The organism is Streptomyces sp. NPDC047981 (genome assembly GCF_040653315.1).
Lineage (GTDB): Bacteria > Actinomycetota > Actinomycetes > Streptomycetales > Streptomycetaceae > Streptomyces.
Genome location: NZ_JBEZNQ010000001.1, coordinates 223,598 through 280,770 on the forward strand (window position 1 = coordinate 223,598; position 57,173 = coordinate 280,770).

Here is a 57,173-nt window from a genome sequence, read left to right on the forward strand (position 1 = left end):
GAGGACGCCCACGTCGCCGACCGTGGCCGCCTTCACGGTGCGGCCGGGGCAGACGAGGGCTCCGATCCGGTGGAGCGGCAGCCGTGACCGTACGGCGACGACCTCGACCGGCGCGTCGGCGGGGAACCCCAGGAGCCGTAACGCCCGTGCCGTGGCGGCCTCGTCGGCGCCGGAGCTGATGACCAGTTCGACCAGGGCGGGGTCGGCCATGGTGGTGCGGGCGGGACCGTACCGCTCGACGACCGTCGCGGCGGCGAGGGCGAGGCGTTCGAGGACCACGGTGTCGAGCGCCAGCGGCGGTCCCGGCCGCTCCAGCCACACCTCGCCGATCTCCTCTTCGTCCAGCGTGATCGGCACGGGCGCCGACGCGGGCGCGGAGCCGTGCGCGGGCGCGGAGCCGTGCCCCGACGACGGCGACGGCGGGTCCGAGGGACGGCTGCCGTCGGGTGCCACGCGCCACGCCCGTCCCGTGTCGTGGAGCCGGATCCCGGCCACGCACTCGGCGAGGCCCGCCGACGCGCGGGCGAGCGCCGGGAGGTCGACCCTGCGGCGCATGAGCGTGTCGTAGAACGCGACGACGCGGATCGCGCCTTCGGCGTACGCATCCAGTCCCGACAGCCGTACGGCGAGTGCCTCCATGGCGCAACAGTAGAGCGCGCGGGGGCCTCGGAGGGGCGCGCCGATCGGTGCGATTCCGGGGCGGTACGCGCGACGGGCGCCGGGGTGACCGCGCGGTCCGTGGCCGTGAGGATGAGCCGCATGGATCCCGAACTCGAACCCTTCGTCCCGCTGCTCCCCCGACAGGACCTGACCGACCCGGTGGCCGCCCGTGCGAAAGTCGCCGCGCTCGCCGCCTCGATACCGGCGCCGGACACCACCGGCCTGGACGTCCAGGACCGCACGGTGCCCGCCGATCCGGACGTGCCGGTACGGATCTACCGGCCGAAGGACGCCCGGGGCGCCGTGCTCTGGCTGAGCGGCGGCGGCTGGGTCGTGGGCGACCTGGACACCGAGCGCCACTGGGGCGCCCGGCTCGCCGCCGGCTCCGGCGCGGTGGTGATCTCGGTGAACTACCGCCGGTCTCCCGAGCACCGGTTCCCCGCCGCCCTGGACGACGTGTACGCCGTACTGTCCTGGACGGCCGAGCACGCGGCCGAACTCGGCATCGACCCCGACCGGATCGCGGTCGGCGGGCACAGCGCCGGTGGCGGGCTCGCGGCGGCGGTGGCGCTGCGGGCACGGGACGAGCAGGGTCCCGCGATCCGGTTCCAGGTGCTCAACCAGCCCGCCCTGGACGACCGGCAGGAGACCTGGTCGCAGCGGACCTTCACCGACACCCCGGCCCACGACCGCGAGACCCTCGCCGTGGCGTGGCGGCACTACCTGGGCTCGCAGCCCGCCACCCCGTACGCGGCGCCGGCCCGGGCGGCCGACCTGTCCGGACTCCCGCCCGCGTACGTCTCCACGGCGGAGCTCGATCCGCTGCGCGACGAGGACCTCGACTACGCGCTGCGCCTGCTCCGGGCGGGCGTGCCGGTCGAACTGCACCAGTGGCCGGGCACGTTCCACGGGTCGCTCGCGATCCTCTCCGCCGACGTCTCCCAGCGGCAGCTCGCCGAGCTCTGCGCGGCCCTGCGGCGCGCGCTGACCGCCGGCACGGACTGAACCAGCACCCTCCCGACGACCACCGAGGAAAGGCCTCACGACATGAGCGTCACTCCGATCGACCTCTTCTCCTCGTTCCTCCGCCTCGACCACGGCGGCGAGGTGCGCGCCGTGCCTCCCGTCTTCGACCCCGAGCGGGACGGCTGGCAGGTGATGACCTTCCACGTGGAGGACGACGCCGACGTCCACGCCGACCACTGGGAGATCCACACCGAGGCGGACGAGGTGGTGGCCTGCCTGACGGGCGGGATCCGGCTCTCGTTCCGCCCCGAGCGGCCGGGGGACGCCGAGGAGGAGATCGAGCTCGCGGCCGGGGCCGCGGCGGTCGTCCCGCGGGGCCGGTGGCACCGGATCACGCTGGACGTCCCCAGCGACATCATGTCCCTGACGCGGCCGCGCGGAAGCCGCCTGGAGCCGCGGGCCGGGGCCTGAGAGCAGCAGACCCTGGCCCGGGGGCGGGCCAGGGCAGCCCCCGGTCCGAGCGGGGGCTGCCCGGCCGATCCGCGCGGCGGCTACGCGGGGACGAGCGGACCGCGCGGGTCCGCGGCGGTGCCGACGGCGCGGGTCATGCGGGCCGCCTGCCGGGCTTCCAGGATCCCGCGCACCATCGGCCACTCCTCGTCCAGGATCGAGTAGAAGGCGGTGCTCCGTACGGCGCCGTCCAGGCCGCGCGAGTGGGCCCGGCGAACGCCCTCGCAGGTGGCGCCGAGGCGTTCGATGGCGGCCCGCGAGCGCAGGTTACGGGCGTCGGCGCGCATCGAGACGCGTCGGACGCCCCACGCCTCGAAGGCGTGGCGCAGCATCAGCAGCTTGGCCTCGGCGTTGATGCCGGTGCCCTGGGCTCCCGGGGCGAGCCAGGTGTTGCCGATCTCTGCCGCGTCGGGGACGGCGGTGAGCGGGTCGCCGTAGGGCACCCCGGGGACGGCGGGCCAGACCAGGGGTCCCTGCCAGTAGTCGAGCTCCAGGAAGCGGGTGGCGCCGACGACCCGCCCGTCGGCGGTACTGATGACGGCGAAGGGCAGCGCCCGGCCCGCGGCCTGGTCGGCCAGGGCCCGTTCGATATAGATCTCCGCCGCGTCCAGGCTGTGGGGGACGGGCGTGAACGCGTACGTCGTACGGTCCTCGGTGCCGGCCGCGGCGATCGCGACGGCGTGCTGTGGTGCGAGGGGTTCCAGCCGTACGGTGCGGCCGGACAGCACAAGGGAAAGTGGCACGGGGCCTTCGGTCCTTCTACGAGGCGGGGAGATGCCACCCGCACCGGCGTCTCACGGTGCGTAGGCGGAGGCACAGTCTGCGGCCCGCTGCCCGCAGAGTGGGAAAAGAACAGGTAAAGAACGACCGAAGGTCGCGTGAATCCACCCTTCTGGCTGCTAACCCACCCGGCCCTTGACAAGAGGCAACTCCAGGGTCCCGGTGTCCTCGGGCGCGGCGGTGACGATCACCGGCTTCACGCCGCGGTTCCCCGCGTAGGCGTCGTCGCTCGCGGCGATCACGAACTCCAGCCGGTGGCCCGCCTCGTAGCGGTGGGCGATGCCGGGCAGCTCGACCGTGAACGGCCGGGTCACGTCGGGCACGCGCACCGGCGCCACGAGCCGGTTGACCAGGGTCTTCTTCCCGTCCGGTGCGACGTCGTAGACCTTGGCGAAGAGCACGAGACGGTCGGCGGCGTCGCCCGAGTCCTGGACCCGCTCGGTCTTCGGGGAGACGACCCGGAGGGTGGCCTTCGGGGCGCCGACGAGGTCGACTGGGGCGGCCAGCGGGGCGCTGGTCCAGGCGAGGTGGGTGCCGGCGAGGTCGTACGGCTGCGGGTCGGGCAGGCCGACCAGGCCGGCGAGCGAGGACTCGGAGTGGCTCGTGGGGACCAGCCAGTTGGTGTAGGTGCGTGAACCCCGGGCGACCTTGGAGCGGTTGTCCACGAGCTTGCCGTCGCCTGAGAGGTAGAGCTTCTGGCTGAGAGCGGGGACGCCGGCCGCGGTGCCGTAGCCGCTCTGCCAGGAGCGGTGGTAGGCGAACTCGGCGCCCGTGTCGACGCCCGCGTCGCGCCGCAGGTACCGGTCGAACCAGGCGAGGACGCGCTGCCCGACGTAACTGGTCTCCAGGTTGCCCTGTCCGAGGTCGAGTTCGCCGGGGGCCTGGCCCCCGCTGTGACCCCAGGACTGCCAGATCATCTTCGTCTCGACGCCGCGCGCCTGGAGACGCTCGTAGGTGTCCTGGGCCTCGTTGAGGGTGAAGAGGCTGTCGGCCTGGCCCTGGACGATCAGGGTCGGCGCCGTGACCCGGTCGAGGTAGGAGACCGGGGAGACGCTCCGGGCGAAGTCGAGCATCTTCTTCGTCTCGGCGGCGGGGTAGCGGCCGGAGTTGAGCAGCCGGACGGTGTCGCAGGCGTCGGTGACGAAGTGCAGACAGCGCAGGCTGTTGATCCGGGTGGGGTCGAGGGAGGGGACGAGCAGCGGCTGCCCCTCCCCCATCAGGTAGAAGCCGTTGGCCCACTGCCATTTGAAGACGCCGGGGGTGGCCCGGTCGGCGGCGTTCGGGGCGAGGGAGTACGCCAGGTCGTTCCAGGTGATGAGCGGGACGAGCGCGTCGAGGCGGGGGTCGACGGATGCGGTGGCGAGCTGGATGGCGCCGCCGTAGGAACCGCCGACCATGCCGACGCGCGGGTCGCCCGCCCCGTCCCGGGTGACGAAGTCGGCGCGGGTGCCGTCGTCGGCCGCGCGGGTGCCGCCCAGGAAGTCCAGGAGCCGGGCGGCGGCCTGCCCGTCGATACGCGGGTCGTCGAGGGAGATCAGGCAGCCCGACCTGCCGAAGCCGAGCCCGGAGTAGACGAGTCCGACGTAGCCCCGCTCGGCGAAGGCCTTCCCGATGGCGTCCGTGGACCCGTCCGTCTTGCTGCCACCGAAGCCGTTGGTGGCGAGCACGGCGGGTGCCGGGTGCGCCGCGTCCACCCCGGCCGGCCGGTACAGGTCGGCGTCGACGGCGCAGGTGCGCCCGCCCACCTCGACGGTGAAGGTCAGCGGGGTGACGGTGTACGTGCCGGGCTCGGCGCCCTGCGCGGGGCCCGCCGCGGCGAGCGGCCCGGCGAGGGCCGTGGTCGCGGCCAGGGCGAGGAGCTTGCGGGACAGCGGCAGCGCGCGGGACACGGACACGGGAGCCTCCACACTGAGGATTACCGACTGGTAAGCACCGAGCGGGGCCCATGGTGTGACACGTGTCAGACCGCGTCAACGCGTCGGACAACGGTTGTTGACGGAGATTCAGTGAAGGAGTGCGGAGGGCGCGGCCGGTCCGGACGCGCGCCTCAGGCGAGCGCCGGCACGTCCAGGGTCAGCGTCGCCGCCTCCGCGTCCAGGACTCCTGGAACGCCGAGCGGGACGGTGAGCGCGGTCTCGCTGTGGCCGAAGCCCAGTTCCTCCACGACCGGCACGCCGAGGCCGCCGAGCCGGTCGGCGAGGACCGCGCGGACGTCCTCGTAGGGTCCGCACTCCTCCCAGGAGCCCAGGGCGATGCCCGCGACGCCCGCCGGCCATCCGGAGCGCAGGAGCTGGGTGAGGATGCGGTCGAGCCGGTACGGCTCCTCCCCCACGTCCTCCAGGAGCAGCAGGCCGCCGCGGGCCGAGGAGCGGGCGTGCGGGGTGCCGAGTTCGGCGGCGAGGAGGCTCACGCAGCCGCCGAGGGTGACGCCGTGCGCCCGGCCGGGAGCCAGCGGGCGGGCGGTGGGAAGGCCGAGGGACCGGACCGACTCGGGCTCGAACAGCGTGGCGCGCAGGGACTCCTGGGTGCGCGGGTCCTTGAGGAACGTGGCCGCCGCGACCATCGGGCCGTGCAGGGTCGCGAGACCGGCGCGGACGGCGAACGCCTCGTGCAGGGCGGTGACGTCGCTGTAGCCGACGAACACCTTGGGGCCCGCGGCGCGGATCGCCGGCCAGTCGAGCAGGTCGACCATCCGCTGGGCTCCGTAGCCGCCGCGCGCGCAGAGCACGGCGGAGACGTCCGGGTCGCACCAGGCCTCCTGGAGGTCCCGGGCCCGGTCCTGGTCGCCTCCGGCGAGGTAGCCCAGCTCCCCGTGCGTGTCGAGGACATGGGGCGCGACGACCGGTTCGAGCTCCCAGCCGCGCAGGATGTCGAGGCCGGCCGCGAGCCGGTCCTCCGGGATCGGCCCGCTGGGGGCGACGACGGCCACGCGGGCGCCCGGGCCGAGCCGGGCGGGCCGGGTCAGCGCGGTCACGGTCATTTCCTCAGCTCCAGCGGGGGCACGTCGGAGCGCACGACGCCGAAGGTCTGTGCGTACAGGGAGAGTTCGGCCTCCAGGGCGCGGACCATCGTCTCGGCCCGGCGGAAGCCGTGGCCCTCGCCCTCGAAGGCGAGGTACGCGTGCGGAACGCCCCGCCCCGCCATCCGGGCGAGGAAGCGTTCGGCCTGCGCGGGCGGGCAGATCACGTCGTCGAGGCCCTGGAGCAGCAGGAAGGGCGCGGAGATCCGCTCGACGTGGCCGAGCGGCGAGCGTTCCTGGTAGCGGGCGGGCACCTCGGCGAGCGGGCCGACGAGCGACTCCAGGTATTGGGACTCGAAGTCGTGGGTCTCGTCGGTGGCCCAGCCCAGGAGGTCGAGGATGGGGTAGATGATCGTGCCGCAGGCGTAGACGTCGGAGGTGACGAGGGAGGCAGCGGTGGTCCAGCCGCCCGCGCTGCCGCCCCGGACGGCGAGCCGGGCCGGGTCGGCGGTGCCCTCGGCGGCGAGGGCCTCGGCGACGGCGGCGCAGTCCTCGACGTCGACCACGCCCCACTGCTCACGCAGCCGTTCGCGGTACTCCCGTCCATAGCCGGTGGAGCCCCCGTAGTTGACCTCGGCGACGCCGATGCCCCGGGAGGTGAAGTAGGCGATCTCGAGGTCGAGGACGAGCGGGGCGTGCCCGGTCGGCCCGCCGTGCGCCCACACCACGTAGGGCGGCAGCTCCTGTCCCGACGGGGTCCGGTCGGGGCTGTGGGGCGGGTAGACGTGGGCGTGGATCTCGCGGTTGTCGGGACCGGTGAAGGTGCGGATCTGGGGCTCGGGGTAGTACGACGGGTCGACGGGGTCGTCGTGGGCGGAGCCGAGCACCCGGGCCCGGCCGGTGCGGGTGTCGAGCTCCACGACCTCGTACGCGCTGCGCGGGCTGGCGGCGACGCCGACGACCCGGGGGCCGTGCGCAGCCAACGTGGCGGCCCACTCGGTCCACGGTCCGGCGGTGTCGACGAGTTCGCCGCTCTCGGGGTCGAGTATCCCGAGGGCGGTGGCGCCCTTGCCGTGGATGACGGCGACGAGCCCGTTCTCCAGCGGCTGGAACCAGGTGAGGCCGATCTTCCAGAGGGGCCCGCCGAACTCCTCGGGGCGCGGGCACAGGGCGACCGGCTCGCCGCTGCCGTCGGCGCCCGTGCCCGTGCCGGTACTCGTGCTCGTGCCCGTGCCCGTGCCGGTACTCGTGCTCGTGCCCGTGCCCGTGCCGGTACTCGTGCCCGTGCCCGTGCCCGTGCGGTAGAGGTTCCACCAGCCGCTGCGGTCGCTGACGTGGAGGAGCTGTCCGTCGGCCGACCAGCCGACCTGCGGCACGGACTCCTCGGGGCCGCCGGCCACGGTCCGCGCCGGGCCGAAGGTGCCGTCGGGGGCGACGTCGGCGAGGAGGACCTCCGTGCCGTCCCAGGGCATGCGGGGGTGGTCCCAGCCGATCCAGGCGGCCTGCCCGCCGTCCGGGGAGAGCCGGGGTCCGGTGACGAACCGGTGGCGTCCGTCGGAGAGTTCGCGGATCGCGGCCCGGTCCTGGGCGGCCGACCCGTCGAGGGGTACGGCGGCCAGGACCCGGCGCACGTCGGTGGGGGCGGGGCCGGTGAACTCCTCCAGGACGCACCAGACTTCGTCGCGCTCGGGATGGATGAGCGGGTCGACCCAGCGCAGCCCGCCGCCGACCGGGGAGACGGGGGTGAGCGGCCGGGGCCCGGCGCCGGTGGGGGCGTCGGGCTCGTACGCGTACAGCCGCTGGTCGGCGAAGTCGACGAAGACGAGGAGCGGGCCGCCGTCCGCGCGCGCCCGCCCGGCCCAGGGCAGTCCGCCGTACTCGATGACCCGGCTGCGGACGTTCCAGGGGGCCGGGAGCACCGACTCCTCGGTGCCGTCGGCGCGCCTGCGGACGAGCGCCCGTCGACCGCCCTCGGTGGGGCGGGGCGCGGTCCACCACACCTCGTCGCCGACGAAGCCGACGTACTCGGGCCGCCCGTCGTGGCGGGCGGCCAGCGCGGCGTCGATCGGGGAAGGCCAGGTGCCGTAGGCGCCCGTGGGTACCATCGCGACTTCCTTTACACGGACTCGGGCGGTGGAACGCGAACTCGACGAAACCTACGCCGACTTCAGGTAGTGGTCGAGGACCCGGACGCCGAAGTGCAGGGCGTCGACCGGCACGCGCTCGTCCACGCCGTGGAAGAGCGCCGCGTAGTCGAGCTCCGGGGGCAGCCTCAGCGGGGAGAATCCGTAGCCGGTGATGCCGAGCCGGGAGAACTGCTTGGCGTCGGTGCCGCCGGACATGGCGAACGGCACGACGTGCCCGGCCGGGTCGAAGTGCTCGACGGCCGCCCGCAGTCTCGCGAAGGTCGGCGAGTCGACCGGGGCCTCCAGGGGGACCTCGCGGTGGTGGAACTCCCACTCCACGTCGGGTCCGGTGAGCAGGTCCATGGTCGCGGCGAACTCCTCCTCGCCGCCGGGCAGCGTGCGGCCGTCGATGTACGCGACGGCGCGTCCCGGAATGACGTTGACCTTGTAACCGGCCTCCAACATCGTCGGGTTGGCGCTGTTGCGCACGGTGGGTTCGACGAGCGCGGCGGCCGGCCCGAGCTTCTCCAGGAGCGTGTCGACGTCGAATTCCTCGGCGGTCACGTCGGTCTCGATGCCGTACAGCGCGGCGAGTTCGGTGAGCGCGGCGCGCACGGTCGGGGTGAGGCGGACGGGCCAGCTGTGCGCGCCGATTCGGGCGACGGCCTCGGCGAGGCGGGTGACGGCGTTGGCGGTGTTGACCTTGGAGCCGTGTCCGGCCCGGCCGTGCGCGGTGAGCTTGACCCAGGCGGTGCCGCGCTCGCCCGCCGCGATCGGGTAGAGCGTCATGCCGGGTTGCGGATGGAAGCTGAACGCGCCCGACTCGCTGATGCCTTCGGTGCAGCCCGCGAAGAGGCCGGGGTGGTGGTCGGCGAGGAATCCCGAGCCGTCCTCGGCGCTGGCCTCCTCGTCGGCGGTGTAGGCGAGGACGATGTCCCGGCGCGGCCGGATGCCCTGCCGGGCCCAGGAACGGACGACGGCGAGGACCATCGCGTCCATGTTCTTCATGTCGACGGCGCCGCGCCCCCAGACCACTTCGTCGCGGATCTCGCCGGAGAAGGGGTGGACGGCCCAGTCGGCGGGCTCGGCCGGGACGACGTCGAGGTGGCCGTGGACGAGGAGGGCGTCGGCGGACGGGTCGGTGCCCTCGATCCGGGCGACGACGTTCGTCCGGCCCGGTGTCCGCTCCAGGAGGGCGGGCTCCAGACCGGCGGCGGCGAGCCGCTCGGCGACGTACTCGGCGGCGGGCCGTTCGCGGCAGTCCCCGCCGCCCCGGTTGGTGGTGTCGATCCGGATCAGCTCGGAGGTGAAGGTCACCACCTCGTCGAGCGCCGTGCTGTCGAGCGCCGCGCCGTCCGGGCTCGGGACGGGCTCAGCCATACTGCTCCTCCACCGCTGCGGAGACGATCGTGGTGACCGCCTTGAACGTGCGAATGCCCTCGTACATCGTCGCGCTGGTGTACGCGACCCGGCGCTCGCCGCTCCGCGCGACCCCCGGTACGACGGTCGCGGCGCCGGCCAGATGCTCGGCGTCGAACTCCAGCTCGACGGTGAACGGCCCGGCCGCCACCGGCTCGTGTCGTACGGCGAGGGCGACGGCGTCCTTCGCGGCGGCCCGGATCTCGCTCGCCGTGCGCTTCGGGGTCCGGCACACCGCCGCGTACCGCGACACGTAGTCCTTGACGGCGACCTTGCGCGACTCGGGCGCGTAGCCGAGGGCGTCCTCGCAGGTCAGGTCGTCCCCCGTGACGAGGACGACGGGCACGCCGTACTCCGCCACCACATGGGCGTTGAGCAGCCCCTCGCTCGCCCGGACTCCGTTCAGCCAGACGCCCGTGAGGGAGTTGGGCAGGTAGGTGTGGGCGAGGACGCCCTCGGTACCGGCGCCGGTGTGGTAGCCGATGAACGCGATGCCGTCGACGTCGCCGTGCTGCACCCCCTCGACGATGGACAGGGTCTTGTGCCGCCCGGTGATCATCTCGGCCCGCTCGTCGAGCTGTTCGAGCAGCAGGTTGCGCATGGACCAGTGGGCCTCGTTGATCAGCACCTGGTCGGCGCCGCCGTCGAAGAAGCCGAGGACCGCCGCGTTCACGTCGGAGGTGAACATGGGCCGGCACCGCTCCCATTCCGGCGTCCCGGGAAGGACGTCGGCGGGCCAGGTGACGCCGGTGGCACCCTCCATGTCGGCGCTGATCAGGATCTTCACTAGCCTTGTCCCCTCACGTTCGGTGACGACGACACTCCTGCGGCGTCACGTTACGCCCCGACGAAGGGCCAGGCCAGGACCCTGGAAAGGTTTAGTGGTCTAGACCTCTATCAGGGCGCGCTCGCGGTCCGGCCGGCGGGACCGCTCGGGCAGCAGCGACAGCAGACCGAGGACCGCGAGCCCCGCGCCGAGCCAGAGCGGCGAACGCAGCCCGCGCGCCTCGACGAGGAGGCCGCCGACGGACGAGCCGATGATGACGCCGAGGGTGATGAAGGAGGAGTGGACCGTGTTCACGAGCGGCCCGGCGTTTCCGGCGCGCTGGACGCGGGTGACCATGGCCGGGTTCATGGTGACGCCCACCAGGCCGATGCCGGTCATGAGGAGGACGGCGGCCGGGCCGAGGTCGGCGAGGAGCGCGAAGCCGGCGAGGAACAGGGCGTTGAGGGCGAGGCCCACGACCTGCACCCCGATGGTGGCGCGGTCGGCGAGCCGGCCCACGACGGTGTTCCCGACGACGGTGGCGGCGCCGTAGAGGACGAGCAGCAGGGGCACGGCACCCTCGTCGAACCCGCTGATCCCGGTGAGGATCGGGTTGAAGTAGCTGAAGGCGGAGAAGGTCGCACCGATGATGAGGGTGCTGGTGACCAGCGCCGACCAGAGCCGGGGCCGGCGGAAGACCTGGACCTCGGCGCGCAGGGAGTCGCCACCGTTGCTCGGCGGTTCCAGGTGGGGCACGCCCACCGCGACCGCCGCGGCGGCGAGCACGGCAAGGACCGCGATCGCCCAGAAGGCCGCGCGCCAGCCCAGGTGCCCGCCGATGAACGTCGCGAGCGGAAGCCCGAGAAGGGTGCCGAGCATCAGGCCGTTCATCGCCACGCCGATGGCCCGGCCGCGGATCTCCTCCCGGGTCAGCGCGGAGCAGACGGAGATGGCGACACCGAAGAAGGCCTGGCTCGCGACGCCCGTGACGACGCGCGCGGCGACCATCGTCCCGTACGAAGCGGCCGTCGCGGCAAGAAGGTTGCCGGCCAGGAAGACGCCGAAGAGCACGAGGAGCGCGGGCTTGGGCCGCAGCCTGAGCACGGCGACGGTGAGGAAGGGGCCGCCGACGGCCATGGCGACGGCGAAGGTGGTGATGAGGTAGCCGATCTGCGGGACGGTCGCGTCGAGGCCGGCCGCCATCTGCGGCATGAGGCCCGCGACGACGAACTCGCTGGTGACCATGGCGAAGATGCCGATGGCCAGTACGTACACGGCGCGTGGCACGTGGGGTCACGTCCTTCATTGCTCGGGTCCAGTTTTGGACCGATCAGTACGAAACAGGGGCGCGGGGACGCCCGGAGGAGCCCGCCGGGCCCCACCGGACATGCCCGCCGGGCGGGTGTCAGACGGTCATGGCGTCCAGAGCGACCGCGGCGATGGACTCGATGACGGCGCGATCGGCGCCGTTCTGCGCGGAGACCCGCATCCCGGCCACGGCGGCGGTGAAGAACCGCGCGAACTCCTCGGGCCGGCGGGCCCGCGAGAACACGCCGTCGCTCTGCCCCGCGGCGATGGTCGCGGTGAGCGCCGCGAGCCGGCGCTCCTGGTCCCGACCGAGGAGCGCGGCCACCTGGGCGTCCCGCCCGGAGAGCTCGACGGTGGTGTTGACGCCGAGGCAGCCGATGCCGATCCCGGCCCTCCGATGGGCCTCCTCGATCGCGACGATCGACGCCATGACACCCTTCAGCCGGTCCGCGGGCGGCAGCGACTCGTCCTCCAGGAGGGCGAGTTGCTCGCTCGTGGTCATCTCGGTGTAGCGCGTCAGCGCCCGCAGGAACAGGGCGTGCTTGCTGACGAAGGTGTTGTAGATGGAGCTGCGCCCCAGGCCGGTCGCCTCGCACAGATCCTGGGTGGAGGCTGCTTCGTAGCCCTTCTCCCAGAACAGGTGCATCGCGGCGTCCAGGGCGCGCGCCTCGTCGAACGTCTTCGGGCGTGCCATGCGAGCACCGTAGCAAGTATTGGACCGCACGGTCCAATACTCTTCCGGCCACCATGCCCGCCTTGATCAGAAATCGGGCGATATCCCGTCAACGCGTACGTATAGGCTGGCCGCTGCAGTTTTCCGCCCGCCCCCTACGCCAGGAGACCTCTCGGTGACCACCGTGATCGCCCCCTCAGCAGCCACCACCCCCGAGGCGACCGACTTCGTCGTCCAGGACGTGCCCGACGTCGTGGTGCGCGACGCCCGGGAGTTCGGGGTCTACGCCCGGACCGGCGGCTGGGCGTTCGCGCTGAAGGTGGCGCGGAGCGTGCGCCCCGGCGGGCAGGCCGCCGACGCGTCCGGGAAGGTCTCGGCGAAGGCCTTCGCCGAGCTGGCCGAGTGCTCCCCCGAGCGGGTCATGCGCTTCTACAAGGCCTGGGACATGGCCGCCGACGACGGCCTCGTCCCGCAGTTCGAGGCGCTGGCCCCGGGCGAGGACATCGAGCTGCCCGAGGCCGACGTCTGGCTCTCGTACTACTCCTCCCGCTCCAGCGCCTCCTCCGTGCGCGGCCACGCGATCACCGCCGCCGCCGAGGCGGAGGGCATCCGGCCCACGAAGGCACTGGAGGTCGCCGAGAACCCGACCGCCCTGCGGGCCGCGATCCTCGCCGACCCCGGCACGGCGGAGGCCGCGCGCGGCGCGCTGCTGGACCGGATGAAGGACGACCCGGCGCTGCAGACCGAGATGGCCCGCGCCATCGCCAGGACCGGCGATCTGAAGAAGGCCGTCGCGAACGAGGCCAAGGCCGCCGACCGGATCGGCTACGTACGGCAGATCGTGGAGAACGGGCAGATCAGGACGCCCGCCGGGCAGACGGTCGAGGCGCCCGCCGCGCTGCGGGCCGAGGCCGAGCGGCACCTCTCCCTCATCGACGAACTCGACGACGCCGAAGAGGCGGGCGAGTGGGCCGGTGAGGCGTACGACGCGGTGAAGGTCATGGTCGCCGAGGCCGTGGAGGCCGACCCCGCGCTGCGCGTCCAGGAGCGCCGCACGAAGTTCTACAACAGCCTGCAGAAGGCGACGAAGGTCTTCGAGGAGCTGACCCTCGACGAGGTCCTGGAGGAGGACGTCATGGAGGACGACATGCTCCAGCGCCTCGAAGCCCTCCAGGCGGCGATCAGCACCTGCATCGACACCCTGCGCAAGGCGACCGCCGCCTCCTGAGGAGCGCTGGGCCGGTCAGTCCTCGTGGCCGAGCTGCAGGTCGCGTTCGGTGCGTCCGCCGCCCGCGACCTGGAGCACGGTGGCGACCGGCGGATAGCCGGCCGCGATGACCGTGTACTCGCCCGAGGACAGGTCGACGAAGCGGAAGGTGCCGTCCGGACCGGTCGTGAGCGTGTCGACGACATTGCCGGCCGCGTCGAGGAGCGTCACCCGCGCGTCCTCGACGGGCCGGCCGCCCCCGGCCCGTACGGTCCCGCGCAGTACGGCTCCGCCCGCCAGCTCGATGTCCTGGCGCGTCTCCCGGGAGGCCTGCACGCTCACGGGCAGCGCTGCGGGCCGGAAGGCCGGGGCGCTCGCGGCGAGCGTGTACTCCCCCGCCACCAGCTCCGTGATGACGTAGCCGCCCTCGCGCCCGCTGCGGGTGGAGGCGACGACCTCGCCGCGTACGTCGGTCAGGGTGACCGCCGCGTCCCGTACGGGAGTTCCGTCGGCGGTCAGGACGCAGCCGGCCAGCCGTCCGGCGCCGCCGAGGACGACGTCGAGCTCCACGGGCCGTTCGCCGACGGTGACGGAGACGGCCTGCGGCTGATGGCCGCCGGCCGCCGCGATCAGCACGTACGAGCCGGGTCCCGGCACGCTCAGCGCGTACCGACCGTCCTCGCCGCTGCCGCCGCGGCCGATCTGGCGTCCCTGGACGTCGATGAGGGTCAGCGCGGCCCGCGGGACACGGCTGCCGTCGTGGTGCTGGACCGTGCCGCAGACGGGGAGTCCCGCGGTGTACGCGGGGGCGGCGCCCGCGCGGGCGCGGGGCACGGCGGTGGGGGCCTCGGTGGTGGGGGTGTGGTGGGACACCAGCGGTTTCTCCTTGAGGGAGATGCATCGCGTCGCTATGACCTGCACGAATACGCAAACAGGCCGCCTCCATGGCTACTTTGAAGGCTACGCAGCTACTCCGGAGCGGCACTACAACCAGCCGTAGAGGCTGTTGTCGCGGGCCGACCAGGGAGATAGTCGAATGCCCCCGGGCGTCCGCCGGAACCTCTCACACGCCCTTCCCGCTGTCCAGAATACGGACAGAGTGAGTGACTTGCGTCACTTCCAATCTCCCCCTTCGCGCGGCCTCCGGAATTCCGCAGCCCCACCCGTGCACCCAACTATCGCTGCCACCAAAAGCCTATGAATCTGGAACCCCAACACATCCGAACCGCCCACCACTTCAGCTCCTCCACCCCCAGGACTCCCCCCCCGGAAAGCAGCGCCGGGCGAAGCCGATATGAGGACATGGAAGAAGAGGTGCCGCCCTCGGGGATCGCCATGACGCATCGCAGATCATGCATCCAAGCCGCCCCGACATTCGCCATTCAGTTGCGGGCTACCGACGCGAGGCGTTCACAGCAGCCCACACGACATAGCCGTCTTCGTCACCCCGGTATTGCCCAACCTCGTCGGCCAGACGATGCACAAGATAGAGACCCGGCTCCACTTCGGGTGCAGGAAGCGGGTCCCGCTTCTCGCCGACGGAGACCGTCACGTGCATGCCGTCGAAGGTGATGCGCCCGAGGATGTCGATGCTGGACCGGTCCCGGGCGGTGATGTCGACGAGTTCACGGACCACGGAGAGGACATCCTCCCTCGCCGCGAGCGCCGCGGGCGCTCCCCTAAGGAGCAGCGGGAGGGTCCGGCGGACGGTGGCCACAGCACGCTCCATCGCGTCGACCGGCGCGATGTCCGGCCCCACACAGAAGACGGCTTCTCGCCCGAGAACGAGCCGCGAGCTCGGCGCCAGCAAGGGCAGCAGCCGCCCGACACCCAAGCCGTGTTCGGCAGCGGAAAGCGTCACGTCCATCCGTCCCATCCCCAAGAGCGGGCCCGCGCGGTCGCGGGGGCCCTGGTCAACTCTCACCCCGAAGGCGCCCACATACGCGCCAAAAGCCCCCGGCTCAGAGCAGGGCGGGCAACCTGAGTTCACAGCGTAGCCGAAAACAAAACGAAGACTACTATTCCAGTTAACTGAGATGGACGGTGCCCTACGGCGAGACAGCGGCACCTACGACTCACAAAGGACCAGGTGAACCGTGCGACACGGCGCCATCGCGAGCGACACCCTGCAACCAGGAGCGTCAAGATGAGTTGATAGCCTCCCTGAGTGGAGCTCGACCATCCGGTCGACTTCTATCAACTGAGGTGAATCGAGGAGGGAGGTGCCATCGTGACCGAGATCGATAGACAGCAACCACCGGGAGACGACAGCTTCGCGGAGCGGCTCGACTTTCTCTGCACGAACGATCCCCGGGGGCCCTTCAGCAATCCTGAAGTCGTCCGGATGCTTGAAAAAGAGGACATGCCGGCGCCGTCGGGTACGTACATCTGGCAGCTCCGGACAGGGCGCTCGGACAATCCGACGAAGAAGACCATGGACGCGTTGGCCGACATGTTCGGCGTCCCTCGGGACTACTGGGCGAACGATGCCACCGCTGCGGCCGTGAACGTCATGATCAAGCGCCTGAACGGCCTCAAGGCCAAGGGCGCCACCCCGGAACAGTTGCACCGGCAGCTCAAGGGCTTCACCCAGCGCATGAGTCAGGGTGTCGACCCGGAGAAGCTGGTGGGTCAGTTGGAGGCGCTGGAGCGCTTCAACGCGGCAGGCGTGACCGCGGCCGACTTGGAGCGGCTGAAGGACGCCCGCGTGACAGGGATCGCGATGCGCGCGGTCGGACTATCTCCACAGGGCCTAGATGCAGCTGTGGCCATGATCGAGCATGTTCGTCGGCTCGAAGGCTTGCCGCCCGAGCCGTCTGCCTCGGCAGAGATCTGATCGAGGCTCAGCACCACCAGCACCAAGGAGTAACCCCTATGAGGCGCCGTGCACATCGCGCCATCAGCGCCGAGGCGACTCCCGTCGATCCGCTGGTTGGCCAGTGTCGCGAGTTCGTTGAGTCTCTGGGCCTGCCACCGGCGACGAGCGTTCGGGACCTCGTCCCTTTCGTCGAGGCGAAGATCGGTGAACCGATCCACATCGCCCCGCACGAGAAGACCGACGGATCTCTGCCGTGTGGCACGGTGGTCAGGAAGGGCGAGGGCAACTACATCGGGTACGACCCAGAGACCAGCCCTGCTCACCGTGATCACATCATCGCCCACGAACTGGCCCACCTCCTCCTGGGCCACCGTGGCGCCGCACCCGCAGAGGATTTCGATCTGGACCTCCTCGATGACGATCTGCTCGTCACGGTCCTCGGCCGTACCGAATACGACGAGGACCCCGAGCGCTGGGCCGAAGCGGTCGGGAGCCTCCTCCAGGCACATGTGTTCACCAGCCGACCGACATCCAGGAGCGAGTCGGCGAATCGCATCGCCCGCACTCTCATGCGGTGCGATGCCTGATATGTAAGAGAAAATCTTGAAAGACCTTCTTCACCCGCTTTGCCTGGTCATCGCGGGGAGCGGCTTCCTGCTGCTCCTGCGCGACCTGCGAGCGGGTAGGCGTGACCCTGCACTGACCGCGCTGGCGTTCACGTACTTCTTCTCGGCTCTGAGCTACGCAATCTCCCTGACCCCGGTATGGGTGCGTATCGATGGCTGGCTCGGCGTGACCAACATCGCCGTACCGCTCGCGCAGAGCTGCGTCGTCCTCGTCCTCGGGCTCCAGGCAAGCGTCCTGGCCTTCTGGACGAAACCGGCCGCCGAGGCAGCCCGCCGCGTCCGGTGGCTCATGTCCGGGGCGCTGACGGTCATCGTGCTCATGGCCGTGCTGTTCGCTCTGCTGACGCCCGTGTCGCAGCGACCGACCGACTTCACCCTGTACTACGCGCACGACCCGGTCTTCCAGACCTACCTGCTGCTGTACATGTGCACCTACACCGCTGCCGAGATCTACCTCGCGCGCGTCTGCTGGAAGTACGCCGGGGAGACCAGCGACCCGTGGATCGCCAGGGGGCTGCGCATCATCGCCGTCGGCGCGGTGATCACCCTGGGGTACTCCGGTATCCGCCTGTCCGCCATCCTCGGCGCCGAACTCGGGTTCAGCGTGAAGCCGTTGGAGCCGTACGCCTGGATCTGCGGCGACATCGGCGCGACGCTGACCCAAATCGGGTATTTCACGCCGCTCATCGCCCACAAGGTCGCCGCCGCCTGGACCGCCCGCAAGGAACCCCGGCAGTACCGGACGCTGGAGCCGCTGTGGCGCGCGGTGTCTGCCGCCGAGCCCAGCATCGTTCTGGTCGAGCCGGGCTCCGACTCAACGGAAGTCTCGTTCCACCTGTACCGCCGGTCGGTCGAGATCCGAGACGCCCAGATCGAGCTTCGGCCGTACCTCGCCCCCGAGGCACGCGCGGCTGCCGAGGTGCAACGGTTCGCGTGGTGGCGCTCCCGCCGGGACCGCGTCGCCGCCGTCACCGCGGCCCAGATCCACGCGGCCCTCGTCCAGCGCCACGAGGGCCCGGTCGAGGCCCCCTCGTCCTACGCAGACGCGGCTCTGGACACGCTCGATCCTCGCCAGGAACTCGCCCACCTCGTCCGAGTCGCCCGGCACTTCACCGTGCCGGCGCCGCGACCGGAGCCCGCCACCGCATCGGGAGCCACCTGCCCGTGAACCGCCGAACCCTGCTCACCGCCGCTGCCACCGGCGTGGCCGCTGCTTCTCTGCCCTCCGTGGCCGTGGCCTCCCCCACCACCAACGTGAAGGACGCCATGAGCCGCACCTCCGCCCTGTACCGTTCCAGCGCCCGCGCGCAGCTCGCCGCTCTCCGACGGGGCACGGTCACCGCTCGGGAGCTGCTGGACCAAGTCCTCGCGCACCACGCCCAGGTGAACCCGCGCGTCAACGCGGTCGCGACACTCGACGTCGAGGGCGCCCGCGCCGCCGCCGAGAGGGCCGACCAATACCTGGCGCGCACCGGGCGGACCATGGGGCCGCTGCACGGTTTGCCGATGACGGTCAAGGACGCGTTGGAGACCGCCGGACTGCGCACGACGTGCGGGAGTCCAGACCTGACCAGCCATGTCCCGGATCGGGACGCGGACGTCGTCGCGCTCCTGCGGGAGGCCGGGGCTGTCATCGTCGGCAAGACGAACGTCCCGCCGATGTGCCAGGACCTCCAGACCTCCAACAGCCTGTTCGGGACGACCAGCAATCCCTTCTCGTCCGCCCACACCGCTGGTGGCTCCTCAGGTGGTCCGGCCGCCGCCGTCGCCACGGGCTTGAGCTCGCTGGAGGTCGGCTCCGACCTCGCCGGTTCGCTCCGCCTGCCGGCCGCGTACTGCGGCGTGCTCGCGCTCCGCACTTCGCGGGGCTCGTCGCCGATCGTCCCGACCCGCGGGCACATCCCCCGCCCGCCCGGGTGGCTCACCAGCTCGGACATGCTCACGCTCGGGCCGATCGCCCGCGACGCCGACGACCTCGACCTCCTGCTCGATGTCCTTGCCGCGCCCGCTCCCGCCGACCGTGACGCCTGGCGCATCGACCTGCCCGCCCCGGTCTCGACGACGCTGCGCGGGCAGCGCATCGGCATCTGGGCGGACGACGAGTTCTGCCGCGTGGACACCGCGACCCGCGATCTGCTGGAGCAGGTGGTCCGTGAAGCCCGCGCTGCCGGCGCCGTCCTCGACGAGACGTCCCGGCCCGTCGACTTCGCCAAGAGCAACACCCTGTTCACCCAGCTCATGTACGCCACCTCGTCGGCGACGGCATCCGATGCCGCGTTCGCCGGAGAGGTCAAGGCCGCCGAGACGGTTCCGGACGACTCCCCCTCGGCCCTGTACCTGAAGTCGCGGACCATGCGGCACCGCGATTGGGCGCGCGCCGACGAGGAGCGGCAGAAGCTCCGCGCGAAGTGGGCGGCGTACTTCGAGACGCACGACCTGCTGATCACCCCGGCCGCGCCGACGGCCGCCGTCTTGGACCAGACGTCCGTCCCTGCTGCGGACCGGTACATCACGGTGGACGGCGTGCGGCGCAGCTTCTACGACCAGACGAGCTGGATCAACCTGGCCTCACCGGTCGGCCTGCCGTCGCTCGTGATGCCGGCCGGGAAGACGCGGGACGGGCTGCCGATGGCCATCCAGATCGTCGGCCCGTACCTGGCCGACCGCAGCGTCATCGCCGCGGCGAAGGCCCTCGGCGCACTCCTCCCCACGGCGCCGACGGCGCCCGGCCTGCTGGTGTGACGAACTCGGTGTGCCCGTTCCCACGGGGGTGGGACGTGCGCACTGGCATTCTGGAGGGTCCCGGCACATGCCCGTGCCGGGGCCTTCCTTGTACTGCGCCACAGGTCACTGGGGGTGTCGTGGCATGATCGAGCCATGATCAAGGGGTGGGGAAAGACAGTGGCGAGCATTCTGTTCGCCGCCTCGGTGATTTCCGTAGTGACGGCCTGCTCGGAAGCGGCGGACGCGGCTTCCGACGGTAAGCCCGCTGCCACGCAGTCCGCGGCGAAGGCTCCGGCAAGGCCGGTCACGGCCCAGTGGCGGGAGACGATGGACTGGTGGGCCACGCACGACATCGGCTGTCTCAACGGCAGCTCCGTCGACGAGAACGGCGACGGCTGCGCGATCCGGCTCCAGGACTACGTCGACGACGTCCGCAAGATCCGTAAGGCGATGAACAACGACCCCGCCGCGCCGAAGGGCTTCTATACGGATGCGTACGTGATCATCGACCGCATCGAAGCGTACGCCGCCACCCCGGCCGGTGAGGACGACACCGCCGGGTGGCTCGCTGCCCGCCCGCTCATCTGGATGGAGGGCAGCGACCTCGACGTGTGGATCACCGCCCACCCCGCGCAGTAGCAAAAGGACGACCAACTGTCAGTGACAGCTGCGACCCTGACGGGATGCCACGTATCCCGAAGCAGATCCTCCGTGACGTACTGATGGATGTGCTGGCCGAGCAGATCGGCCCTGAGGCGGCCCGCTCGAAGGCGATAGCTGCCCTCACCGCCGGGGCTCATCCACCATGGCGTGATGACGATCTGCTCGATTGCATGTCGCTGACCTCCTATTTGGTGCGCCGGCGCCTACGCGAGGAGCTGCCAGAGCCGGAGAAGGAGGGCGCCCGGTTGTACGTCCTGGGATTCCAGGGTCCGCGGCCTGTGGTGAAGGTCGGATTGACCAGAAACCCGGAGCAGCGATTCGAGGCGCACCAGACGCAGGCGCAGAACTTCGGCTTCATCCTCGTCGACGGCTGGGTGTCCGCGCCCGTTGAAACGAGTACGAAGCCCTCGCATCAGGAGCGAGACGTCCTCACCCAGCTGCACTTTGTACTGAACGGATGGATGCGCGGCGGCCGTATCGAGGAATGGTTCCACGGCCACGACTTCGAACGGATCCGGGAGCTTGTACAGAACCGGGACGTGCTGTCTGAGCTGTATCTGTCGAGGCATCAGCCCCGGGGATGATCAGCATGTGATCATCCCCGGGGCGTCGCCCTACTCCGAACCGCCTCGGGACCGGCGGGTCTTCCATGCACGGGCGGCCCATGAAATTCCCGTAAGAACAACCCCGGCGGCCAGTGCGCCAATGAACTCGGGAAGGGACTCTCTGAACAGGGTGAACACCATCGTCTCCGCCTGTGCGTCGTTTCCGCACTGACGGGGCGGCTCACCGTAGCCCAACGGCCTGGTCCAACGAACTTCGTTGGCCAGTTCACCCGGTTTGAGTCATCGCCCGGTCCGGGATCCGTTACGGCTACGTGCTCCCCAGCGGCCTCGAACCGCCCCGTCGGCCGTGTCCGACGAGAGCTGTCACCTAGCGTACCGACTCTCTAGGCCGAGTTGGCCATTCCCGCGGGCTGCACACTTTTGGGCGTCTACACCCAGACCTCGTGCTCGTCCTTGAAGTGTGGCCAGGGCCAACCGACCTGTCGTTCCGCCAGCAGGTGCCTGATGCCCGCGATCCACGTTCCCGGCTGGAGGAGTTCGAGCAGGTAGCGGTCGAGTTCCGAGGGCGCCATCTGGAGCGTCCAGCCGGGGGTCATCGTCATCCCGCCGGGAAGCAGGCGGGCCTGTAGTTGGTCCTGGTGGTGGATCTCCATGAACACTTCGCCGGGCTGGGGAGCTCGCGGTCCTGGCGGTCTGATCCAGTGGGCGTCCAGGCCGGCGGCCCGCAGCAGGCGGGTGAGCAAGGGGCCGGAGGTCTCGACGGTGAAGATGACGTAGTCGCCGATGATGCGTGCGCAGAGGGCGGGGTCGAGGGGGTAGTTCGCCCAGGGAACACGGAGCGGGTCTCGGGCGGTGCTGTCCAATGTGGTGGCGTGCCAGTTGTGGTCTTCTCGTCGGCTGGCAATCCCCGCACTCGCAAGTGCCGCTCCGAACACCTCCTGGAACCGATGGTTGAACTGCTCCGAGGAAAGTCCGAGCCGGGTGCAGGCGTGCTGGTCGACGACGGCTAGGGCCCGGGTTCCAGGCACCACAATGGCATGAACGCCGTCGACGGCAGCCCGGCCGACTGCCGCGCGGAGCATGTCCATGTGAGTGCGCAGTGGGAGATCAAGATCGTGCAGGCGCTCGGCGGTGTTCGTGCCGGGCAGGGGGCCTCCGTCAAGAATGGCGGCCCTCGCCTCATTGATCCGGCGAAGTTGGGCGCTTCTCTTCGCATGCGGGTTGGTCTTGATCTCATCTGTGTGGGGCGGGTTGATCTCGTCCCAGACGGTGATGTCGCCGATGCGCAGACAGTTGGTGAGGTCGTGTAGGAGAGCGAAGTGCCCGCTCTCCTTGAAGGCCCGCTCTGCATAGTCTCGTTCAGCTGCGAGGCCGATCTTTCCGTACATGGGACCAGCGAATTGGTTTCGGCTCAGGGCAAGGATGAACGGACGGTGGAACCCGAAGGCCCTCCAGGCGAGGGCATCGCCAACGGAGCGAAGCTGCCGGGTTAGCCGCTCGCAGACGGCATGCTCGAATCGCCAGGTCGCCTCCTCAACCGGGTCTCGGCCGGACTGGGGCTCGGGGGCGTCCCTTTGAACGGGCTTCCCCCTCTTCACGCGCTCGGCGGCTCGCTTCAGTTCGTGCTGGTCCTTCTCCACGTCGAGCAAGCGGTCAAGGAGATCCCGTTGGAACTCGAAGCCTGCTTCCGCCGAGTCGATGGCTCGGACCTGGTGAACGAGACGTGCAAGCACCGGTTGCATGGCGAGGTGGCGTGGGTGCGCCAGCATGTCGTCAGGTTCGTAGAAGGCGGCGTCGAACAGGCTCATCGGCTCAGTGTGCCGACGAGGGAGCCGCCGCGCGAGGAGATTGTTGTGCGTGGGCGCTTCTCTCGCACGAAGCTCGAACGGTAAGGGCGGGCCCGCCGAGACCTGGTGGCCCGCCCGCGCTGTTCACGATCGGCGCCTGCCCGGCGCACAGGTTGTCAGCTCATTCCAACGAGATGCCGGTCCAATGTGAGCCCTCGCCAACGAGGACCGGCCCGATGTCGTGTGGGGTCTCACCACAGGCTGGTCTGACCGGCGTCCTCCAGGGCCTGCCGCTCGGCGTCCGCCTTGGCTGCGGCATGGTTCCGTCGGAGCAGCGCGAGGAAGGATGCTTGGGCTCGGGTCTGGGCGTGCTTGCGCTGCTGGAGCTCGGCGGAGGTGGCCCAGCGGACCAGGACCTCGTTGTCGGCGAGGACGGGCTCGTCGGAGAGGACGGTGCACTTGATGTGCGGCTGTTCCAGGCGGTGAATGATCTCGCGCATCGTGGTGAACCAGTCCGGGCCGTAGGCCCCGGCTATGACGACGGTCGTGCCCGTTCCGTCAGTGTGCTGACGGAGGGCGAAGCCGTCGGTGTCGTGCCGGCCGGGGTGTCCGTCGCGCTGCTCGGCCTCGGTGAGGCGGAGGTGGGCGAGGCCCCCGTTGGTCAGGTGGGTCGCGATGGTGTGGGAGCGGGTCGTGCGGGACATGGAGGTCTCCTGGGGCGGGCCGCCCGCACAGGGCGGGCGGCCTCGGGTGGGTCAGCTGAGGGGCGTGCCAGCCTGGTCGAGCAGGGCGTAGTAGTCCGGCGTGGACGGGATGCGGAAGTAGTGGACCTGCTCGGTCGCTCCGGTCACCGCGAGGCGGTGGACCAGTAGTTCACCGCCGTTGCGCTGGGGCCGGTTGCGGGCTGGAACGAGGCTGAAGATGTAGGTGGCGCTGCCGATCTGGCGCTCCCCGGAGACGGTCAGGCGCCTGGCTCGGGGGCGTCCGATGCGCATGCGGAACTGGTGGCCTGAGATCTCACGGGGGGCGTGGCGGTTGTAGGTGGTGGTGCAGATGGTGCAGCGCATGGACTGGTGCCTGGACATGGGTGCCTTCGGTTCGGGTCGGTGGCCGGTTGCTCTCCGGCCGGGAGGCGGCGGCGTACGAGCCGCGAGGATGTGAGCTGTTGGCGACGGGGGCGCAGGGCGCGCCCCCGAGCGGGGAGGACCTAGGAGGGGTTCTCGACGAGCCAGTTGCGGTAGTCGATGCCCTCGACGACGTAGACGTCCTCGCGGTCGGCGATCCAGCCCTTGCCGTCCTGCCATCGCTGCGTGCGCAGGCAGGGCATGGGGACGATGCCCTGCTCGCGGATGTCGTCGAGGTTGAGGACGGTTCCGGTCCAGGCGTAGAAGGTGCCGGAGGGGCGCGTGTGGGCGGCGCCGAAGTCGAGCCGGATGCGCATGCCGTGGGTGAGGACGATGTCGCCCTGGGCGAGTTCGCTGCTGTTCTTCACGGTGACGTCGGTGGTGGTCATGGCTACCTCTGGTCGTGGTGGGAGTGGTGGGAGAGTGCCGGGGCGCGCCGGTTGTGTCGCGCCCCGGCTGGTTCCGGTTAGGCGGCGAGCGCGGCGCGGGCGTCGGTGTCCCAGTCGGGGAGGTCGATGCTGAGTTCGGCGTAGCGGGCGGCGCGTCGGGGTCCGGAGTGGGTGCAGCCCTTGTGGCGGCGGGGCGGGGCGGGGTTCGCTCCGGTGCGCTTGCGCATGTGGCTGGGGAAGACCTCGATGTCCTGGTTGCAGAGCAGGCAGTGCAGGGTCCAGCGGTGTTCGCTGCCGGGGTAGCCGTTGTGGACTCCGGCGCAGCGGGTGCGGGTGCAGCCGTCGGGCTCGTCGACGGGGGTGGCGCGGGTTCGGTAGGCGAGTTCGGTCATCCGCTTCCCGACGGCGGCGAGGCTGTCGCGGTTGCGGGGGGGGGCGGGCAGGAAGGCGGAGAGGAAGAGCGCGGTCATGGCGCGGGCCTTTCGAGGCTGGAGGTGGGCCCGGGGCGGCTGGTGCGCCCTGGGCGGGGGGCTGCTTCAGGCCGCGAGGTGGAGCAGGGGGACGGCGGTGTCCTGGTGCCAGTCGGACAGGGAGGCCAGGAGGCGGTTTCGCCACGCGAGGGCGTACCTGGGGCAGTTGGAGCACGTCTTGTGCGTGCAGCCCGGCAGGGGTGCGTGGTGGCGGGCGTTGAAGCTCCAGGCGAGGGAGTCGGAGCTGTAGAGCAGGTGGTGGACCTCGCGGAGGCCGGTGACCTTGAAGCCGAAGCCGTGGAGGCGGAGGCCGAGTCCGTGCAGTCGCTCGACGATGCGGACGGCTTTCTTGGTGGACTGGCGGCGGCAGACGGAGCCGAGGCCGACCAGCGGTTCGACGGTGAGGTCGATGCCCATGGCGGCGTACATGTCGACGCAGCGAAGGTAGTCGTCGAGGGTCCAGCCCTGGAGGACGGGCATCCAGGGGAGTTCGTCGTCGCGCCACATCAGGTTCAGGTACGAGGCGACGGTCCGGCTCTGGTGGTCGTAGACGCTCTGGCGGGTCTTGGCGAGGATCTGCGGTTCGCACATCCAGTCTTGGATCGCGGCTCGTTCCAGTTCGCCGATCTCGTCGGCGTATCGGCGGACGGCGGTGGCGTACTGGGCCGGGGGCACGGTCCATTCGCCGTACAGGCTCAGCTCGGTGAAGCCTCCGCTGTCGAGCATCCAGGGTGTGGCGGCGCGCGGCAGGGCGCGGCGGGCGGTGAGTCTGCGGTGGGAGACGCACAGCGGGACGACCATGCTGCCGCCGAACTCGGGGCGTTCCAGCCATGACGGCTGGTGGGTGCCGAGGTAGCTCCAGCGGTCGGTCTCGCCGTACTGGTGGAGGGTGCGGCCGGGGTTCGCGGGACCGGCGGGGAGGGTGGGGACGGTCACCGCGGAGGCGGGCACGTCGAAGAGGGTTTCGGGATGCACTGGGGTCGCTTTCGCGTTGGGTCGGTGGCCCGGTTGCTCTCCGGGCGGTGTCGGCGGTTGCTCTCCCCCAACAAGAAAAATAGTACAGCAGACGTCACGCTTGGTCTAGTGGCCCCTGTCCAGAAGCCTCATGCGGCACACGTGCGCCACACGCTGTATCAGTTGGTCATCTGGTTGTGCAGGTGCGGGCCGAGGTACCCGACCACGAGTCGGCCGGCAGCCGCGCCTTCTGTGCTCTTCACCCCATCCAGGAAGTACAGCCGGGGTGCAACCGTGCCGCGTGCGCCCAGCTTGAGGTGGGCCTGCATCTCGACCCGGCGCCGGTCCGGGCCGGGGAAAAGGCGCTCGTGCCCGTACTTCTCCATCGTGGGCGGGCTCTCCGCCATCGCGACGTGCCGGACAGGGTAGGGACGGGCTCCCGGCGGCGGGGTCAGGCAGAACTGGAAGAAGTTGCCGGTGAAGCCGTCGGTGGCCGCCGCTGCGTAGGAGTCGAGCGCGCCCAGTGCTGTCCACGCCTTGGCCGCCCAGGTCCGCGCCTGAGGGTGGACGTCGAGCGCCAGGGCGGTGCGACGGTCCGCCGTGACGAACACGCGCTCCCACTCCTCCAGTCGCTGCCACAGTTCCTCAAACGAGCCGGGGACGCCGGGGAGCCCCACTCCGGCCTGCACCGCCTCGTCATGGCGGTCCTGGCGCAGGAGCATCACCCGGAACCGGTCCGCCTCCGCTCGGGCCTGCGACAGCGCGTCCAGAGTGGCTAGGTGGTCCTCGACCTCGGCGTCTCGCTCAGCGGCGACGGCGGCCAGCTCGCTGCGGGCGGACAGGTGCGCTCGCTCCGTCAGGCCCTTGGCCCGGCCCAATTCCGTCAGCTCCTCGTCGGCCTGACCCAGCAGGCCGTTCAGCAGCTCCACTTCCGCGTGCAGCGCTGTGAGACGGTCCTCGGGCTGGACGGAGGGGGCGTCCGTCACCTGGCGGGCCTTGTCCAGGGTCTCCTGACGCTCCCGGCGGTGCTGTTCGGCGACCCGGTTCGGAAACTCGACGGCGGCGAGCTGCTGCGGCATCGGCTGCTCCCGCGCGAGGGACAGGATGCTCGTGGTGATGCTGTGCCACGCCCGATCTTCAGGGTTGGTCCAGCGGGGCGCTCCCAAGACGCGGTGCCGGGCCCCGTCGGCAGCCCAAGCAGGATCGACGAGGGGCAGGTAGACCCGGACGGCACCGGCGTTGACACGGTGGTCGTAGCCGACGGCTGCACGGAAGGCGTCGATGGCGGGAAGGTCCCACAGCAGGTAGGCCGAGGCGTCCCCGGAGACGGCGTGCACGGTGCCGGCCACGCGCTCTGCCCACAGCGGATGCCTCTGGGTGGGTCGGGCCGCGACGACCAGGGGCATGTGCCGGTCGGGGGCACGGAGCATGGCCACCAGCGAGGGAACCTGCTCGGCGGTGACGCGAAGAGCGTCGGGGGTGAGCCGGGAAGGGCCGTCGTACGCCTCCAGCTCGGTGACGAGCGCCCGGACGATCTTCGGCTTGACGGTGCGCGGGCGGCGTTTGCCGCTGGGGAAGCATTCCAGATCGACGCCGACGGCCCCCGGGCCCGTGGCGGATCGCACAGCGGTGATGGTGGTGCGCCAGGTGGCCGACGGCTGGTATTCGCGGAGCTGCATGCGAGTGGCGTACTCGGCGCCGGTGTCGTCGTAGGCCGCTTCGGTCAGCAGGACGGTGCTGGGGGCGATGGCGTGCTGACCGGTTCCGGCGGGGACAGCGTCCGAACCGAACTTGCCCTTCAGCCACTGAGCGGACACCCAGCGGACGGTTTCGAGCATGGTGGAGGGGTCGGGGACGGTGAAGGTCGAGCGGTGGGCCAGGGTGCGGGTGGAGCTGTCGGTGGTCACGGATACCCCTTCAGGGTCGAGGATGTAGGGAGTCCGGGCCCGCGCGGCGGTCGGCCGGCGCGGGGCCCGTTGTTCCCGGCGGAGTGCTGGCTGTTCAGCCCCAGGGCGTCACCGCGGGGCGCTTGATGTCGCGTGCGTGCCCGTACCAGCGCACGAGGACGGCTGTCGGCTGTCGAGCGAGCCAGTCACGGCGCTCGGCGCTGGTAGCGGGCTCCCATTCGATGGCGGGGCCGCTGGGGTCGATGTGAGGCTGGAAGCCGGACTCCAGGAGGACGTCGATGACGGTGCTGCGTTCCCGTATGGGCAGGGACAGGTCCGGCGAGTTGCTGTGCCCGGTACGGGAGTCGATCTGACCGATCAGCCAGTCGCGTTCGGAGATGTACGGGCCGATCTCTCCGGCAGCGGCCTGCACGGCCGACCAGCGGTCGACGGCCTGAACTTCCGTGGCCTTCCAGCCGTGGGCGAACATGGCCTGCCACACGGCGGCATAGGGGCCGAGGGATCCATCCGGCTGGAGCTCGGCGCGTACAGGAAGGACGTGCAGCACTTCTCCACGCTGGTGGAGCACGGTGAAGGTACGGATGGGCTTGACGGGGTTGATGGGCATGGCGAACTGCCTCCTGCTACTGGTGAGAGGTAGGGCGGCGCCCGCTTCCGTAGCGGGCGCCGGTGAGCGACTAGGAGCCGAAGTGGCTGCGCCCGTCGCGGTTCACGTGGATGCCAGCCACGGAGACGTGGCGGGAGACCTCACGGTCCTTCCAGAAGCCGGTGGAGCAGTCCCAACCAGAGACGCCGACAACGAAGCCGTAGAAGTAGCCGACCCCGTACCGATCGAACTGGCGGACTCCCAACTCGTCAGGGTGGGAGTGGACGAGGGCCTTGAAGATGGCGCGGACGGCGCGCGTCTCGTACGAGTCGGCGGCGAAGCGGCGGGATTCGTGATGCCCGTATCCGTAGTCCCGCACCTCTTCGCAGGAGGCGGCGGCGAGCCGGGCGGCAACGGCGTCGGGCACCACGGCAACGGGGCGGTTCCAGCAGTCGAGGCCGACAGTCACCATCTCGGCGGTCAGGTTCGAGAGGGTCAAGGAAGCGGTCATGGGGGTCCTCCGGGGAGAGCGAAGAGCGGGATTTCGCGAGTTTTGCGAGACCTCTACGCGTGCGCGCGCAGGGAGGGCCTTCCGTGCCGTTGTGCGGCAGGGAGAGGCGGGGCGTCCGGCGCCGGCGCTCGGCGGTTGGGCGCCGGGGTGTGGCCCCACCCGCCGAGGGGGCGGGTGGGGCGGTGAGGGTCAGGCTTCGGCGCGTTCGATGGCCTCGTTGATCGCCTTGATACGGGTGTGGGCTGCCGTGCCATTGATGGAGGCGTCGTAGCGGTCGATCGCGGTGACCTCGTACACGTGGAGGCACATGCCGAAGTACGCGTCCAGGTGAAGCGCGTCGCGTTCGTCGTCGTCGTGCGGGGTGAGGGTGACGCCGAAGACCTCTTCGTCGAGGAGGAAGACGGTGAACGCGCGGGGGGCCTTGTCGAGGTTGACGGGCATGGTGGTGCCTTTCGCTTTGGGTCGGTGCCCGGCTGCTCTCCGGGCGTTGTCGGCGATCACTTCCCGCCGACATGAAAAATAGTACAGCAAACGTCGCCTGATGTGCAAAGCGGTCGCCACTTGCCCAGCAATTAGCGCTCTCGATGACCTCCCGCGCTCCGCCATCGACGCTAGCTGTACTTTTTCAGCGTCGCTGTGTAGCGTTCGGGGCGCACCACCGGCCTGGAGAGCAACCGGGCCCCCGACCCACCTCTGGAGACAACTCCCATGCGCTCATCGCGTCTTCGCCCCCACCTGCCCCGCCCCGCGGCGCTCCTCGTCGCCGTTGCGGCGGGCACGGTTCTCGCGTTCGCCTCGGCTTCGCCTCTCACCGACGGCGCTGCGCCCGCCGGGCAGGTGGGCCACCCGGTGGACGTCGTCGCAGCTCCACTGCCCGTCGAACTCGGGGACGACAACCAGGACGGCCGGATCGACGAGGACGAGACCGGCTGGGACTGCCGGACGATGGGCAACCGCATCTGCGGCCCGCGCACGGCTCCCGCCGAGTGCAGGGGCGTCGGCTCCGCGATGGACCTGTGCGTAACGGTGGCCAGTCGCCCGCCGTACGGATGGACGAACCCTGACGGTTCCCGCACCGACAACCCGGACGGCCGCACGCTGATCGCCGACCTCGACGAGACGCCGGGCAGCCCGGAGTTCGCGAGCGCCCTGGCCGTGCTCGACGCCGAGTGGCGCCAGCAGCACTGACCACCTGCCACCCGGGGGCGCAGCCGCGCCGCTGCGCCCCCGCCCCCCCCTTCCGGGAAGGACCCGCGATGCCCAGATACTTCGACCTCGACCCGACGACGCGCCCCGTCCGCCTGTCCGCGCGCCCGGCCGGCACTCACCCGTACGAGTTCGACCCCGCCGCCGTGCGCATAGTGCGCGCCGACTGCATCCGGCATGGGGACGTCGTACTCGGGGAGGTCTACGGCCACGACCCGGGCCACTGGGCCGGAGTCAGCTACCTGCCGTACGGCTGCGTGCCGTACGCCGCCCGGCCGCGCGCTCTCGACCCGGCGTGCCCGTGCGAGATGTGCGCCGATGTCCGCTCGGACCCGTTCACGGACCTCACCGATCCGGTCGCGCTCACGGTCTGGCCGCGCGACGGCCTGGCCCCGGTCTGCCAGCTCTACAACGCCGACGACCTTCTCGTGATCGTGCCCGCGTGGGCGAGGAGCGGGGTGTTCCCGGCCCCTGGGCGGCGCTACTGCCGGGAGCGTGTCGAGCGGGCCGCGAACGACGCGTTCGACTGCCTGTCGGCCTACTTCGACTTCGGCCAGCCGGACGACCGGCGGCTGTTCACGGGGGCGGTGCTCGCCTTCCTGGACGACTCGAACAGCCCCTACCCGTACCGCAGCCACGAGCCCGACGACGAGTCGTGACCGGCTACCACCTCGCCGAACCGCCAGACAGGATTGGAATCCCCCTCATGCGCTTGATGACGCTCACCGACGGCACTGAGTCCCTGCTCGTCGACGACCGGCCCGTGGACGACTGCTTGTTCGCCGCTCCCCTCCCGTACGGGCTCACGCTCGACGACGCCGTCGCCGTCCGGGCCCGGGAGGTGGAGCCCGGGGACCTGGTGGTTGCGCTCACCTTCGAGGAGTCCGGGACACGGCAGGTGAGTCACTGCCCCGGGCCCTTCCCAGCCGCGCCGCGCCCGCCCGCTGCCTGCCCGTGCGAGGGGTGCGCCGAGTGCGATGAGCTGGACGAGTGGACCTTGGCGGATCACCGGCGGGTCGCGGACGTCGCGTGGCGGTACGTGTGCCTCTGCCCGTCGGAGCGGGACGAGGGGTGCGTGATCGAGCCGAGCAACCGGCCCGTGATCGTGGTACGCGCTGAACGGGTGGAGCGGGCCAAGGCCACGCGCAAGCCGATCCGGCGCCCGTTCACGGCGGCATGGTCGGTGGAGGTGGAGGCGGGCAGCCCGGAGGAGGCGGCGCGACTCGGGGCCGAGCGGGTTCGGGAGCAGCTGGGGGCCATGTCCACGATGCGGTGGTCGGTCTCGGAGGCGGGTGGCGAGCCGTGCACGGTGACGGTGCCCGTCGCCCCGGAGGAGGTCGGGGCGTGAGGGGGCGGGACTGGCGCGAGATGACGCGGGCGGACTTCGACACGGCTGCGCCCGGGGGTGGTGGCCGCGTGCCGGCCGCGCCGGACCCGTACGGGACGGAGGCCCTGTTCGGGGACGAGGTGGGGGCGTCGCCAGCCCGGGGCAGGCGGACGGGCGGGGGCGCGCCACCTCAGGAGGAAGCCTTGTTCGACCTGGACTAATAGCCACAGCACTCGTCACCAATGATCCCCCAAGGAGGGGAACGCCGCATAACAGCACTGGTAGAGCGCATAGTCTAGCCCGACTCCCTTCCCAGTTAGACGCATAGTGACGTCTGCTGTACTATTTTCCTTGTTGGCGGAGAGCAACCGCCGACACCGCCCGGAGAGCAACCGGGCCACCGACCCGAAGCGAAAGAAGATCCCCATGGCTTCCGCCAACGCCCGCCGCGCCGCCGCCGTCCTCCGTAACCGCGCCCGAGACAACCGCGCCGCGCATCAGGCCACGCAGGCTGTCTCGACCGGCGTCGCCGCCGTCTCCGCCCACCTGATCGCGGGCGGTCTCGACCCGGCCACCGCTCACCGCTTCTCCGGCGCCGTCACCCGCAAGGCGAAGTCCCTCGGTCACACCCCGGCCGCCACCGGCACCAAGCGCAAGAAGCTCAAGGGCCGCGTCTCCAAGCTCGTCGAGTTCGCCCTGTGGACCCGGGCCCAGATCGCCGCCGTCCTCGCCGTCTACCGGCCGAAGGACAAGCAGGCCGCCGCCCTCTTCGCGCGCCTCGCACTCGCTGCCTGACGGACACAAGCCCTCGCCGGGGCGCACCCTCGCGCCCCGGCCCACCCCTGGAGAGAACCCGTGTCCGACACCGACACCCTCAGCCTCGCCGAAGGCGCTCGCCCCGCCTGGGACACCTACCGCACGACGTTCCCGGCCGCCGACATCGCCGAGCTGATCGCAGACCTCCTCCACCTCGCCGACGCCGAGGCTGACGGCGACACCGACGACGGGGCCGACGTCCTCCACCGGGCCACGCGCGACTGGGAAGCGGAACGCTCCGATCCCTCTCCCGACGCTGGCTGATCGCCCACCCTCCCCGCCGGGGCGCCCAGCGCCCCGGCCCCCTTCCCCGGAGCACACCGTGAACCTCTCCCTGCCTGCCCGTACCGCCGTCGCGACCCGGGCCCGCGCCGCCGCCGCCGTCTGCCGTGACCGCTTCGCCCCGCCCGCGACGATGCGCGCGCTCCACTCGATCGCCGTCCACCTCGACGACACCGCGTCAGCCTGCGAGGCCACCCCGGTCGACTTCCCGGCCGTCATGCGCCCGCTCGCCGAAGCCCAGAAGCTGATGGGGGCTCACCCTGACGCCCGCCTGCCGCTCAGCGTCCTGCCGTACATCGTGGCCCCGTTCTCTCCTGCCGTCGCCCTGCCGATACCGGAGCCGCTGCTGCCCCTGATGGACCGGCACGCGGCCGAGGAAGCCGCCCTTGTCGCCGAACTGGACCGGCTCCACGCCGACACGACCGCCGCCGCCGAAGACACCGCCAAGTGGTTCACCGCCGTGCTCGGCGTCCTGGCGAAGTGGATGCGCCTGGCCGGTGAGGTCGACGTCGACAACCACCGTCCCTGCAACCGTCAGGCCGTATTCGCCAAGCACGTCGCCTGCCCCGAGTGCTCCGGTCACGACGTCCGATTCAGCGTCCGCGAATGGGCGACCTGCACGTGCGGCCACGGGGACCTGTGGGGCCGGTTCCTCGTCTGCTCCTGCCTCGGCTACGACTGCCCCGCCATCACCGCCCCCGCCGCCGCCGTCTGACCACCCCGGGGGCGCGCCGCCGGGCGCGCCCCTTCCCGGCCGGAGAGCAACCGGCCCCCGACCCACCCGAAAGGCACCACCCCATGACCACCGCCATCGTCACCGCCTCCCAGCTCGCCACCGACGCCCGCGTCACGCACCGCGCCTACGCCGCGTTCCTGCACCGCGATCCGTCCGAACTCATCGACCGTCTCGACGAGATGTGCGACTACGCCGCTCCCCGCAGCTCGGAACGCCCCTGGGGCGTCGCGCTCCAGCGCCTGACCCGCGCCCTGCGAGCCGCCAGCCCGGCCCCCGCCCGGCCGTCCGTGTCCGGCCGCGCCGAACACCAGGCGGCGGCGACGGCCGCCCTGAACGCCATCGTCGCGTTCGAGGAGGCCGACTCGGTGACGGTGACGCTCCCCCACGACGAGCACGGCCGCTACGTCCCCGCCCCGGGCACGGAGTACCCGTTCCACGTCTCGGACATCGGCCGTGCCGCCGTGCACGTCCTCGGCTCCCACTGGCACGCCGAGTCCTCCTCCTTCGGCGTCGGCGCGCACCTGACGCGCACCAGCAGCGTGCGCGGCTTCGTGCTCGGGGTCGACGACGAGGGAGACCTGTTCCTGGAGGACGAGGACGACAGCAACCGCCGGAGCCACTTCCTGTACTCCACCGCCGCCGACGGCCTGCTCCCCCTCGCGCACCTCGTCGCCGACAGGATCCGGGAGATCCGCGAACTGCGCGCCGCCTGATCACCCTGGGGCGCGCCGCCGGGCGCGCCCCAGGCCGGAGAACAACCGGCCACCGACCCGGAGCAAGAGAGTCTGACCATGACCAACACAGCCGCTCGCCTCGCCGCCGACGCCCGCACCGCACACCGCTCGTACACCGGCTTCTTCCACCGCGACGCCGACGAGCTGACCGACTGCCTCGACGAGATGTACGCCTACGCCTTCGACCGCAGCAACGCACCCGTCTGGGGGCTCGCAGTGCGTCACCTGGCCCGCGCCATCGAAGACGGCGTCGTCGCGTCGGGCGCGCCCCGCAAGACCCGCCGGGCATTGCGCCGGATCGCGGCCACTTCCGCCATGAGCGCCATCCTCGCCTTCGAGTACGCCGCCGCCTGACGGCCCGACTCCCCCCGGGGGCCGCACCTTCGCGGCCCCGGCCGGCTCACCCACGCCCCCCTGGAGACCCCCTTGAACACCACCGTCGACACCGTTTCCGTCCCGGCCATACCCGAGCTGTTCACCCGCACCCAGGTCAAGGAAGCAATCAGCGCGGGCATCGACTTGGCCACCGACGAAGCGAACCGGTCCGAAGGTGAGGACCGCTTCGTGTGGGCATCGGCCGCCATGCTGGTCCTGCTCGATGAGCCCGACGCCGCATGGGCCGCCATCCGGGAGCACCGCAACGGCGCCCCGGTCCCCCGCGAGGACGACGACTTCGCGCAGTTCACCCGGGACCAGGTGGCCCGTGCTGTCGACGACGGCGTGCGGCGTGTTGCCGAGGCCAGCCGCCGCCGTCAGACCGACGACATCGACGACCTGATCGTGAACGCAACGCTGACGCTCCTCGACGACCCCCGGGCCGACTTCGAGTCGATCGCCCGCGACAACTACGCCGTGAGCCCGCGCGAACTGCGCTCCTGGCTGCACGGCTGACAGCACCCCCTGCGGGAGGCGACGTAAGCAGCCTCCCGCCGGTCCACTCCCCGGCGAGAGCAACGCCGGTCGACCCGAAGAGAAGGAACCCTATGAGCACCGTCATCGCCCCCGGGCACGCCGGACTGGCACTCGCCCAGCGAATCGTCGAGCACCTGCCGCACCGCGACGGCCGCGCCTGGAGCGCCGCTGCCTACTCGGCGTGGTGGACCGCCCGTCCGGCCGCGCGCCTCACGCAGACCGGTCGCGCCGGGGCCGTGATCGTCGCCGTTCACGCGTGGCGCACCGAGGTCGCCTTCCAGCTCGACGGGCGGGAGCCGTACGGCCCCGACGTGGTGACGGACCGGCTGGCCCCGCAGTCGATCGCCCGGGAGGTCCTGCGCCTGGTGCTGCCGCGCCTCGACGACGCGACCGCTCTCGCCGAGGCGCCCGCGCCCGCCGACGCCGCCCCCGTGCGGCTGGGACAGCTCGGACTGATCGGGGCGGCGCTACGCGCGCACGGCGCCGAGCCGGCCGAGCACCGGGGCCCGCTGGTCCACTCCAACTCTCTGGTCTGGCGCAGCGGCAGCGGCGTGGGGTACCGGGCGTCGCTGGTCGGCTCGAACCCGGCGGTCGACCTTGCGCTCTCGGGCCCTGTGCGGGAGGTGGAGGCTGTGTTGCCGCTGTTCCTGGAGGAGCCCGCCAAGCTGCCGCGCCGCGTCCGGGGTGTGAAGACCGCATTGGGCCGCAGGCTCGCCGCGCACCTGACGCAGTTCACGACGGTCGATCGTCTCGACGACGGGGGGCTGAGCATCGGCACGGCGAGCGGCCCGTTCGGATACGTCGCTCCGCCCTCCGACCCGGGCGCGCCCGTCAGCGACAGCTCGCCGGTCAGCGCCGAGCTGCACGGGGTCGGGATCGACCACCTGATCAGCCTCGCGCCGCTCCTCGCCCGCTGACCCGCTCCGCCCCTTCCGCGCGCCCGGCCTATCCGCCGGGCGCGCTTCTGTGCCCCGAGTCCCCGTCGGCTGAGGACCGGGGACCACCCCCACCAGAGTCCAGCCTTACGTCAGCACACGTCGCTAGCGACGCACCCACCTGCACATTCGACTTCCAAGCGACGCCTGCTGTATTATTTCTTCTTGTTGGTGGAGAGCAGCCGCCGACACCGCCCGGAGAGCAACCGGGCAACCGACCCAAAGCGAAAGAGCATCCTTCGTGTCCGAGCTGACCGCCGCCGAAGAAGACTTCCTCGACACCGTCCTCCTCGACTACCACTACGCCGACAAGCCCATCCCCGCGGGCGTCATGGCCGAGCTGGACCAGATCGCCGCGCCCTGGCCGGGCCGCTGGCTCCTCCCCTCCAAGCCCGGTGACCGCAAGCGCGTCATCGAGCTCTGCGCCGGCCCCGGGGGCTGGGCGGAAGGACTCAAGACCGTCCTCGGCCTCACCGCCTACGACGTCGTCGGCGTCGACATGAGCGCGGACGCCTGCGCCACCGCCGTCGCCGCCGGGCACGCTCGAATATGCGCCGACATCACCAAGCTCAACCCCGAGCACCCCGCGCTGCACGAGACCGTCGGCGTCATCATCAGCCCGCCGTGCCCCAGCTTCTCCACCGCCGGGAAGCGTGCCGGACTCCTCCGCAGCAACATCTGCATCCTGCGCGACGCCATCGCCGCCGTCGGCGAGGCCGGAGGCTTCATCCGTCTCGACGAGGTCTGCTGCGACGAGCTGTACCCCGACCTCGAAGACGACTGCCCGCTGTGCGCCGACCTCGGCTACCACGAGGGCTACGCCCCCCGTAGCGGCCAGACCTGGGACGACGTCCGCGCCATGCTCGACGGCCTCACCGACCCGCGCATCGGCCTCATGCTCGAAGTGGTCCTCTGGCCGCTCGCTCTGCAGGCCGCCGGTGCGCCCATCGAGTGGATGGTCATGGAGCAGTCGAACAACCTGCCCGAGGAGATCCTGGAGGAGCTGAGCGTCGAGTTCGGCGGCGCCGACTGGTTCCGCACCACGTGGGCCATCCTGGAGGCCGCAGACCTCGGCGTCGCCTCCCGCAGGAAGCGGGCCTTCATGATCGCCTCCCGGTACCGCTGGGTCACCCTGGAGCCGCCGAAGGAGCCCCTGCCGACCACGACGATGGCCGAAGCGCTCGGGTGGGAAGAGGGCGAGCGGGTGAACACCCGCGGCCAGCGGCCCTTCGACCCGGCCACGGGGCGCGCCAAGGGCGGCAACACCTACTCGGCGGACAAGCCGTCGTGGTGCCTGACCGGCAAGACCCGCACCTGGGTCCGCGAGCGGGACGGACTACGGCTCACGCCCGCTGAGGCCGGGGTCCTCGTCTCCTTCCGGGCGTCATACCCGTGGCAGGGCTCCCGCTCTAGCCAGTTCCAACAATCCGGAGACGTCGTATGCCCGGCCGTCGCCGCGTACGTCCTGGGCGTGCTTCACGGCATGGATTGGGAGCCTCAGGTCCGGGACTACCTGACCGGCCTGTATCACTACAACGACCTGTGGGACGAGGAGCCTTGGCCCGACGAGTACCGCCTAGTGGTCTGACCTCCGCGCTCGGGCCCTCACGCCACAAGTGAGGGCCGGGGCGTCGGCGCGCCACGCGGATCTGGTAACGCGGCTTGATCACCACCACTCGACGCCCTCGCGTCTCAGAGCCATCTCAGTCACGTGTGATCTGGTGGTTCACCCTGTAAGGGTCAAGGCCAAGCCGATGAAGCCGAGGAACAGTCCGCCTGGCAGCGCTATACCTCCCAGAAGCCTGAAGAACCACGGTCCGAACCGCGACGGCTCCGTAAGCCCCAAGTCCATCGTCCGGGAAGCAGTAACAGCCCGCACAGCGTTGCGGCGTGCCGCAGCCTTGTCGGCTGCGCCGCGCAAGTTGAAGAGGAACATGGCTCCCCACCCCAGGCTGGCCATCCCGAACACGAGCAACACGATTCCCACACCCACAGCAGTCCTCCCAACATGCCGCCAAGCCGCGGTCATCCGCCGGACTCTGCCAGCCAGCTGCGGAGATGGCAAGGAATCTTGGGGAGGAGCGCAGAGCTCTCCACTCCAACGGGTACGTGATAGCCGGCCGGGGATGCGGATCGCTCCCCCAGCGGTTCGACATGGGCCCTGCGGTGAGGGCTGTCACCGAGCGGCACCGCGCGATGCTTCCCCTTTGAGGCCGAGCGCTGGTCGCGCCGGCGCACGCCCCTTCCTCCAGCGGTTCGTCATCCTGCGTCCGGGCATCGTGACCAAAGACGGTCCGGGCCGCCACGCTTGTCCCTCGTGAGGGTGGTGGCAGTGAGTCCGGGGCTGTTACCAGTACGCCGCCGCCAGGCGGCCACCGGAAAGGCATACATCAAGCCCGCGAAGACCCTGCATCGTTCGAACAGCCACGTCGCCTGGGCCCCGTGGACGGGACCCCGGTGCGAGGTAGCCGACCCGTGATATCAGGCGGCACGCTTCACGTGGCGGACCAGCCACATCAGCAGGGCGTCCAGGTCGGCGGCGGCCTCGAGGACCCGGTCGACCGCCTCGGGGGTATGCAGCCACTGCTCGCAGCCGAGGGGACGGGCGGCGATAAGCGAACGGTGGCGGAGCAGGCTCGTACGAGAGTGGTCCGTCGGAAAGCCGCGCGGGGGACGTTTCATCACGTTCCCGGAGATGTGGTAGCCCCTCTTCCGCACGTCCTCGACGATGGCGGACAGTTCACGGCCGCTCGCCTCGGAGGCCACGGCTTTGCGGAACATGTCCACCTGGCCGGGATCGGGGTACCACCAAGCTCCCTGGACCCGCAGGCCGTCCAGGGAGAACTGGAGACCGATCTCGATCTTGCGGCCGAGCCGGATCACCGCGGCCTGGTGCTGCCACCACCAGGAGTCGGTGCGGTAGTGCCAGACGGAGAAGTCTTCGTACCGGGGCTCGGTGTCCGCGACCTCGTTGAGCAGAGCGATCATCGGCTGCCGGACCAGGCGTTCGCGGTCCACGCGGTAGCGCTCGCGGGTCGCGTGGGTAGGTTCGCCCTGGAGCTGCCACAACACGTCCATGGCCTGCTCCGGCCAGCCGGTGAACTGTCCGCGCATGCACGCAGGTTAGCTCACCCGCGATCCGCGCGCGCCGAGAGCATTCACATCGTGCTCTGACGCGTCCGGACGAACGTGCCGCTAGCCATCGATTATCCATTCGCCGCAGAACACGTCCGCCCGTCACGGCCAGCGTGCGAATTGCCTCCGACCGCTCCCGTGGACGGCACGACAGTAACGGACAGCGGCCGAATGCTGCCCTTTCACCCGACTCTTCCGGGCAGCGGCCTCCCCTGCTGTCTGGATCACCGAACGGAGCAGCCATGCATGCCGATATCGCCGCCGCGATCGACTCCTGGGAGGAGCAGTGGAACGACGCCCTGGAGGCCGCCGTTGCCGCGCTGAAGACCGCCTTCCCGCCGCTGACCGACTACCCGCGGCCCGTCAGCCACCCGATCCTGCGCCTTGAGTACGAGGAGGACGGCCTCGGTGGCTGCGTGTGCGTGGACGAGGGGCGGGCGACCATCACGCTCGACCACATCCCGAACGGGGTGATCGCTCGAGCGGTCGACGAGGTGGAGTTCCCCTACCTCGACTACGCCGACGGCCCGCTCGCCGAGGCGCCGCCGGGCACGTACTCGTACGACTGCGAGGCGTCCTCGTCCCTCTTCGAGTTCACCCTCGGCGACCTCGGCCACGGGAAGGTGGACGTCTGGGGCGCGACGATCCCGGATGCCGTCGCGATCCTGGACGCGGTCAACCGGGCCCTGGAGGAGCACGGCGGTACGCCCGCCGAGTCCGACGAGGAGCCCGAGACGTAAGGCACGGCCGCGTTCCACTCTCCTGCCGCTCGCCCCGCCGGCTTCGCTCGGGCCGCACCCGCGGCCTGGCGGCGGGGCAGGACGGAGACCGATCGTGGCTCGACGGCGGACCGGACCGACGGACGAGGTCAGGGACCTCGTCTATCAGCGCGACGGCGGGCGGTGCGTACGGTGCGATCGGGCGTACGGGCTGACGATCCACCACCGGGTGAACCGCGGCATGGGCGGCGCCCGGGAGAACTGGGTGAACGAGCCGCAGAACCTTCTCCTGGTGTGCACCCTGTGTAACGGGTGGTTCGAGGACCATCCGCAGCAGGCGTACGACGCGGGTTGGAAGGTGCGCCGGCCGCAGCGTCCTCAGGACGTTGAGGTTCTGTACGGCGGCGGGGGCGTCTACCGGCTGGCGGCGGGCGGCGCGCGGTCCCTGGTGCGGGTGGCGGGCCGATGACGGGTGCTTCGTGGTTGCTCCCGCCGATGTGGCGTCGGTGGGGCCGCTGGGCCGTGAGCCGGTCGGGCGGAGAGGGCTCGGGGACGCTGTTCTCGGTCGGGTGCGTGCGTCGGTTCGGCGCGGCCTCGTACGAGCCGTGCGGGTTGACGGTGAGCGTGGGGCGGCGGTCCTGGTCCGTGTTCGCCGTCTGCTCTCGGGCGGCGTTCCGGGCGGGCACGCCGTGGCGGCCGGAGAGCGAGGAGTTCAAGCCGCTGCGTCGTTCCGGACGTTGGGTGTGGTGGCGGTGATCCGGCTGCTTGGTCTGGGGCGGCTCGGGGGACCGGGTGGGCTGAGGGTGGGCAGGTTCGCGTTCGCCGAGGAGCCGGGACACCCGAGAGGAAATACGCTAGGGGACGTCACCGTCCGAATGCTGCTGGTCAGAGGCATCGGGTTTGCAGTGCTCAAGACCAGCAAGCCAGGGCCGTCGTGACATCCCGACGACGCGGGCTGTACTATTTCCGTGTTCACTCGGCATGGGGTTGCCCCAGCCGTCGCCGGCACCGGCCCGGTGCCACGCACGACGGAGGCCAAGATGACCGACCACTCGCTCGGAACCACCGACGACTCGAACACCCACGTCGAGGCAAAGAGGTCCCGGAAGGGTGTCCACCACCTGCTGCGCATCCCCGAGCACGCCAAGCTCCGCGCCGACGCTGAGCTGGCTGTCAAGGCAGAGCTTGGGGAGCTGGCGCGCACCGACGACCGCTTCAAGAGGGCCATCGAGATCGTGCAGCAGGCCGACCTGGAGATCACCGCGCACTCCGAGGAGCGCAACCAGGCTGCGCTGTCGCTGTTCTTCTACGACGGCGTCCGCGGGCTGGGCAACGTCCTCGGTATGCTCCCCAACGCGTTCCGGCAGATGCGCACCCTTGCCCTGTACGGCGAGCGGAAGGCCCCGCTGACCGCCGCCAACGACGAGCGGATGTCCGCGGAGGAGCGTCGCGCGGCGGCGAAGAAGGCCGGCCTGCCGTACGTTGAGGGCGCCGCCGATCAGCTGCCTGACCTGTCCGAGACGGTGTCCGTGGCGACCGCCCGCAGGAAGGCCGCCTTGCCGTTCCTCCGGAAGGCGGCGCTCGCGCTCACGGAGGAGCCGTACTCCTGGACCACGGGCCAGATCGCCGAACTCGGCGACGTCACGCCGAAGTACGTCCGCGACTTGAAGAACGCGGCGTCCAAGGCCCGTACCCGCTGACCGCGCGCTTCCCTGCCCGGCCCCAAAGCACCACCGGGGCCGGGTTTTCAGTCTCCGGTGACCGGGGCCTGATTCTCCGGCGCCGGTGAAACCGGACTCCGGCGGACCGGCTTCCGGTAGGTCAGGCGCCTTTAGTACCAACATCAAGTACCACCATTAAGTAGTTACGGTGCCTTCGCTTCGCTCAGACACCGTCGGCATCCGGGGGGACGGGGGAAGTCCCGTCGAGGCGCCCGGGCGGCGGCTGTCACAGATTCGAGCGGACGACGTTCCACGAGGCATGACGACTTCCATGCCGCCGCTGACCCTAGCCCGCCACTACTACGAGGCCCGCCGGGAGGTCCTGGGCGCCGCCGGGCTCCGGACGAAGCCGTGGTTCCGGCTCACCGACGACGAGCGGGCCGTCGCCGTGGCGGAGGCGTCTCTGATCACCGAGGCGCTGCACCGCGCCGAGAAGGAGAGGCAGCTGCTCCAGGGCCTCGCCGGGACGCTGTCGGCGCCGCGCCGGGTACGCCTACTGCCCCTGGTGTAGCTCAGGCCGTGGTCGGCCGCCCGCCTGCGGCAGGGTGTAACAGGATTCGCCGCGCGACGTACTAAGGGGTGCCGAGGCCCTGCGCCCCAGCCCATTCCCCCCCGGAGGGGCGCGGGGCCTCGCGCGTGAAGACTTCCGGTGTCGCGTACAGGGCGCGGTTCTTAGTCACCGCCGGAAGCGCGTGGTCTGGCCGGGTGTCTGGGCATGGGCCCCCGGCCAGACCGCGACGTAAGAACCTGCCGAACGGCACCTTCCCGATCATGCCCCGCACGCAGCCTGAACAGCCGAGAGCCACCCCCGTGGCCCCTCCGGCGTCCACGCTGCGATCCGCCCGCCCCGGTGTAGTCTCCCGCGACGCGGCGAACATCGCCGACATCCTCCTGCGCCTGCCGCCGACCGAGCGCCGCAACACCTTCAAGCACCACCTGACCGCCCGGGAGCGGGCGGTGGTGATGACGGAGGTCGAGCGGGCCACCGGCTCGCTGTACGGCCTGTGGCGGGACTCGCCCAGTGGGTTCGTCGAGGACGTGCTCGGCGAGAGCCTGTGGTCGAAGCAGCGGGCCGTGCTCGACGCGATCGTCGACCACAAGCGCGTCGCTGTCCCCGCGGGCTTCGGCGTCGGCAAGACGCACCTCGCCGCTCGGGCGGCCGTCTGGTTCACCAACGTCTATCCCGTCGGGACCGCGCTGTGCATCACGACCGCGACCCGGTTCCGGCAGGTGCAGCGGCAGCTCTGGCCACACATCCGCAAGGTCGTCCCGCGCGCCGGCCTACCCGGCTACTGCGACACCGTCCAGTACAAGATGCCCGACCCATACGGGAACGACGTGGTCGCCGCGTACGGGTTCTCGGCCCCGGCCAACGATGAGGCCGCGATGCAGGGCATCCATATGCCGCACCTGCTGCTCATCGTCGACGAGGCGGGCGGCATCGCCCCGATGATCGGGCACGGCACCAACAACTTGTTGACCGGTGGCCACGCCGCCATGTTGGCCATCGGCAACCCCGCGATGGACGACCCGTCCAGCTGGTTCGAGGAGCTGTGCGTCGAGGGCGACGACCCGGCCGAGCCGACCACCGTGACGATCCCCATCTCCTCCCTCGACTCCCCAGCGATCACCGGGGAGCGCGCCCCGTACTGCACGGACTGCCCGGCCGGAGTGGAGCGACACTCGCTCGCCGACCACATGCCTGACCAGGACTGGGTCGCCCGCACGATCCGCTCGTACGGCCAAGACCACCCCTATGTCATCGCGAAGGTGTACGCCCGCTTCCCGAAGGGCGGTGGAGGCGTCGTCATCCCGCCCAGCTGGGTCGAGTCCGCGATGGCATTCGAGGACCCTGCCGGCAACGGCTGGCGCCGGATCTGCGACCTCGACCTGGAGGGCGAGACCGCCACTCACACCGTCCGCGACGGGGCATGGGTCCGCCTCGGGGTGGACGTGGCCGCCGACGGTGGCGATGAATTCACGGTCTACCGCGCGGTCGGAGACGCGCTCGAATTCCGGCACGCCTCCGCCGGCGCGGCGAACGACAATCAGGTCTCCGTCGCCGAGAAGGTGTTGGAGGAGATACGGGCGGCGCAGCGGCTCGCCGACGCTCTCGGCTCACCGCACCCGGTCCGGGTCAAGGTCGACCAGAACGGCATCGGTCACGGTGTCGTCAGCATGCTCGAACGCTGGGCGGAGACCGGGCAGCACACGGCGCAGATCGTCGGCGTCATGGTGTCGGAATCCCCCAGCCAGGACGACCCCGGAGCGGTCATGCGGCCGTGGAGGAAGCGCGACGAGATGTGGCTTGCCACCAGATCCCTCCTCCAGCCCGATCCGTCCTCGGGCCGGGGGCGGCTGCGGCTCCACGTCGACAAGAAGGCCGCCGCGCAGCTGTCGACGCCGAAGCTGCTGTCGACGACGAGCGGCTACACCCAGATCGAAAGCAAGCGGGCCATGAAGGGGCGCGGCATGAAGTCGCCGGACCGCGCCGAGGCCGTCCTCCTCGCCTTGTACGAGCCCGAGCCCCTACACAAGCCCCGGCGCCGCGGACTGTTGAACTAGCTGTCCAGTAGAACGCAGCAGCACGGAATATTCGGCCGTTGATCCGCGACACAAAGCAGGAAATGGAACAGCAGGGCCCCCGCCGACTCGGCGGGGGCCCTGCCTGGCGATATTGAGAGCCTTGCCCGTTGGCCGCCCTCAATTAACGACCGAATGATCCACTTCGGCTCAGGTCAGCATCTCGTCTCACAACTCAATGGGCCTGTACGAAAGTGCGGCGTCAACTACCTGCTCAGCCGTCGGCTCACCATTTTCGGGGTAGAAGATGAGATCCGTCACTCTGGGATGCCTCACGTTTTGCTTGAGTTTCTCGATCCGGGCATCAGCTTCGTCCTCACTCCCCTCATCTTCCATAATCTCCTCGACGAGGCGAATCAGTTCGTCACGCGTAAGGTCCGGCATAGCCACCCCTCCCGTACGGATAGGCATCGATCGCCTACCTGGAATGGTACGTGGGATCGAGCACCTCGGCATGATACCTGGGAGTTACGACCATGAGGTTGTCCAGGTCGTAGACTCCACCGCCGTGCTGGATCGGCTTCACATGGTGAAGGACGTATCGATTATTGGCCCCCACGTTTTGAAGGTTGGCCACCAGCGGCGCCCTTCCACGACTCATGATGGTCTGATTCGCTTTCGAGAACTGTGACGCGAGGGAGGGCGTTGCCGAGACCTGCAGCCAGAACGCCTCACGGAAGGCATCGAAATTCTTGAATTCTCTGCCCTGAAGCGCCGCCGCGACCTGGCCGGGTATTTTTCCAGCGTTTCCGTGGCTGCCTCCCAGCCATTGACCGTTGACCGCAGCAAGTTTCGACCCTCCGGTTACTGCACCCGGGGAATTACGGAGCTGCGTCGCGGTCTTTGTTGGGGCAATTTCATTGTTTCGCCTGTGCGCGAAGATGGCGGCGAGGGCCCCCGGAACAAGGTAGGGGTCTCCCGCGGTGTCGTACCCCTGCCGTGCAACCCATTGGTCGTACTGGTAGCCGTAGTCGCAGCCCGATCCGGGAACACCTCGACCACCATTCCAGCAGTCGCCGTCGGCCACCCAACCAAAAAGCTCCGACGAATACGCGATGTTGCTCAACAGTCCAAGGACTACCGGCGAGACGGGGTCGTCTTCTGGGGCCAGCGTGGCATTGGCTGCATCCCCGCATCGGGTTAGGAGTCCGGTGCCGACACACTTGAGGCCTGACGTGCCGGTAGAGGCCGCGTCGCTGTCACCGCCACCGCCACCGCCACCGCCACCGCCACCGCCACCGCCACCGCCCTGGTACTCGGGGCACTGGGGGTTGCTCAAACTCGGGCAGGACCCGCCTCCGCCTCCACCGCCTCCGCCGCCAGCGCAGTCGACCGTGTATGCGCCGCATGTTTCGCGCATACCGGTGGGATCGGAGGACGTGGTCGGGTGCTGGTTTGCGTAGCTGTACCCGTTGAGGGATTGATGCTGATCGGTCGACAGGAGCGGGTCGACGCTGATGAACTGGCCGATCACGGGGTCGTACTGTCGGGCTCCGATGTGTGTGAGGCCCGTGGTTCTGTCGGCAGTTTTGTTGAGGAAGCCCTTGTCAGTCGGCCAGGTACCGATGCCGCCGGTTCGCTCACCGCCGAAGGGTGTCAAGTAGCGCTTGCTTACCCTCTGATTGACATCGGAGGTGACCGCAAGGCTCCGCGTACCGTGGGGGTCGCCGGCAAGAAACTGGAGTTCGTTTGTGCCCGACTGATTGGTGCGCACCCCCACGGCGACTCCCCCCGCCTGATAGGTACGTTGGGCCCACTTCGTCCCGTCGGCTCGAAGGTGAAGCTCGGTGGCTCCTGCATACAGGATCCGCTCCCCGTCTTGGGTGTTGCGGATCAGCAGTGTGCCGTCTGCGTCGTAGAGGTACTCCGTAGACTTGCCGTTTTCCGTGAGCTTGGCAAGACCACCCTCATCTGACCAAGTCAGGTCCTGCTGGCCTGTCGAGCCTGGCCGACTGGTGGTGTTGCCGGACGTGTCGTAGTCGTAGACCTTGTCCTTGGCCGGGTCGACCGTGCCGCACTCGGTGCGGGCGGTGGTGAACCGGAGGGCGTGCGGCTGGTCGGTTGCGTCGTAGCAGTACGTCGTCTGGGCATTGCCTGCGAGAGCGTGCTGCGTTTCGGTCTTCCGCTGGCCGGCTTGGTTGTACGTGTAGGAGGTCCAGTACGGTGCCGGGCCGGACAGTTGATTCACGTCGCGCGGGTCGGCGCAGTTCTTGGACGTGGGGGTCCAGGCTTCGATGAGGCGGCGGTGGCCGTCGTAGGTGAAGCACTGGGTCTCGGCCTGGCTGGTGCCGCCGAGGGTGGTGGGGTCGGCGATCGAGGTGACGTTGCCGGCCTGGTCAAAGGTGTAGGTGAGGTCCTGGAGCATGTACGGGTGGGTCTGGTCCGTGACATTGCTGTTGGTCAGTCGGCCGGTGCCGGCTTCGTAGGTGTTGGTGACGTAGACGTTTCGGCTACCGGTGCCGCCCATGCCCAGGGTGAGCTGCTGGACCTGGCCGAGGGCCGAGTAGTCGATGTTCTGGAGGTAGTCGGTTGTGCCCTTGGCCGAGGTGAGCTGGCCGAGGTCGCCGTAGCCGTACTTGACAATCTCGGACGGCAGCCCCCCAAGCGCGGGCTCAGACGTGGTGTCGGGAGTGCCGTCGATCCGGTAGGAGCTCGTGTGTGAGAGCTTCCCTCCGGGGACAGCTGCGGTGATCGGGTCCGTGGCCGGGAGGGTTAGTTCAGTCGTCGTGGGACGGTTCAGTACGTCGTAGGCGGTGACGGACTTGGTGTAGGCCGATCCGGACTCGCCTCCTACGTAGCGGGTGTACGACGTCGGGAAGCCCTTAAGGAGACTGTCGTACGTACGCTTGGTGAGCAGGTTCGCGGCTGTCGCACTCCCAGCCCACGTCGCGGTCGGCCGGTCGATGGTGTCGTAGGCGGTGATGATGGTCTTGCCGCCGGACGTCGTCTTCACGGCCCTGCCGAGAAGGTCATACTCAGTTGCCGTTGCTCCGTTGTCTGGGTCAGTCTCATGCTTCGGTCGCCCAAACAGGTCGTAGGCGTAGGTCCAGGCGGCTCCGTCGGGACCGGTGATCTTCGTCTGCTTGCCGTCGAGGGTGTACGCGAACTTTGTCGACGTGTATGACGCGCCAAGTGTTCCGCCGTACTGGGTGTCCGCCGGGCTGGTGCCCGCGTACTCGCGGGTCTCCGTGGTCCGGCCAAGAGCATCGGTGATGGTGCGGGTTGCGGATCCGCCGTCGAGGGCCGTGGTGGCCACCGAGTCACCGGTGTAGCTGGTGGTGGTCGTCCACTTGGGCACGCCGAGGACGAGCAGGCTGCTGGTGACGGCACGCTCCGCGCCGTCGAAAGTGGTGAGTGTCTGCTTCGGAGCCTCTCCGTACTCGGCTCGGGTGTACGTGCCGTTCGGGGTGGTGGTGTTGTCGAAGATGTCCGCGAAGGTCTCGTAGGCGAGGCCGCGTGTGTCGTAGCGCGTGTCCGTCAGCAGCCGCCCGCCCTGCGGGGTTGGCGTCTGCGTCTGGAGCGGTCGCAGCAGAGCGTCGTAGATGGCGTAGCTGGTCTTGTACGTCTCGCCGTCGGCCTTCAGGGAGGACGTGGAGACCCAGGACTGCTGGGTGTTGCTGAGGCTGTACGCGTACTTGCTGTTGGGGCTCTGGGAGCCGCGGATTCGGTTGGGCAGCCAGACGTCGGTCAGTCGGCCGGCCGCGTCGTAGGCGAGTTCCGTCTTCCGCGAGTTCGCGTCGTAGATGCGAAGGGGCTGTCCGCGACGCGGGTCGATGAAGGTGACGGTCTGGTGGGCCGCGGCGTTGGCGTTGATCGTCCGGGTGAGCGGTCCGGAGTCGGCGGGTGTGTAGGTCGTGGTGGTCGACTTTTGGTCGGCGTTGGTGACCTTGGTGGGCCGGCCGAGGGTGTCGTAGGCCGTGGTGGTGCCTGTGTCCCAGGTGACCGCCCCTCCCGCCCCGTAGGCCGTGGCGCGGCTGAACCAGGTGGAAAGTCCCTTGGTCGGCTTCATCGCGGTGGTCCAGGCGAGGCCGTCGTAGGCGGTGGCTGTGTCCGAGAGGACGTTCCCGCGGGTTCCGTCGGCCGCTTCCAGCTTCAGGTCGGTCTCGGCGAACGAGCAGCCCAGGGCCACGGTGCGCACCCGCGAGACGAGGTTGCTGAGACCTGCGGTGTCGTTGTCGGCGTACCAGGTCTGGGTGCAGGTCTCGTCGCCAGTCTCGTCGAGGTCTCCGGTGTTGAGAACCTTGACTGCCCGGCCGTAGTTGTCGTAGTCCAGCGTTTCGACTGCGCTGGAGCGCCAGGCGCCTGCGGCCGTGAGGTGGGTGTAGTTGGTGGTTTTCTTCGTTTTCACGAAGCGGGCGACGTGGTCGCCTGCTTCGGGCACGCCTGTCTGACGCGCGGTCTCCTGGGTCCAGGGTTCATGGACCGTGGCCGAGATCGGGGTCGCGCCGTCGTAGGTGACCTGCTCCCGCAGCGCCCCCGTGTACATGCCGGAGTCCTGTATGGCGGGGACGCCGATGGAAGGCTGGGCAAGCGGGGCGAGGGAGACGGACTTGGTGGTGCCGTCCTTGTTCTTGTCGCCGTGCATGCCCTGCATATAGAGGGAGACCGTCTTGGAGCGTGCTGGGACGTTGCGCGATCCCTTGTAGACGGTGACCTCGCGGTAGCCGCGCCAGTCGGACCAGGTCCGCTCGGTCTTCGGCGTGAATGGGTCGTCGTCGTAGTGCCAGGCTGCGCCGCTGTAAGCGTATTCGTTCTCGACGGCGTCGTTCTGGCCGGCCGGGTCGGAGACGACCACGCTGAGGACGCGGTACTTGTGGAACCAGTCGACGGACGCGTCCTGGGCGCCGTTGATGTTCCAGAACCGGGGGTAGCAGTTGCGGGTGTTGGTGTCCTGCGGCGCGGTGAGGACCTGGCTTCGGACGCACTCGGGCGCGGACATGTTGACCGAGGTGATCGCGCCGGTCTCCGTGGTGACGGAGGAGACGCGGGGCCTGGTCATGGGAAGGATGTCGTCCGTGGCGTCCACGCGGTTCGGGCGCATGTGGTAGGTGAACGAGATCGGATTCGTCGGGATGGCCGCGCCGGCCTTCGGCGTCCGCTTAAGAGACTTGAGGGTGAGCACCTGGTCGGAGGTGTCGCCGATGTCGCCGCCGTCGAGGAATTCCTGGGTGAACGCCCATGTGTCCACCGGGTCGTACCCGCTGGTCGTGGCGTTCCAGGAGAACGTGTTGACGTCGGTGAGGCGCTTGCGGGTGAAGAAGGACGGTGACTGGGTGAGGCACTCGGTCGAGTCCTTGGCGCAGATCGCGTCGAAGGGCACGTCGGGCCAGTTGTCCGCCGTCTCCTTCGTCAGCGAGGTGCAGTCCGCGGCAGTGCAGCGCTCGGCGTAGCCGAAGGTGACTTTCGCGTCGGCGTTGTCGGTGAAGAGTGCGTCCTTGCGGAGGCCGTACTTGATTTCCGTCAGGTGGCCGCTGCGGACGTACTCGGTGTCGGCCTTGGCGGCCTTGTTCTTCTTGTAGTAGTTGGTGTCCTTGGCGTACCAGTACGTGGCCGCGTTGCCCTGGGTGTCCTCGACGTAGTCGAGGTTCCATCGCCAGGCCTGGGTCACCGCGCGGTTGGCGAAGGTGCTGCCCGCGTCGTAGCCGGGCTCGCCGCTGTCGTCGCCGAAGACGGGCACGGTCCAGGTGGAGTTGGTGCGCTGGGTGGTGGCCCCGTCGAGCTTGTCCTGGCCGAAGACGTACTTCGTGCCGTCGCCGGTGACAACCGTCCAGTACTCGCCGTCGTTGTCGTTGTTCGTGGCGCCAGTGTGACGGGTCACCTTCGAGGCGTCGTCGCTCTCCAGCTTCCAGACACCCGCCGTCGAGGTCTTGACCAGGCGGGAGGACTTGCCGTTGAGCACGAGACGGGCGTTGTCGTATGTCCAGCAGCGGTCGGCGACATCCGTCTGGCCGTCGTCGTCACAACTGCCGTATGTCCGCTCGATGTACGACTCGGTGAGGGAGAAACCCTCACCGACCGAGGTGGGCTGGTTGTTCGTGGTGGCCGTACGCCCGTCGACGCTGCCCGAGTCGTACGACAACGTCAGTGAAGGCGACGGCCCGGCCGCCGCGGGCGGCGTCGAGAGACCGTATGTCCAGGTGAACGCGCCCGAACTACCTCCTCCCGCCCAGGAGGACGACGAGGCCAGCGGCGTCGCGCTGTAGTCGCCCGCGCCCTTCGGCGACTGGCCTCCGCCACCTGCGGTGAGGGCGAGCACCGTGGCTCCGGGAGAGGAAGCTGCGCCGAGTTGCGGCACCGGACCACCGGGCGCCGCCGCAAGGGTGACCTCGGCCGAGACGGTCTGCTCACCGGCGTCGTTGCGCGAGTCGAGCGCAGTCTGCGTGCGGCACTCCTGCTTGGCCGGTGTCGTCAGGGCGCATGCGGGAAGCTGGACGAGCTGGAGGCGGCCTGACCAGCCGCCTCCGATCGCGGAGGCGAAACTCCCGTAGTCGACACCGATCCGGGCCTTGCCCGCCGTGTCGGCCTCCGCTGTCAGCACGACGCCGGTGATGCCGAGCCTGTCGGCCGCAGCCTGGTCAAGGACCGTGACGGTCGCCTCGGTGCCCGCGTCGGCTCCGGTCTTGCCGCGCGTGGGGGCCAGGGTTACCGGAAGGCCGCCCGGGGCCGCGTCGGCCTCGCCGACAGTGAGCTTCAGGTCGGCGGCGCCGGCCTTCGGCCAGCCGCCTCCCCGCTGCTGCTCGGAACGGGCGCGCAGGGCTTGGGCGATGTTGTCACGCAGGTCCTTGGCGACCTGCTCGCGAGCCTTCTTCGCCCCGTGCCCGCTGACGGTCCTGACCTTGCTGACCCGCTGCTCGGGCAGATCGGGACGACCAAGTCCGCCCGGCTTTCCGTCCGCTGCCGCGACCGGTGTGAGACCGATCGGAACGGACAGTGCCAGGGCGAGCGGCAGGACTACGAGCGCGCGGCGGCGCTTGCGGCCTGCTCTGCCCCTTCGTGTGTGTGAACTACCTATGCCGAATGCCACAGATACCCTTTCCCACCTTTGACTGACTGTGAGGCGGGCGCCGTGCGCCCAGGACATGGGTCGGGCCGGGCACGCACGCGCTCGCGTTGCCGCCCGGCCCGACGAAAGCGGGTCCGGTCAGGAGCCGATCTGAGCCTCGATCTGGCTCTCGTTGTTCATGGCACCAACCCAGATCCGGACGTCGGTGACCTTGGCCGGCAAGAAGTGCTTCCACGCACCGCCAGTCATGCCCTTGCCGACAGCGATCCCTCCGGTGCCGGCCTCGGCGGTGTACGCCTTCCAGTCGCCGTTCTGCAAGCTGCCGACACGGAGGGAGATCTCACCGCTCTGAGCATCGAAGATGCCCGTAAGGCGCACGGTGGCGCCCATGACGGCCTCGGAGTCCGACTGCACCGCATCGAACGACCCGTCGGCCTTGAGCCGGCCGAAGAACCAGAAGCCGACAGGGTAGGTCACCTCCGCCTCCGTCTCCTCGTTCCATTCCGACCTGGTGCCGGTCTTCTGGAACCACAGACCCCAAGCGGAACCGTCCGCCGTGCGCTGGCCGACCACCTGGCCGACGTAGCCGTTGGCCTGCGTGAGCACCTTGCTGCTGTCCAGGGCGACCTGCGTCGATACCGTGAACGAACCCGTGTCGTCGATGACCGGGGTCGCAACTGTCATCGCGTCGTCCACTCCGTCGAGCACGATCTCCTCGCCGGCGTGCGCCGGGCCACCCTCCAGCTGCATCACACGGCCGTACTCCGAGACGGAGTCGCCGACGATGGTTCCGTTGGAGTTGGCCGCCGTCCAGCTGCCGACGAGTTCGACGCCGTTCATGCCACCGAGCATCGTCAGCCGGGCCTCTTCCGCGATCTCGGAGTCGATGAGGGCCCGCTGCCAGGCCGCTGTCTCGTCGATCGAGCCCTTCCAGTAGTCGTAGTACCCGCTGTGCCACCAGACGCGGCCAATCTGGAGCTTCCCCGTGGACGTCCATGACTGGGCGACGGTGTCGGTGCCCTGGAGTTCACCGTTGACGTAGAGCTTGATCACCTTGGCGTCGTTGTCGTAGACGGCAGCCAGATGTGTCCACACACCGATCACCGCGGGGCGCTTGGATTGGACGATCTGATTGCTGATGTCACCGTCGGCCGCGTCCTTCGGCGAGGTGCGCAGCTCCCACTTCTTGGACTCCGACCGGTAGCCGAGGTAGAAGGCGCTGTAGTAGGCGGGGGTCATGGCGCCGTCCTGGCTCAGAGCCGTGCTCGTACGGCTGCCGTCCTCCAAGCGCACCCACGTAGAGACGGTGTAGGACGATCCCGTGCCCACAACGGGTCCGGTGGTGGCCGCGTAGCCGCTGGTGCCGCCGTAAGCCAGCCCCTTGTCCGTGACGGGGGCCTCCAGCTCCGCTCCTTGCTCGTCATGCGTGATCAGGCCGCGGCGACCTCGGCTGTCCCGGTCGACAAGGCCGGCCAGGGTCGCGTTGGACGCACCCCCAGTTGGGGCCTTGTCCAATGCCACACCATCGGGCTCATCGAAGTTCCAGCGACCAACGGCCTCCGCGCCACTCGCGACCTTGAACTGGACCGCCTTGGTGGCACCCGCGCGTCCCAAGGTGTCCTTCGCCCGGACCTCCAGTACATACGTTCCAGCAGCCGGAGGCTTGACGGTCACCTTCAGAACACCCTCGCCCAGCGTGGTCCAGGTGGTGGAGGTGGGCGCCAGGCGATACTCGTACTGCTTGTTGGTGTCTCCAGGCGCGGGACCGAAGGTGAAACCACCGGCCACACCGGGAGCACCAGCCTCCGGACAGGGGGCAGGATCGGGCAGGCACTCGACGTAGGGACCGTCGAAGGCCACCGTTGGGGCCTTCGGCGCCGTCGGGTCGACCTTGAAGTAGCAGTGAGGACTGTAGCCCGAGGAATTCGCATGGGCGCCATTGTCGTAGTACACCTGCGTCAACGACATGTACCGGTGCAGTGGCCCCTCGGGTAGGACAGTTCCCCAGGAGTGGGTGGCCTTCTGGTTGTCGGCGTTGAATCCGCTGGTGGGGATGGCGATGCCGTTGCCCGACCATGTGCCGTTGGCGGCCTGCGTCTCAATACGGAACCAGGCTCTCAGCTTCGCGCCCACTTCGCCGCCGGCCGCGGTCTGGGGCGTCGAATTCAGCGTGGGAGTCGAGTCGGAGACGATTGTCGGGTCCGCAGCGTTCGTGCTGCAGACCACGCCGGATCCACTCACGATCCCGACACCGGTGGGCTTGGCCGGGACGGCGACATAGTCGACCCTCAGCACGGCGTCGTTCTTGAACCGCTTCCAAGCCGAGGTGTCACCCTCGTCGTTGGCACGCAGGCTCAGCGTCAGGCGGGAGAACTTGCCGGCCGCGAAATCAACCACGGTCGGCGTGAGGTTCTCGTTGGGCTCCTCCGGGTTGTCGTTGAACTCGATGGGCGCATCAGGGGAGTCAGGATCACAGAGCGAACCACGACCCGCCGAGACCCACCTGTCGACCATCCAGTCCAGTTCCTTGGGCGCCCAGGTCGTGCTGGAAGAAATGTTCTCCGTACGGACCAGGTCGACCAGTCGGTCCTCGCACTGGAACGCCCACGGCTCGGTCACGGCGAAGGTTGCGTCGAGGACGCGCTTTCCCTTGAGGTGGTCGGGAGCGAACTCGAAGTACAGGCGCTGCCGATAGCCGGGACCGCAGTAGTAGCCATTCCAAGACCCGCATTTGCCGACACCCATGCCGCGGTCATCCGAGCCGTTGCCCCAGCCGTACGACTCGTAGCCGTCATCCCGCAGCAGCGTCCGCTCGGACGAGCCCCAAGTCACCACCGGGTCGATGAAGATGGGGAACGCGGACGCGTCGGTCGTGCTGAGCATGGCAGCGTCCGGCACAACGGACAGGGTGCCATCGCCCACCTTCACCTCCATGCGCTTGACCTCATCGCCCTGACCAGGCGCCAGACCCTCGCCGGAAGGCGCCGTCTCGGACGGATCAGCCGGCGTAGGGTCGGTCGAGACGTCCATGGCGGAGTTCCGCGTCGTGGAGGTCGCGGAGGATTTCAGCTCACTCGGCGTCGCAGGCGCGTCCGGCTTGGCCGAGGTCTCGGCAGCCGAGCCCGCAGAGTTCCACATGCGCGCCGGGGGTGCGCGGAAGATCGTCTTACCGGTCTCGTCCACTGCACTGAGGTTGCCCGCAGCACCCGCACGGATGTCAAGACCCTTGGCCTTGAGGCCGAAAGTGACTTCCTGCAACTTCGGATCGGCAGCAGCCTGCGGAGTCTTGACCACCAGGACGTGCTGAAAGCTCTCGACGGTGGCGGTGACCTTGAGGTCGACGTCCGGAAGCACGTCACGGTAGACCGCGCTGCTTCCGTCGAAGACCGGCGCCGGCAAGATACCCGGCCATCCGAGTTCCAGAGAGCGGCCCTGCTTCTCGATGGAGACGAGCGGCTGAGAAGATCCGCCGCCCGAGAACGTCATGACCGCCGAGGCCCCCTTAGGGCCGATCGTGCCGTCCGCCCGGCGGACAAGGGTCGCGTCCGGCGCCTGCCAGCCCCCTCCAGGCTTGGCAACGCGCACCGGAACGGTGGACTGCTCCAACGTGAAGGTCTGGCCATCAGGATTGGCGAACACAGTGATCTGCTCCGACCGTTCACCCTCGACCTCTACGCGCTGCCCGGAGTCAGCGGCCTCTTCGAGCGCGCGGTGCGCTTCGTCCAGCGCGGGCGAGTCTGCGGCCGGGATGGCCGCATGGACCGATGGGAGTGGAGCAACGAAACCCACCGCCGTAGTTACGCAAAGCGCGACCACGACTTTTCGGGCGCGCGAAGGCACCCACTGTCTCTTCACAATCCCCACCCCTGCATTGCACACAGATCACAGTAGGTGGATCACCCAACGGCATACCTCAACACCACGTCAAGAAGATTCGCAGCCTCGGCAGGACGCGACACCGGCACGCAACTGCGCACATACAGCCCCACTTCCCAGCAGACCCTTAGCGGCACCCCCGAGGGAAGACGGTCACAACCAGTAGCAATCGGCGCAGGACGCCAGGGGCGGCATCCCAGCGACTTCGCTCAACTGGTAGTCAATAGTCGGGAGTCAGATCTCCGCGCCCCGCGAGAACATCAACATTCGGAATCAAGGGTTCCGGAAGTGCTGCGCAGCGCGACATCCCGAAGGCGCCACAGAAGGTGATGGACGTCACGTCCATGCACTTGATCAGGGACGATCGCGTGGAAGCCCACTGCGGTCCATGACTCGGGGCGACAGTCCAACGACACCTCACCAGGCGCCCGCCGACCCTGACAATGAGGCATTCCGGTCCTGCTGCCGCCAGGGTCTCGACAGCGTGCGCGCTCACGCTTGCATGCCGATCCGGCCGACCGGCACGGTAAGCCGCATGATGAAGGCGGGCTGGCGGTGGCAGGCTGATCCGGCGAGCGTCCGGGCAGCCCCCAAGCGGGGACGCGGCAGAGACCGCAGGCGGGACGCTTCGCGGACCACCACCGCCAGGTTGCCCTGGAGCCGGATGTAGACGTGTTCGTGGTCGATAGGGGGTGGCAGCGGTCTTCATCGGTCCCCCTGTGCCAAAGGCACGATGATGTGCGGCGGGCGCCCTCCGGCGGCATACGTGGTAGTCAACGCGTGGGAAGCCTGCGCGAAGCGGCGTCGGATGCGTGAGCAGGCGGTGTTTCTCGGCGACCTGGGGCACGTGCAGGTCCAGGAGGAATGAGGCAACCTGCTCGCCGCCTCGCGCCTATGCAGAGGAGGCGGCAAGGATCACGGTCGGGGTGCTCATGGGGGGGCACCTCCTGTGCGGTTCGGGCTATTTCGGGGTGGGGACCGGGGTGCCTGGGCGAAGGACCAGGCGGGAGAGGTTCCGGTCGCCGCGTTGGGCGTTCCACGTGATGACGAGGTATGCGAGGTGCCGGGCCCAGGCGATCTGCCCCTCCTTGGCTCGCTCGGAGGTGACGCGGGCGCGGAGGGCGAGTATCGGATGGCCGCTGGGGAGTTCGGCGCCATCGCCGAGGCGCTGGAAGAACCAGGTGGCGGCGGCCGGATCGATCGCGTTGAACAGGTGGTGCGCCGTACCGAGCGCCGACGGCGGGATGTGCGGGAAGGCGGTGTAGGTCCGCAGCGCGATCTCGGCGGAGCGCCGGATCTCGGGGTGGTCGGCGAGGAGCGCCGTGGACTCGGCGGTCGTGGGTCGGCTGCGGCGGTTGAACCTTCGGTCGCCCTGCTTCCAGCCCCAGACGCGGCCGAGGACGGCGGCGACGGTGGTGGAGTTGTCCTCGTCGGCCAGGGACAGGGCGTCGGCCACGGTTCGGCGCCGGCCGGAGTCCATGGTGGCCTGCGTCTCGGTGGGAAGTCCGCAGGTCATGAAGGTGGTGACCGGCTGGTGGGCCTTCACGATCGCGTGGAGGCGGTGCTGGCCGTCGAGAACGTTGCCGCGCACGTCGAGTTTGATCGCTTCGCCGTTGAGCAGCCAGGTGCCGGTCGCGATGTCGCGGGCATAGTCCTCGACGGCGGTCGGCCGCAGGGGCCGGTTGTGCTTGTTGCGGCGCAGGAGCCGGGCGGCGAGCTGGGGGTGAAGCTCGATCACGTGGGCGCTGGGACCGGTGGTGTTCGCCATCAGGGCGTCCAGCTCCGAGAGCGTCATCGGGGTGAGGTACGCGGGCCTGGCGACAGCAAGAGCCGACATAAGAGGGGCATCTCCTTGTGCGGGATCACAGGGCGGGCCTCCGGGTTGGAGTCCCGCCGTCTAGTACGCCGTCTGCCGGATTCTGTTACACCGGTTGGAAACGTGCAGGTCAGGGCTCTATCGGTTCAAGTTCGACGATGACCAGGGACATGCGGGCCCCGCCGCTCGGGACGGGAGGACCGATCTCTGGGTAGGGCCCGGCGAGGTGGGTGGAGTTGTCGTCCGGGAGGAGCCCGGCGTCCACCAGGCCATCGACGTACGCCTTTGCGCTCACGGACCAGTTCCCCGGGTCGCGCTTCCTCTTGATCGGCCGTGGGTGGAGGACGTAGAAGATGGCGGCCCGCTCCAGCTTCGGCAGGCCGCGGGCCCGCGCGGTCTCTGCCGCCTCCTGCCGCAGGCGCCGCTGCACCCGGTACGCCGCCATGTGGTGGAGCCGCTGGTTGCTGGTCAGCAGGTCCCCGTACGGCATCAGGAGGGTCCACGACCGGCCGGCACCAGGCGTCCGGGCGACGGCCTCGCGGAGATCCGGCTGCTCGGGCACCGAGCCCGGCCCGAGCGCTGCCCGCTTCCTGACCGGGCGGCGCGGAGCCGCCGCCTTCCGGGCCAGCCGCGCCCGGAGGCCGGTGAACTCCTCCGGTCTCGCCTTGCCCGGCATACTGCCCTCCACGATCGCTCCGTCTCCCGGTGAGGGGAACGGCAGAGGAGCTGCGGCTGTGACAGGCCGAGCGTTCGGAGGTTCGATCTCGGGCGGAAATCCACTGGTCAGCAGGCCAAGCGGGCCGTAGGGTTCTTCCGAACGCCCCGGGGACCGCCTCTCAATGCGATGCACCCCGGGGCACGGCTATGTCCTGC

52 protein-coding genes and 1 pseudogene (1 of these 53 cut by a window edge) are annotated in these 57,173 nt (G+C 69.9%); 25 read left to right on the plus strand and 28 right to left on the minus strand.

All coding sequences use genetic code 11. The features are described 5' to 3' along the window. A protein-coding gene (locus AB0E14_RS01080) for a helix-turn-helix domain-containing protein (RefSeq protein WP_362409940.1) crosses the window boundary here: on the minus strand, positions 1–639 show its 5' portion. Its footprint begins 447 nt before the window's first position; only the first 639 of its 1,086 coding nucleotides appear in the window; the start codon lies at positions 637–639; its stop codon lies beyond the left edge, outside the window. Positions 640–759: 120 nt separating this feature from the next. Between AB0E14_RS01080 and AB0E14_RS01085 the strand changes: the two genes are divergently transcribed. Together AB0E14_RS01085 and AB0E14_RS01090 are read left to right on the plus strand one after the other, a co-directional pair. Further along, positions 760–1,665, plus strand: coding sequence for an alpha/beta hydrolase (locus AB0E14_RS01085; protein ID WP_362409942.1), 906 nt, complete (start codon positions 760–762; stop codon positions 1,663–1,665). A gap of 42 nt (positions 1,666–1,707) precedes the next feature. Beyond that, positions 1,708–2,097, plus strand: coding sequence for a cupin (locus AB0E14_RS01090; RefSeq protein ID WP_362409944.1), 390 nt, complete (start codon positions 1,708–1,710; stop codon positions 2,095–2,097). A gap of 80 nt (positions 2,098–2,177) precedes the next feature. Here the strand turns inward: AB0E14_RS01090 and AB0E14_RS01095 are convergent, their stop codons facing one another. The 8 genes from AB0E14_RS01095 to AB0E14_RS01130 all read right to left on the minus strand — a co-directional run bounded on the left by AB0E14_RS01095 (position 2,178) and on the right by AB0E14_RS01130 (position 12,188). Next, a complete protein-coding gene (locus AB0E14_RS01095) occupies positions 2,178–2,879 on the minus strand; it encodes a GNAT family protein (protein WP_362409946.1) in 702 nt (233 codons plus the stop codon). A 156-nt stretch (positions 2,880–3,035) separates the two neighbouring features. Next, positions 3,036–4,805 carry a CocE/NonD family hydrolase gene (locus AB0E14_RS01100; protein WP_362410348.1) on the minus strand — a complete coding sequence of 590 codons (1,770 nt, stop codon included), beginning with the start codon at positions 4,803–4,805 and terminating at the stop codon, positions 3,036–3,038. Positions 4,806–4,963: 158 nt separating this feature from the next. Next, on the minus strand, positions 4,964–5,896 hold the full coding sequence (locus AB0E14_RS01105) for an LD-carboxypeptidase (protein ID WP_362409948.1): 933 nt from the start codon (positions 5,894–5,896) through the stop codon (positions 4,964–4,966). Further along, a complete protein-coding gene (locus AB0E14_RS01110) occupies positions 5,893–7,980 on the minus strand; it encodes a prolyl oligopeptidase family serine peptidase (RefSeq protein ID WP_362409950.1) in 2,088 nt (695 codons plus the stop codon). The genes AB0E14_RS01105 and AB0E14_RS01110 overlap by 4 nt, the downstream gene beginning before the upstream one ends. A gap of 51 nt (positions 7,981–8,031) precedes the next feature. Then, positions 8,032–9,381: a M20/M25/M40 family metallo-hydrolase gene (locus AB0E14_RS01115; protein ID WP_362409952.1), complete on the minus strand. Its 1,350-nt coding sequence runs from the start codon at positions 9,379–9,381 to the stop codon at positions 8,032–8,034. Then, positions 9,374–10,207, minus strand: coding sequence for a M55 family metallopeptidase (locus AB0E14_RS01120; RefSeq protein ID WP_362409954.1), 834 nt, complete (start codon positions 10,205–10,207; stop codon positions 9,374–9,376). The genes AB0E14_RS01115 and AB0E14_RS01120 overlap by 8 nt, the downstream gene beginning before the upstream one ends. A gap of 99 nt (positions 10,208–10,306) precedes the next feature. Next, a complete protein-coding gene (locus tag AB0E14_RS01125; protein ID WP_362409956.1) occupies positions 10,307–11,473 on the minus strand; it encodes an MFS transporter in 1,167 nt (388 codons plus the stop codon). A 118-nt stretch (positions 11,474–11,591) separates the two neighbouring features. After that, positions 11,592–12,188 (minus strand): helix-turn-helix domain-containing protein, encoded by a 597-nt coding sequence (locus tag AB0E14_RS01130; RefSeq protein WP_362409958.1) that lies wholly within the window; start codon positions 12,186–12,188, stop codon positions 11,592–11,594. 163 nt (positions 12,189–12,351) lie between these two features. Here AB0E14_RS01130 and AB0E14_RS01135 point away from each other — a divergent pair, with 163 nt between their 5' ends. Next, complete coding sequence (locus AB0E14_RS01135; RefSeq protein ID WP_362410351.1) at positions 12,352–13,395, plus strand: hypothetical protein; 1,044 nt, start codon at positions 12,352–12,354, stop codon at positions 13,393–13,395. A gap of 15 nt (positions 13,396–13,410) precedes the next feature. Here AB0E14_RS01135 and AB0E14_RS01140 read toward each other — a convergent pair. After that, a pseudogene (locus AB0E14_RS01140) lies at positions 13,411–14,265 on the minus strand (carboxypeptidase-like regulatory domain-containing protein); the annotation flags it as partial. A gap of 502 nt (positions 14,266–14,767) precedes the next feature. After that, entirely contained in the window at positions 14,768–15,241 is a 474-nt protein-coding gene (locus AB0E14_RS01145; RefSeq protein WP_362409960.1) for a hypothetical protein, read from the minus strand. A gap of 363 nt (positions 15,242–15,604) precedes the next feature. Between AB0E14_RS01145 and AB0E14_RS01150 the strand changes: the two genes are divergently transcribed. The 6 genes from AB0E14_RS01150 (at position 15,605) to AB0E14_RS01175 (ending at position 20,789) form a co-directional block, all read left to right on the plus strand. Beyond that, positions 15,605–16,210 carry a hypothetical protein gene (locus tag AB0E14_RS01150; RefSeq protein WP_362409962.1) on the plus strand — a complete coding sequence of 202 codons (606 nt, stop codon included), beginning with the start codon at positions 15,605–15,607 and terminating at the stop codon, positions 16,208–16,210. A gap of 38 nt (positions 16,211–16,248) precedes the next feature. Continuing rightward, entirely contained in the window at positions 16,249–16,779 is a 531-nt protein-coding gene (locus AB0E14_RS01155; RefSeq protein ID WP_362409964.1) for an ImmA/IrrE family metallo-endopeptidase, read from the plus strand. A gap of 16 nt (positions 16,780–16,795) precedes the next feature. Beyond that, positions 16,796–17,986 carry an MAB_1171c family putative transporter gene (locus tag AB0E14_RS01160; protein WP_362409966.1) on the plus strand — a complete coding sequence of 397 codons (1,191 nt, stop codon included), beginning with the start codon at positions 16,796–16,798 and terminating at the stop codon, positions 17,984–17,986. Next, positions 17,983–19,560 carry an amidase family protein gene (locus AB0E14_RS01165; RefSeq protein ID WP_362409968.1) on the plus strand — a complete coding sequence of 526 codons (1,578 nt, stop codon included), beginning with the start codon at positions 17,983–17,985 and terminating at the stop codon, positions 19,558–19,560. Before AB0E14_RS01160 ends, AB0E14_RS01165 begins: the two co-directional genes overlap by 4 nt. 159 nt (positions 19,561–19,719) lie before the next feature. Then, positions 19,720–20,181, plus strand: coding sequence for a hypothetical protein (locus AB0E14_RS01170; RefSeq protein WP_362409970.1), 462 nt, complete (start codon positions 19,720–19,722; stop codon positions 20,179–20,181). 44 nt (positions 20,182–20,225) lie between these two features. Further along, complete coding sequence (locus AB0E14_RS01175; protein WP_362409972.1) at positions 20,226–20,789, plus strand: hypothetical protein; 564 nt, start codon at positions 20,226–20,228, stop codon at positions 20,787–20,789. 410 nt (positions 20,790–21,199) lie between these two features. Here the strand turns inward: AB0E14_RS01175 and AB0E14_RS01180 are convergent, their stop codons facing one another. The 10 genes from AB0E14_RS01180 to AB0E14_RS01225 form a co-directional block, all read right to left on the minus strand. Continuing rightward, on the minus strand, positions 21,200–22,579 hold the full coding sequence (locus AB0E14_RS01180) for a hypothetical protein (RefSeq protein WP_362409974.1): 1,380 nt from the start codon (positions 22,577–22,579) through the stop codon (positions 21,200–21,202). Positions 22,580–22,809: 230 nt separating this feature from the next. Next, on the minus strand, positions 22,810–23,262 hold the full coding sequence (locus tag AB0E14_RS01185; protein ID WP_362409976.1) for a hypothetical protein: 453 nt from the start codon (positions 23,260–23,262) through the stop codon (positions 22,810–22,812). A 51-nt stretch (positions 23,263–23,313) separates the two neighbouring features. Beyond that, positions 23,314–23,643, minus strand: coding sequence for a hypothetical protein (locus tag AB0E14_RS01190; RefSeq protein ID WP_362409978.1), 330 nt, complete (start codon positions 23,641–23,643; stop codon positions 23,314–23,316). 122 nt (positions 23,644–23,765) lie between these two features. Next, positions 23,766–24,071, minus strand: coding sequence for a hypothetical protein (locus AB0E14_RS01195; protein WP_362409979.1), 306 nt, complete (start codon positions 24,069–24,071; stop codon positions 23,766–23,768). A gap of 77 nt (positions 24,072–24,148) precedes the next feature. Beyond that, a complete protein-coding gene (locus tag AB0E14_RS01200; protein WP_362409981.1) occupies positions 24,149–24,541 on the minus strand; it encodes a hypothetical protein in 393 nt (130 codons plus the stop codon). 66 nt (positions 24,542–24,607) lie between these two features. Continuing rightward, positions 24,608–25,516 carry a hypothetical protein gene (locus AB0E14_RS01205; RefSeq protein WP_362409983.1) on the minus strand — a complete coding sequence of 303 codons (909 nt, stop codon included), beginning with the start codon at positions 25,514–25,516 and terminating at the stop codon, positions 24,608–24,610. Positions 25,517–25,674: 158 nt separating this feature from the next. After that, positions 25,675–27,402 carry a hypothetical protein gene (locus AB0E14_RS01210; RefSeq protein ID WP_362409985.1) on the minus strand — a complete coding sequence of 576 codons (1,728 nt, stop codon included), beginning with the start codon at positions 27,400–27,402 and terminating at the stop codon, positions 25,675–25,677. A 94-nt stretch (positions 27,403–27,496) separates the two neighbouring features. Then, entirely contained in the window at positions 27,497–28,009 is a 513-nt protein-coding gene (locus tag AB0E14_RS01215) for a hypothetical protein (RefSeq protein WP_362409987.1), read from the minus strand. Positions 28,010–28,079: 70 nt separating this feature from the next. Continuing rightward, entirely contained in the window at positions 28,080–28,499 is a 420-nt protein-coding gene (locus AB0E14_RS01220; protein WP_362409989.1) for a hypothetical protein, read from the minus strand. A 189-nt stretch (positions 28,500–28,688) separates the two neighbouring features. Then, the gene (locus AB0E14_RS01225) at positions 28,689–28,940 is read right to left on the minus strand and encodes a hypothetical protein (RefSeq protein ID WP_362409991.1); all 252 of its coding nucleotides are present in this window, start codon (positions 28,938–28,940) and stop codon (positions 28,689–28,691) included. A 267-nt stretch (positions 28,941–29,207) separates the two neighbouring features. On the opposite strand from AB0E14_RS01225, the gene AB0E14_RS01230 reads away from it, so the two are divergent. From AB0E14_RS01230 to AB0E14_RS01280, 11 genes are all read left to right on the plus strand, one after another. Further along, positions 29,208–29,687, plus strand: a complete 480-nt coding sequence (locus AB0E14_RS01230; RefSeq protein ID WP_362409993.1) for a hypothetical protein — start codon at positions 29,208–29,210, stop codon at positions 29,685–29,687. 68 nt (positions 29,688–29,755) lie between these two features. Beyond that, on the plus strand, positions 29,756–30,364 hold the full coding sequence (locus AB0E14_RS01235) for a hypothetical protein (RefSeq protein ID WP_362409995.1): 609 nt from the start codon (positions 29,756–29,758) through the stop codon (positions 30,362–30,364). Between the two features lie 47 nt (positions 30,365–30,411). Further along, a complete protein-coding gene (locus tag AB0E14_RS01240; protein ID WP_362409997.1) occupies positions 30,412–31,053 on the plus strand; it encodes a hypothetical protein in 642 nt (213 codons plus the stop codon). Positions 31,054–31,458: 405 nt separating this feature from the next. After that, positions 31,459–31,827, plus strand: a complete 369-nt coding sequence (locus tag AB0E14_RS01245; protein ID WP_362409999.1) for a hypothetical protein — start codon at positions 31,459–31,461, stop codon at positions 31,825–31,827. Between the two features lie 60 nt (positions 31,828–31,887). Further along, positions 31,888–32,112 (plus strand): hypothetical protein, encoded by a 225-nt coding sequence (locus tag AB0E14_RS01250; RefSeq protein ID WP_362410001.1) that lies wholly within the window; start codon positions 31,888–31,890, stop codon positions 32,110–32,112. Between the two features lie 58 nt (positions 32,113–32,170). Beyond that, positions 32,171–32,845, plus strand: coding sequence for a hypothetical protein (locus tag AB0E14_RS01255; RefSeq protein WP_362410003.1), 675 nt, complete (start codon positions 32,171–32,173; stop codon positions 32,843–32,845). 83 nt (positions 32,846–32,928) lie between these two features. Then, on the plus strand, positions 32,929–33,579 hold the full coding sequence (locus tag AB0E14_RS01260; protein ID WP_362410005.1) for a hypothetical protein: 651 nt from the start codon (positions 32,929–32,931) through the stop codon (positions 33,577–33,579). Positions 33,580–33,657: 78 nt separating this feature from the next. After that, positions 33,658–33,954 (plus strand): hypothetical protein, encoded by a 297-nt coding sequence (locus AB0E14_RS01265; RefSeq protein WP_362410007.1) that lies wholly within the window; start codon positions 33,658–33,660, stop codon positions 33,952–33,954. A gap of 72 nt (positions 33,955–34,026) precedes the next feature. Beyond that, positions 34,027–34,491, plus strand: a complete 465-nt coding sequence (locus AB0E14_RS01270; RefSeq protein WP_362410009.1) for a hypothetical protein — start codon at positions 34,027–34,029, stop codon at positions 34,489–34,491. Positions 34,492–34,583: 92 nt separating this feature from the next. Continuing rightward, positions 34,584–35,429 (plus strand): hypothetical protein, encoded by an 846-nt coding sequence (locus AB0E14_RS01275; RefSeq protein ID WP_362410011.1) that lies wholly within the window; start codon positions 34,584–34,586, stop codon positions 35,427–35,429. A 259-nt stretch (positions 35,430–35,688) separates the two neighbouring features. Further along, on the plus strand, positions 35,689–37,035 hold the full coding sequence (locus tag AB0E14_RS01280; RefSeq protein WP_362410013.1) for a DNA cytosine methyltransferase: 1,347 nt from the start codon (positions 35,689–35,691) through the stop codon (positions 37,033–37,035). A gap of 138 nt (positions 37,036–37,173) precedes the next feature. Here the strand turns inward: AB0E14_RS01280 and AB0E14_RS01285 are convergent, their stop codons facing one another. After that, positions 37,174–37,476: a hypothetical protein gene (locus tag AB0E14_RS01285; protein WP_362410015.1), complete on the minus strand. Its 303-nt coding sequence runs from the start codon at positions 37,474–37,476 to the stop codon at positions 37,174–37,176. 452 nt (positions 37,477–37,928) lie between these two features. Continuing rightward, on the minus strand, positions 37,929–38,561 hold the full coding sequence (locus AB0E14_RS01290; protein ID WP_362410017.1) for a DUF2461 family protein: 633 nt from the start codon (positions 38,559–38,561) through the stop codon (positions 37,929–37,931). Between the two features lie 263 nt (positions 38,562–38,824). Between AB0E14_RS01290 and AB0E14_RS01295 the strand changes: the two genes are divergently transcribed. The 5 genes from AB0E14_RS01295 to AB0E14_RS01315 all read left to right on the plus strand — a co-directional run bounded on the left by AB0E14_RS01295 (position 38,825) and on the right by AB0E14_RS01315 (position 43,587). Then, the gene (locus AB0E14_RS01295) at positions 38,825–39,322 is read left to right on the plus strand and encodes a hypothetical protein (RefSeq protein WP_362410019.1); all 498 of its coding nucleotides are present in this window, start codon (positions 38,825–38,827) and stop codon (positions 39,320–39,322) included. 94 nt (positions 39,323–39,416) lie between these two features. Next, a complete protein-coding gene (locus tag AB0E14_RS01300) occupies positions 39,417–39,770 on the plus strand; it encodes an HNH endonuclease signature motif containing protein (protein ID WP_362410021.1) in 354 nt (117 codons plus the stop codon). Positions 39,771–40,341: 571 nt separating this feature from the next. Continuing rightward, positions 40,342–41,001, plus strand: a complete 660-nt coding sequence (locus tag AB0E14_RS01305) for a hypothetical protein (protein ID WP_362410023.1) — start codon at positions 40,342–40,344, stop codon at positions 40,999–41,001. Between the two features lie 280 nt (positions 41,002–41,281). Further along, positions 41,282–41,533, plus strand: coding sequence for a hypothetical protein (locus tag AB0E14_RS01310; protein ID WP_362410025.1), 252 nt, complete (start codon positions 41,282–41,284; stop codon positions 41,531–41,533). 260 nt (positions 41,534–41,793) lie between these two features. Continuing rightward, on the plus strand, positions 41,794–43,587 hold the full coding sequence (locus tag AB0E14_RS01315) for a hypothetical protein (protein ID WP_362410027.1): 1,794 nt from the start codon (positions 41,794–41,796) through the stop codon (positions 43,585–43,587). A 186-nt stretch (positions 43,588–43,773) separates the two neighbouring features. Here the strand turns inward: AB0E14_RS01315 and AB0E14_RS01320 are convergent, their stop codons facing one another. The 5 genes from AB0E14_RS01320 to AB0E14_RS01340 all read right to left on the minus strand — a co-directional run bounded on the left by AB0E14_RS01320 (position 43,774) and on the right by AB0E14_RS01340 (position 56,988). Then, positions 43,774–43,989, minus strand: a complete 216-nt coding sequence (locus AB0E14_RS01320; protein WP_362410029.1) for a bacteriocin immunity protein — start codon at positions 43,987–43,989, stop codon at positions 43,774–43,776. A 34-nt stretch (positions 43,990–44,023) separates the two neighbouring features. Further along, positions 44,024–49,861, minus strand: a complete 5,838-nt coding sequence (locus AB0E14_RS01325; protein WP_362410032.1) for an RHS repeat-associated core domain-containing protein — start codon at positions 49,859–49,861, stop codon at positions 44,024–44,026. Between the two features lie 885 nt (positions 49,862–50,746). Then, positions 50,747–54,472 carry a LamG-like jellyroll fold domain-containing protein gene (locus tag AB0E14_RS01330; RefSeq protein WP_362410034.1) on the minus strand — a complete coding sequence of 1,242 codons (3,726 nt, stop codon included), beginning with the start codon at positions 54,470–54,472 and terminating at the stop codon, positions 50,747–50,749. A gap of 973 nt (positions 54,473–55,445) precedes the next feature. Beyond that, positions 55,446–56,321 carry a hypothetical protein gene (locus AB0E14_RS01335; RefSeq protein ID WP_362410036.1) on the minus strand — a complete coding sequence of 292 codons (876 nt, stop codon included), beginning with the start codon at positions 56,319–56,321 and terminating at the stop codon, positions 55,446–55,448. Between the two features lie 109 nt (positions 56,322–56,430). Further along, positions 56,431–56,988 carry a hypothetical protein gene (locus AB0E14_RS01340; RefSeq protein ID WP_362410038.1) on the minus strand — a complete coding sequence of 186 codons (558 nt, stop codon included), beginning with the start codon at positions 56,986–56,988 and terminating at the stop codon, positions 56,431–56,433. Positions 56,989–57,173: the final 185 nt, after the last annotated feature.

Bases quoted from the DNA above. Each gene is read 5' to 3' on its own strand.
- AB0E14_RS01085 (WP_362409942.1), top strand. From the start codon at position 760: ATGGATCCCGAACTCGAACCCTTCGTCCCGCTGCTCCCCCGACAGGAC.
- AB0E14_RS01090 (WP_362409944.1), top strand. From the start codon at position 1,708: ATGAGCGTCACTCCGATCGACCTCTTCTCCTCGTTCCTCCGCCTCGAC.
- AB0E14_RS01105 (WP_362409948.1), bottom strand. From the start codon at position 5,896: ATGACCGTGACCGCGCTGACCCGGCCCGCCCGGCTCGGCCCGGGCGCC.
- AB0E14_RS01110 (WP_362409950.1), bottom strand. From the start codon at position 7,980: ATGGTACCCACGGGCGCCTACGGCACCTGGCCTTCCCCGATCGACGCC.
- AB0E14_RS01115 (WP_362409952.1), bottom strand. From the start codon at position 9,381: ATGGCTGAGCCCGTCCCGAGCCCGGACGGCGCGGCGCTCGACAGCACG.
- AB0E14_RS01130 (WP_362409958.1), bottom strand. From the start codon at position 12,188: ATGGCACGCCCGAAGACGTTCGACGAGGCGCGCGCCCTGGACGCCGCG.
- AB0E14_RS01145 (WP_362409960.1), bottom strand. From the start codon at position 15,241: ATGGACGTGACGCTTTCCGCTGCCGAACACGGCTTGGGTGTCGGGCGG.
- AB0E14_RS01155 (WP_362409964.1), top strand. From the start codon at position 16,249: ATGAGGCGCCGTGCACATCGCGCCATCAGCGCCGAGGCGACTCCCGTC.
- AB0E14_RS01175 (WP_362409972.1), top strand. From the start codon at position 20,226: ATGCCACGTATCCCGAAGCAGATCCTCCGTGACGTACTGATGGATGTG.
- AB0E14_RS01180 (WP_362409974.1), bottom strand. From the start codon at position 22,579: ATGAGCCTGTTCGACGCCGCCTTCTACGAACCTGACGACATGCTGGCG.
- AB0E14_RS01185 (WP_362409976.1), bottom strand. From the start codon at position 23,262: ATGTCCCGCACGACCCGCTCCCACACCATCGCGACCCACCTGACCAAC.
- AB0E14_RS01190 (WP_362409978.1), bottom strand. From the start codon at position 23,643: ATGTCCAGGCACCAGTCCATGCGCTGCACCATCTGCACCACCACCTAC.
- AB0E14_RS01195 (WP_362409979.1), bottom strand. From the start codon at position 24,071: ATGACCACCACCGACGTCACCGTGAAGAACAGCAGCGAACTCGCCCAG.
- AB0E14_RS01200 (WP_362409981.1), bottom strand. From the start codon at position 24,541: ATGACCGCGCTCTTCCTCTCCGCCTTCCTGCCCGCCCCCCCCCGCAAC.
- AB0E14_RS01215 (WP_362409987.1), bottom strand. From the start codon at position 28,009: ATGCCCATCAACCCCGTCAAGCCCATCCGTACCTTCACCGTGCTCCAC.
- AB0E14_RS01220 (WP_362409989.1), bottom strand. From the start codon at position 28,499: ATGACCGCTTCCTTGACCCTCTCGAACCTGACCGCCGAGATGGTGACT.
- AB0E14_RS01225 (WP_362409991.1), bottom strand. From the start codon at position 28,940: ATGCCCGTCAACCTCGACAAGGCCCCCCGCGCGTTCACCGTCTTCCTC.
- AB0E14_RS01230 (WP_362409993.1), top strand. From the start codon at position 29,208: ATGCGCTCATCGCGTCTTCGCCCCCACCTGCCCCGCCCCGCGGCGCTC.
- AB0E14_RS01235 (WP_362409995.1), top strand. From the start codon at position 29,756: ATGCCCAGATACTTCGACCTCGACCCGACGACGCGCCCCGTCCGCCTG.
- AB0E14_RS01240 (WP_362409997.1), top strand. From the start codon at position 30,412: ATGCGCTTGATGACGCTCACCGACGGCACTGAGTCCCTGCTCGTCGAC.
- AB0E14_RS01245 (WP_362409999.1), top strand. From the start codon at position 31,459: ATGGCTTCCGCCAACGCCCGCCGCGCCGCCGCCGTCCTCCGTAACCGC.
- AB0E14_RS01260 (WP_362410005.1), top strand. From the start codon at position 32,929: ATGACCACCGCCATCGTCACCGCCTCCCAGCTCGCCACCGACGCCCGC.
- AB0E14_RS01265 (WP_362410007.1), top strand. From the start codon at position 33,658: ATGACCAACACAGCCGCTCGCCTCGCCGCCGACGCCCGCACCGCACAC.
- AB0E14_RS01275 (WP_362410011.1), top strand. From the start codon at position 34,584: ATGAGCACCGTCATCGCCCCCGGGCACGCCGGACTGGCACTCGCCCAG.
- AB0E14_RS01285 (WP_362410015.1), bottom strand. From the start codon at position 37,476: ATGACCGCGGCTTGGCGGCATGTTGGGAGGACTGCTGTGGGTGTGGGA.
- AB0E14_RS01290 (WP_362410017.1), bottom strand. From the start codon at position 38,561: ATGCGCGGACAGTTCACCGGCTGGCCGGAGCAGGCCATGGACGTGTTG.
- AB0E14_RS01295 (WP_362410019.1), top strand. From the start codon at position 38,825: ATGCATGCCGATATCGCCGCCGCGATCGACTCCTGGGAGGAGCAGTGG.
- AB0E14_RS01305 (WP_362410023.1), top strand. From the start codon at position 40,342: ATGACCGACCACTCGCTCGGAACCACCGACGACTCGAACACCCACGTC.
- AB0E14_RS01310 (WP_362410025.1), top strand. From the start codon at position 41,282: ATGACGACTTCCATGCCGCCGCTGACCCTAGCCCGCCACTACTACGAG.
- AB0E14_RS01315 (WP_362410027.1), top strand. From the start codon at position 41,794: ATGCCCCGCACGCAGCCTGAACAGCCGAGAGCCACCCCCGTGGCCCCT.
- AB0E14_RS01320 (WP_362410029.1), bottom strand. From the start codon at position 43,989: ATGCCGGACCTTACGCGTGACGAACTGATTCGCCTCGTCGAGGAGATT.
- AB0E14_RS01335 (WP_362410036.1), bottom strand. From the start codon at position 56,321: ATGTCGGCTCTTGCTGTCGCCAGGCCCGCGTACCTCACCCCGATGACG.